The sequence below is a fragment of the Pseudomonas sp. GW822-FHT02D10 genome, assembly GCF_058802345.1.
Genome location: NZ_JBXAOB010000025.1, coordinates 1 through 54949 on the forward strand (window position 1 = coordinate 1; position 54949 = coordinate 54949).

A 54949-nucleotide genomic window follows, 5' to 3' on the forward strand; every position below is an offset into this window, starting at 1 on the left:
GATTCGAACTTGCTCTCGATTTCCAGAATGCCGCTGTCCGGACACTGCGCCACACTGGAGATGAAATCGTCATCGCCAGTGCTGACCGTCGTGCTGGTGTTACCCAGTTTGATCCGCCGATCCATGCCCATCAGCGACGGCAAGTCGGCAGCGTGGCTAACTTTGTCCGCGGCCTTGATGAACCAGCGGTTGAGTTGTTCGCGATAGAGACCGAGGGTGTCTTTGAAGCTGTCGAGTTCCTGCTCGATACGTACGATCTGCTCCATCAGTTCAGCTCCGCCATCAGGTACTCCACCAAGGCAGTTTTCGGTGCTTCAGGCAGATCAGGCGCTTCAAGAAAGATCGCGACTTTGTGCCGCAAAACGCTTTCGGAAAACGCCTCGTGCAGGTCAGGGCGATCCTCGCTCAGCCACGTCAGCAGGTTGTCGATTCGAGTGGCGGCAGACTGGGCCCCGAGTTGTGCCAATAGCGCGCCGGGAATCTCCCACCATGGAAAAACCCTGGATGTTTCCAGCGCGCGGCCACCGATTTCCAGGGCCTGGCCATTGATAAGGCAGCGCCCAATCAGCGGCATCAGTTGAGCGACATCAACCTCCGCGGACTGAAGAATCGGCAGCAAATAACGTCCGTCCCAGAAACGGAAAAACACCGCGTTGCCGTTGGGTAACAGGGCTTGCGTGAGGCTGCGCAGATGATCGACCAGCACCTCTTGAGGGGCAGAAGACACCGCTAGCCAACCCCAGTCGCGAGACTCAGTGGTGGCGACCCACTCCAGAAACTCACTGCCAGCAGCGACGATTCCAACATAGGGCATCACCGGTCCCCACTCGGCGTAAGCGGTGTCGGCCCAGATTGGGCTCGGCGCTTGCGCAGTGATCGAACGCTGCCAGGCTTTAAGGGGTTCAGCGGAGCTGGCATTGCCGAACACCGCGAACAACTGCTCGGAAGGTTTCAGCGGATGGCGCTCGAGCCAAACACCAGGTGACAAGGCATCAGGCTGCACAGACACCCTCCTTGCAGCGCTCGCATTCTTCACAGAACGGCGCGTCGCTTTTCAGGCTCAAAATCTGTGCGGCACTCAGCAGCGCTGGCGTGGCGGCTACGCGCTTCAACAGTGGATCGGGCAAGGCCGGCGCAGCAGCCATGGCCGGTATCGGCGCACCACCAAGCTGAATCGGTACGCTGCTGAAAATCCCGGCAGCGCTGATGTTGATCCACTGCCCACCCGCCTGAATGGTCGCGTTGGCACCGCCGTCGATCACGACTTGCTGGCCGGCGCTGACATGGAATTGCTGACTGGCATTGAGCGCCTGATTGGTCACCCGAATGTGTCGGTCGCCGACCACCGCCAGGTGATCGTCCTGCTTCACTTCGGTCTGGCGATTGCCGTGGGTGATGCGCTGTTCGTCAGCCTTCAGTTCATGGCGGGAGGTGCCGATCACTACCACGCTGCGCTGGTTGTCCACTTGCACGCGTTGATCGTTCAGAACGTGCTGGGTCCAGTCGCGCTGGGCACGCAGATAGATTTCTTCGGCGCCCTTGCGGTCCTCGATGCGCAGCTCGTTGTAGCCGCCGCCACCGGGACTGCTCTGGCTGCGAAAAATGCTGCGGGTTTTGTCCGCCGGCAGGTCGAGTGGCACCGAATTAGCCCCATTCGGCAGACAGGCCATGACCAAGGGTTTGTCCGGGTCGGCATCGACAAACCCTACCAGCACTTCCATTCCCACCCGAGGAATCAGCACGCTGCCATAACGGTCATGCGCCCAACCACTGGCCACTCGCAGCCAGCAACTGGAATGCTCGTTGAGCTGCCCCTCTCGGTCCCAGGCAAATTGCACCTTGACCCGCCCGAACTCGTCGCAATGAATTTCGCTGTCTTTCGGTCCAGTGACGATCGCGTTCTGATAGCCCGGTACTCGCAGCTTGTTTTCAGCCAATGGCGGACGAAACGGTACGTCCCACGGCGTCGCCAGAAAGGTATTGCGATAGCCCTGAAACTCACCGCTGTCAGCAGACTCTTCCAGCACTTGCGGCTGCCGGCCGTGGTGCTCGATTTCTGTCAGTAGCCACAGGTCATTCCACTCTGTGCGCGGGTGTTCGGCGAGCTTCAGAAAATGCCCGGTGAGTAACGCCGCTTGATCACTACGACCTTCAGCCTGACGGTAGTCCGCGCCATGGCGCTCCAGTGCCCGTTGCGCGAGATGTTTGCCGTGGCCACGATCGGTGAATTGACCGGGGTAGTGGTAATCCTCCAGCACCGGGCGCTGTTCGCTGTCGACGGTGCTTTGCAGCAACAGACCGGGCTTGTGGAAGTCGTAGTCGCGACGGGTCACTGCGGTGGTGCGGGTTTCCAGTCGTACGTTGAAACGCTTGATCGCAGGCTGGTCGGTGGCCATCCCGCTGCCTGGCAAGTAAAGGGTCGACTCCGCAAGCATGCGGAAAACCGTCTGGTCGTCTCCGAACACCAGCAAGTGGCCGTTCGGGTTGTGCTGGAAGTGGTAGTGAATGCCGATCTCGGCGCACAACCGCTGAATAAACGCCAGATCACTCTCGGCGTATTGCACGCAGTACTCACGCTCCGGGTATTCGTCACCGAGCTGGAATTCAAAGGCGTCGCGCTGGATCCCATGCTGCTTGAGGATCTGCTCGATGATCGCCGGAACGCTTTTGTGCTGGAAGATTCGCTGGTTGATGCGCTGATCGAGATAGGCCAGTCGCGGCACCAGACTGATTTGGTAGCGGGTCAGACGTTTGCCGGAATCGCCTTGGGCGACGCGATACACCTGACCATGAATACCGGAGCCTTGAGCATTGAAACTGAGGAAAGCCTGACGGTGCAGGAGGATTTCGAGGTCGAGGTCCGGATGTTCGCTGACCAGTTCCAGGTCGAAACGATAGGGTTGGCTGATGGCTTCCTTGCCCGTGAACTCAAGTACGTTGAGCTCATTCTGGACGCCGTCGAGGGTCAACGTGAAACGCGGTTCATTGGCAGGCGTGAGCATCCGATGTCTCTGAAGCAGAATGAAGGCGGGCGATTCTGCATGAGCGACAAGGGGGGGTGATCGAGGGTCAGAAAAATCAGATTTGCCCTGATTTTTTAGAGATTTCTCCTTCAGACATTGGGATCAATCACTACAGACATTCCTCTCGGACGGACGGTAATGAGACCCTCAAACGTAAAACACATCAGAAAAAACGGCCCGCATCCATAAGGCTGCGGGCCATTTTTGATTCAGGAAATGATCAGAGCATCAGCTCATCCGCGCATTTATGACTGATGTTTCCCCAGGAACGCCATCAGCCGATGAACCGCATCAAAGACGGTTGCACCTTGGTGCGCGAATGCTATTCAACACAGTAAATAAGGTGCAACCAGCTTTTTGAGAATATGTTTCACCTAGTACGAATTGTCTTTTATTCCCCTCTTTTTGCTCCTTTTCGGAGCAAGAACCTTTGGCGACTACTGCAAAAAGCACCAAGCAGGAACGGGACTCGCGTACCAGAATTTATTTCCTGACAAGCTGCCGATTATTCCGACAAAAAAGGGTTGCACCCGGTTGCACCTATTTCGACGCACAGCTAATCTTGCCGCCAGCTGATGCCACGCAGTCGTGGCAAACATGAGGATAAAAATATGGCGACCACCACCCTTGGGGTCAAACTCGATGACCCGACCCGCGAGCGCCTCAAAGCTGCCGCGACCTCGATTGATCGCACGCCGCACTGGCTGATCAAACAGGCGATTTTCAATTACCTGGAAAAACTCGAGGGTGGTGCAACCCTGACCGAGCTGAGCGGCTTGACCCGCTCCGAAGCCGATGACGGTGCTGACGTCCCGACCGATCACGCTCATCAATGCTTCCTCGAATTCGCTGAAAGCATCCTCCCGCAATCGGTGCTGCGCGCCTCGATCACTGCCGCCTACCGCCGCCCGGAGCCGGAAGTGGTGCCGATGTTGATCGAACAGGCGCGTCTGCCAGCTGCAATGTGCGACGCCACCAACAAGCTCGCCGCCTCGATTGCCGAAAAACTGCGCAATCAGAAAAGCGCCGGCGGCCGTGCCGGGATTGTTCAGGGTCTGTTGCAGGAATTCTCCCTGTCGTCCCAGGAAGGCGTGGCGCTGATGTGCCTCGCCGAAGCGCTGCTGCGCATCCCGGACAAAGGCACCCGTGACGCGCTGATCCGCGACAAGATCAGCACCGGTAACTGGCAGCCACACTTGGGCAATAGCCCGTCGCTGTTCGTCAACGCCGCCACCTGGGGCCTGCTGCTGACCGGCAAACTGGTCGCCACCCACAACGAAGCCGGCCTGACCTCGTCCCTGAGCCGCATTATCGGCAAAAGCGGCGAGCCGATGATCCGCAAGGGCGTCGACATGGCCATGCGCCTGATGGGCGAGCAATTCGTCACCGGCGAAACCATCGCCGAAGCCCTGGCCAACGCCAGCAAGTTCGAAGCCAAAGGTTTCCGCTATTCCTACGACATGCTCGGTGAAGCCGCACTGACCGAACATGACGCCCAGAAATACCTCGCGTCCTACGAGCAAGCCATCCACTCGATCGGCAAGGCGTCCCACGGTCGTGGCATTTATGAAGGCCCAGGCATCTCGATCAAGCTCTCGGCCCTGCATCCGCGTTACAGCCGTGCCCAGTACGAGCGCGTGATGGACGAGTTGTACCCGCGCCTGTTGTCGCTGACCTTGCTGGCCAAGCAGTACGACATTGGCCTGAACATCGACGCCGAAGAAGCTGACCGCCTTGAGCTGTCGCTGGATCTGCTCGAGCGTCTGTGCTTCGAGCCGCAACTGACCGGCTGGAACGGCATCGGTTTCGTCATCCAGGCTTACCAGAAGCGTTGCCCGTACGTGATCGACTACGTGATCGACCTGGCTCGCCGCAGCCGTCATCGCCTGATGATCCGTCTGGTGAAAGGTGCATACTGGGACAGCGAAATCAAGCGCGCCCAGGTCGAAGGCCTGGAAGGCTATCCGGTCTACACCCGCAAGGTGTATACCGACGTGTCCTACATCGCCTGCGCCCGCAAACTGCTGTCGGTGCCGGAAGTCATCTACCCGCAGTTCGCCACGCACAATGCCCACACCCTGTCGGCCATTTACCATATCGCCGGCCAGAACTACTACCCGGGCCAGTACGAGTTCCAATGCCTGCACGGCATGGGCGAACCGCTGTACGAGCAAGTGGTGGGCAAGGTTTCCGAAGGCAAACTGAACCGTCCATGCCGCGTTTACGCACCGGTCGGTACTCACGAAACACTGCTGGCCTACCTGGTCCGTCGCCTGCTGGAAAACGGTGCGAACACCTCGTTCGTCAACCGCATCGCCGACCACTCCATCTTGATTCAGGAGCTGGTGGCCGATCCAGTAGCCAGCATCGAGCAGATGGCGACGCTGGAAGGCGGCTTCGGCCTGCCGCACCCGCGTATCCCGCTGCCGCGTGACCTCTATGGTAGCGAGCGCGCCAACTCCAGCGGCATCGACCTGGCCAACGAACATCGCCTGGCATCTCTGTCCTGCGCCCTGTTGGCCACCGCTCACACTCACTGGAAAGCCGCGCCGATGCTAGGCTGCGCCGCCAGTGCCGAAACCCCGGCACCGGTGCTCAACCCGTCGGATCACCGTGACGTGGTCGGCCATGTGCAAGAGGCCACCGTTGAAGACGTCGACAATGCCATCCAGTGCGCACTGAACGCCGCACCGATCTGGCAGGCCACTCCGCCAGCCGAACGCGCCGCGATTCTCGAACGCGCTGCCGACCTGATGGAAGGCGAGATCCAGCCGCTGATGGGCCTGTTGGCTCGCGAAGCCGGCAAGACCTTCGCCAACGCCATCGCCGAAGTGCGTGAAGCCGTGGATTTCCTGCGTTATTACGCGGTGCAGGCGCGCAACGATTTCACCAACGACGCCCACCGGCCATTGGGTCCCGTGGTGTGCATCAGCCCGTGGAACTTCCCGCTGGCGATCTTCAGCGGTCAAGTCGCTGCTGCATTGGCCGCCGGCAACCCGGTGTTGGCCAAGCCTGCGGAGCAAACCCCGCTGGTAGCGGCGCAAGCCGTGCGCCTGCTGCTCGAAGCCGGGATTCCGGAAGGCGTGTTGCAACTGCTGCCGGGCCGTGGCGAAACCGTCGGCGCCCGTCTGGTTGGCGATGATCGGGTCAAAGGCGTGATGTTCACCGGCTCCACCGAAGTCGCGCGCTTGCTGCAACGCAACGTCGCCGGTCGCCTGGATGCCCAGGGCCGTCCGATCCCGCTGATCGCCGAAACCGGCGGCCAGAACGCGATGATCGTCGACTCTTCGGCACTGACCGAACAAGTGGTGATCGACGTGGTGTCCTCGGCCTTCGACAGTGCCGGCCAACGCTGTTCGGCCCTGCGTGTGCTGTGCTTGCAGGAAGATTCCGCCGACCGCGTGATCGAAATGCTCAAAGGCGCCATGGCTGAATGCCGCCTCGGTAATCCAGATCGCCTGTCCGTGGACATCGGCCCAGTGATCGACGCTGAAGCCAAGGCGGGCATCGAGAAGCATATCCAGGCCATGCGCGAGAAAGGTCGCAACGTCTACCAAGTCGCCATCGCGGACATGGAAGAATGCAAGCGCGGCACTTTTGTCATGCCGACCCTGATCGAGCTGGAAAGCTTCGACGAGCTGCAACGGGAGATCTTCGGTCCGGTACTGCACGTGGTGCGCTACAAGCGCAAAGACATCGATCAACTGATCGAGCAGATCAACGCTTCCGGCTACGGCCTGACATTGGGTGTGCACACGCGTATCGACGAGACCATCGCCAAGGTGATCGACAACGTCAACGCCGGTAACGTCTATGTCAACCGCAACATCGTCGGTGCTGTGGTCGGCGTGCAGCCGTTCGGTGGCGAGGGTCTGTCGGGGACTGGCCCGAAAGCCGGTGGTCCGTTGTACCTGTACCGCCTGCTGTCGACACGCCCTACCGACGCGATCGAACAATCCTTTGCTCGCGGCGATGCCCTGAGCGCACCGGATGTTCGCCTGCGTGATGCCATGAGCAAACCACTGACCGCCCTGCAAACCTGGGCCGACAGCCACAAGCTGACCGAGCTGAGCGCGCTGTGCGTGCAGTTCGCGGCACAATCACAAAGCGGGATCACCCGCACGCTGAACGGCCCGACGGGCGAGCGCAACAGCTACGCCATCCTGCCGCGTGAACACGTGCTGTGCCTGGCGGAGGTCGAAAGCGATCTGCTGACCCAACTGACGGCAGTACTGGCGGTGGGCGGCTCGGCGGTGTGGGCGGAAGGTGAACTGAGCAAGGCACTGCTGGCTCGTCTGCCGAAAGAAGTGCAAGCGCGGATCAAACTGGTGGCCGACTGGAACAAGGACGAAGTGCTCTTCGATGCGGTTCTGCATCACGGCGACTCCGACCAGTTGCGTGCCGTCTGCCAGCAAGTGGCCAAGCGTTCCGGCGCTATCGTCGGGGTACACGGTCAGTCGCAAGGCGAAACCGGCATTGCGCTGGAACGTCTGGTGATCGAGCGCGCGCTGAGCGTCAACACCGCTGCGGCGGGTGGTAATGCCAGCTTGATGACGATTGGCTAAAAAAGTGTAAGCAACGAAAATCATGAATACGAAAAAGGAGAGCTTGCTCTCCTTTTTCGTATTCATATGTGGTTTATAACTGGGGTATTAATGGGCCACCTGACGTACTCCAAACCGCCACAAACTCCAACCCTTTACCAGCTCGGAAACCAAAATTAAAGCCACCATTAAAACAGGATTGTAACCAGGGAAAAACTGAACGCCAATCAGCAAAATCGAAACGGATGGAATAAGGAAAAATAGTCTCAGCGGTATCTGCAAATAACTTATCCACTTCGCCTCCTCTCGCCGCGCGAAAAACAAGAAACAGCTGATCACTATTGAGAGTTGCAATATCCAACTCATAACCACCATTCCAAACTGTAAAAAACCATGATCCGATAACAACGCTAGCGTACTGACCACATCCGTCAGATAGGGGATTTTACCGCTACGCAGAGAACCGATGACGTACCAAATGAGGTACAAGGCATCGAACCCACCCCACATCCACACGACTACCGTCTTAGACTGTTCATTTTCAGCAATCATTTTTCGCCTGTTCTCCGCTCATAAACAGTGTTGGCTGTAGCTGGAACCCAATGCCAAGACTTACCTGTCACCTGCCACTCATCATCGGCCTCCAGGAATCGTTGTTTTATGTACCGTATGGCCCCGTACGCATGTGTGGCCGAGTGAGTTTCGAAAGAATATTCGTCCTCACCGAGCGGGATCCACTCCTGCACTATAGTTCGAGTAGTGTTTGCAAAATCCTTTCCATCAGAAAAAATCAAACGCCCTTCATCGGCTAATGTTCCTGATCTGTTTACAAGTACAGTAAGGGTGTTTTTCACGCTGTCATAGTCAATGTTTTTGGTCATCCATTTTCCCGGTCCTGACTCTAATTTAGATTTATTCCGAGCTGGATCCAACATTTTAGGTAATCTCAGAATATCCCTCTCTGCCACCAGCTCACTCTTGGTCTCTGTGCGCCGAAGCGAAAAGCCAGCCAAAGAAAACTTCTTTCCCGTCAAATGCGAGTATGTTCCGAAGGAGTCTTGGCTGAGTGGGCTGAATGGATCATCGGAAACCAGCAGCCAATCGCCACATTTGACTTTTTCAAGAATTCTGGCTTTGTCAGGCTCGTGCAAACAGTTGGCGATGGAGGAACCGCACGCCTTGATCAGGTCAGTCAGTCCTGATATTTCCATTGGACGGAAAAGGGAGCGCTCCACTTTTGCCGACGTAAAGAAGGGACTTTCAATGTGAGCAAGGCTGTATTTTTTCATCTCACTGCGGGGGATTAATCTCTTCATTTCATCACCAGGGCTGGAATAGGCAGTTTTTTGTGCCATCACGACGAGGCTTGATACCGCACCACCTCGTTTTTTGATGTCGCCTGATTCCCCTTATTACGTACGAAACTTCGTATACCTCACTCAGTACGCACGCTAGCCCCCCATTAAGTCGGCGCTATACCGCCGACGTGTTTTGCCCCTCCATCACGCTCATCAATCATCCTGTTCACCCCACCCTGCCCGCGCCTAGACTCGGCCCATTCCAATCAAGGTAGGCCGCCATGTCCGAGACGTTGCTCAGTTCCCGCAATCTGGCTTTCGAGCTGTATGAAGTCCTCGATGCCGAGGGCCTGACCCAGCGCGAGCGCTTCGCCGAGCACAACCGCGAGACGTTCGACGCCGCCATTGGTACGGCGCGCAGCATTGCCGAGAAGTTCTTTGCTCCGCACAACCGCAAGGGCGACGAGAACGAACCGCGTTACGAAGACGGTAAGGCGATCCTGATTCCGGAAGTGAAGCCGGCGGTGGATGCCTTCCTCGAAGCGGGTTTCCTCAACGCCGCACGCAGCTTCGAGGCCGGCGGCATGCAGTTGCCGACCCTGCTCTCGCAAGCCTGCTTTGCACACTTTCAGTCAGCCAACGCCGCGACGACGTCCTACCCGTTCCTGACCATGGGCGCAGCCAACCTGATTGAAAGCTTCGGCACCGATGAGCAGAAGCGGCGCTTCCTGCAACCGATGATCGACGGCCGCTTCTTCGGCACCATGGCCCTCACCGAACCTCACGCCGGCTCGTCGCTGTCGGACATCCGCACCCGCGCCGAGCCCGTCGCCGATGGCACGTATCGACTCAAGGGCAACAAGATCTTCATCTCCGGCGGCGACCACCCGCTGTCGGAAAACATCGTGCACATGGTGCTGGCCAAACTGCCGGATGCACCGGCCGGGGTGAAAGGCATTTCGCTGTTTATCGTGCCTAAATTCCTGGTCAACGATGACGGCAGCCTGGGCAAGCGCAACGACGTGCTGCTGGCCGGGCTGTTCCACAAGATGGGCTGGCGCGGCACCACCTCTACCGCGCTGAATTTCGGCGATAACGGCGAGTGCGTTGGCTATCTGGTGGGCAATCCGCACCAAGGCCTGAGCTACATGTTCCAGATGATGAACGAAGCGCGAATCGGCGTCGGCATGGGCGCGGTGATGCTCGGCTACGCCGGCTACCTGTACTCGCTGGAATACGCCCGCGAACGCCCGCAAGGTCGCCTGCCGGACAGCAAGGACCCGAACACCGCGCCGGTGTCGATCATCCAGCACGCCGACGTCAAACGCATGCTGCTGACCCAGAAGGCGTACGTCGAAGGCGCATTTGACCTCGGTTTATATGCAGCACGACTGTTCGATGACACCACCACGCTTGAGACTGAAGCCGGGCGCAAACAGGCTCATGAACTACTCGACCTGCTGACACCGATCGTCAAATCCTGGCCATCGGAGTTCTGCCTCAAGGCCAACGAACTGGCGATCCAGATCCTCGGCGGCCACGGCTACACCCGCGAGTATCCGGTGGAACAGTACTACCGCGACAACCGCCTGAACCCGATCCACGAAGGCACCCACGGCATCCAGTCGCTGGACCTGTTGGGCCGAAAACTGGCGCAGAACGGCGGCGCCGGGCTCAAGCAATTGATCCGCTTGATCGCCGAGACTGCCGAACGTGCGCAAGCGTTTGATGCCTTAACCCCATTGCGCCAGCCACTGGAAGCGCTGGTGGCACGCCTGCAAACCGTGACTATCGGCCTGCTGACTGACCTGGGCCAAGGCAAAGTCAACAGCAGCCTCGCCAACTCGGCGCTGTACCTCAAGGCATTCGGTCACACAGTGATCGGCTGGCGCTGGCTGGAACAGGCAATTCGTGCAGAGGAAGGGTTGGCCAAGGGCAATGCGGCGGATGTCGGTTTCTATAAAGGCAAGCTGCAAGCGGCGCGCTACTTCCTGACCTGGGAAGTGCCGGGTTGCCATCACGAACTGGCGATTCTTGAGGCGCGGGATGATACGTGCCTGAGCATGCGGGATGAGTGGTTCTGACCCGAGCCTTGCGTCGCGGCTGAAAACCAATCGCGAGCAATCGAGCGTCGACCGGCTGCTCCCACATTTGAACGCGCTGTCTGGTTAAACGCGGATCATTGTGGGAGCAGCCGGTCGACGCTCGATTGCTCGCGATGGCTTACGCATCATCAACACTTACTTCAGCTTGAACCCACCCATCTGCCGCGCCAAGTCATCCGCCAATCGCTGCAACGTCTGGCAATCCTCACGACACGCCCTCACCTCACCCGCCGTGGCCCGCGCCAAATCAGAAATCCCCTGCACGTTGCGGTTGATCTCTTCGGTCACTGCCGACTGTTCTTCAGTGGCCGTCGCCACTTGATGGTTCATGTCGCTAATCCGTTCGACCTGCCCGGTAATCGCGGTCAACGACGCTCCGGTGCGCTGGCTCGACTCGACACCTGTGCCGGTTGCCGCCTGCCCGGAATGCATCGACGACACGGCATTTTCTGCACCCTGCTTGAGGCTGCCGATCATCTGCTGGATTTCATCGGTGGACGATTGCGTACGCCGCGCCAGTGTCCGCACTTCGTCAGCCACTACTGCAAAGCCCCGCCCCATGTCGCCGGCCCGCGCTGCTTCAATCGCCGCGTTCAACGCCAGCAAGTTGGTCTGTTCGGAGATCCCGCGAATGACTGCCAGCACCTGGTCAATAGACGCTACCTGAGTCGCCAGCTCGCCGACGGCACTGGCAGCGATACCGATTTCGTCGGACATGCTTTCGATATGCCGAATTGAACCGCCGACCACTTCACGCGCCTGTAACGCTTCATCGCGAGCCGTTTGTGAGGCGACTGCCGCGTTGCCGGCGTTCTGCGCGATTTCCTGCACGGTGAGGCCCATCTCGTGCACGGCGGTGGCGACCATGTCGGTCATTTCCTGCTGCCGACCGGAACGCTCGGCCGTGTTTTCCACCACCCGCGCGACCTGCCCGACAGCCGTGCGCAAACGCTCGCTGGTGGCCAACGCTTCGCCGATCAAGTTGCGTTGATTTTCAAGGAAACGGTTGAAGCCTCGGGCGAGGTCGCCCAGCTCATCGGCGCGACTGGAATCTAACCTGTGGGTCAAATCGCCACCACCGCTACCAATCGCTACCAGCGCCGCTGTTACCTGACGGATCGGCCACACCAAACCGCGAGCCAGCAACACCACCAATAACAGGCACACCAACGCAACACCCAGACCGATGGCGCTGGTCAGCCACATCGCGTGTCGGGCCTCGGCGTAAATTTGCGATTGCGGCACTTCGGCCACCAGGGTCCAGCCCAGATCACGCAATGGCAGGCTCAGGGCCAGGTAGTCTTCGCCGTCGCGTACAAAACCGCTGCTGGTCAGGCCTTGATGACCCATCACGGCTTGCGCCGCCGGGCCGCCGATCTGCTCGGCCAACTGGCGTTTGTTGCTGAACCCGGCCTCGGGATGAACCTGGATCAAACCGTCGGAACGCACCAGATAGACCTTCCCGCGTGCACCGAAGCTGAAGTTGTGAATCAGCTCCGAGAGCTCCTTCATGCTCAGGCCGAGCCCGGCGATGCCCACGACTTTACCGCCCTGCGAGACCTTGAGGTCGATGAACAAGGCCAGCTCGCCGGTCGCCGTGTCTTTGTCGATATTGAGCGTGCGCGGCTGATTGCTGTCGAGGAAGGCATAGAACCAGGCATCGCTCGGATGGGATCGGCTGAGGGTCCGATCAAGGCCTTTTTCGGTGTAGTAGTGGCCCGACTCAGAGCCTGCGATCAGCGCGGTAAAGGCTTTGTGCTCGGCGCGGATGCCTTCCAGGTAGCGGGCAAAGCCGTTGGCCCGGTCAGTGTTTTCACCTTCGGCCAACCACTGGCGCACCATGCTGTTGCTGGCGATGTCCTTCGCCGCGGTGAGCGGCTGGACCAGAATCCGTTCGATGTCGTTGCGCATCGCTTCGATGCTCGACGGCAGCGCTTGCTCGACCAGATAGCTCTGGGCGAGGCGGTTGACCACCAGGGTATAAATGCCGACCACGATCAGAATACTGACCAGCAGGGCGGTGCCCATACTCAGGATCAACTGCCATTGAATACTGCGTCGCCAGAACTGCATGTAGCACCCCCCAAAGAGTAAGAGGCGAAACTACTGCAACTGCCATGCCGATTGTATACAACTAAATCGACAATCCACTCTTTGGTTGTGCTCAAGCTGATCAGGCCTGATTGATCGTCTTCGAAATCACTTCAACCGTGGCGCTGACTTGCTCTTGGTAACGGTCGAGTTCCTGCTGGTGACGTTTCTGCATTTCTAGCTGCTGCGAGCACAGGTTCATTGCCGTCAGCACCAACAGTTTGTCCCCGATCAGGGTCGGGTATTTCTTTTTGGTCTGCGCCAGCACCGCTTTCAACATCAATGCGGCGTCCAGCAGGGTCTGCTCTTCCCCGGCCGGCGCCTTGATCGAATAGTCTTCCCCGAGAATCGAGACGACTTTTATCCCGTCGGCACCGTGTCTCATGCGTTCACAGGACCTGCGCTCACGCGCTCAACCAGGGCTTGAATGCGCGCAACAGTGGCGCCCTGCTTCTCTTCCTGCTCCATCAGGCTCAGCTGCAGGCTTTCGTTTTCATCCTTGGCCTGAGCCAGTTCTGCGCTCAGTGTCGCGTTTGTGCCGAGCAGTTCCTGGTTCTGTTGCACCAGATCGCTGACCAGTTGTTCCAATTGGCTTAGGGATGCTTCCAACATTTTGATTTTCCGAGCATTTTCAAAGGGCGCGTACGATAAAGAAAAGTCACCACAGGCGCCAGGGATATTCGGGCGCAGAGCCTTGATGTTCCTGGCGGCGACCTTGCTTGCGAGTTTTAAAGACTGCGATTGTCCGATCTGGTTCCTGACAGCTCGTCAGAGCGACCGATCCGCGGCAAAAGCGCGCAGCGGCTCAAGACTTTGGTTGTATGACCGATAAGTCATGCATACCTCGTCTCAGACCTCGTGCCAATGCGCGCTATTCGGTGAACACCATGTCCCTTCGTAATATGAATATCGCACCGCGGGCATTCCTCGGCTTTGCCCTGATCGGCACGCTGATGTTGATTCTGGGTGTGTTCGCCTTGAACCAGATGAGCAAGATCCGTGCGGCCGGTGAGAACATCATCCAGAGCAGCGTGCCGAGCTTCAAGGCGCTGGACGAGATCACCCAGCTCACCTTGCGCTTGCGGGTGCAGTCCTACCGCTTGCTGATCAACCGCGAACCGGACGCACAGCAAAAGACCCTCGCGCAGTTCGATCAACGCAACCAGCAGATTCGCGCGGCCCAGTCCGATTACGAAAAACTCATCAGCAGCCCGCAGGAACGTGCGGCCTACGATGAGTACGTGCAACTGTTGGGGCAGTACCGTCAGCTGGAAGACCGCATGAAGAGCCTGTCGCGTAATAATCAGGTCGACGAATTGCAAAACCTGCTCAACACCGAACTGCCGAACAACGCTAACGCAGTCAATGACGTGCTCAACCGGCTGATGCAGATCAACAACAATCAAGCCGCCGACTTCAACCAGAAAGCCGCCGACCAGTATTCCTCGGCCTTCAACCTGCTGGTGACCCTGCTGGTGATCGCCACTGGCCTGACCCTGCTCTTCGCCTGGTTGCTGACCAACAGCATCACCCAGCCCATCGCCAAGGCACTGAGTGCCGCCGAAGAAATCGCCGAGGGCAATCTGACCCGGCCGATCGTCGTCGACGGCAGCGACGAAGCTGGCCGCTTGTTGCAGGCCATGTTGAAGATGCAGGAAAAACTGCGCGACACCCTGCAACGAATCTCGGGCTCGGCGACTCAGCTGTCCTGCGCTGCCGAAGAGCTGAACAGCGTCACCGATGAAAGCGCCCGTGGCCTGACTCAGCAAAACAACGAAATCGAGCAAGCCGCGACAGCCGTCAATGAAATGACCAGCGCCGTGGAAGAAGTCGCGCGCAACGCGGTGAGCACATCCGAAGCCTCGAAAAACGCCACCACCTCTGCCGGTGACGGCCGTGATCTGGTGCAGGAAACTGTCAGCGCTATCGAACGCATGAGCGCCGATGTGCAGAGCACTGCCACCCTGATCGGCGACCTGGCCAACGAGTCGCGAGACATCGGCAAGGTGCTGGACGTGATTCGCGGTTTGGCCGATCAGACCAACCTGCTGGCACTGAACGCCGCCATCGAGGCCGCTCGTGCCGGTGAAGCCGGCCGCGGTTTTGCGGTGGTGGCCGACGAAGTTCGCGCCCTGGCTCATCGCACGCAGCAATCGACCAGCGAAATCGAACGCATGATCGGCAGCATCCAGAGCGGCACCGAACACGCTGTCGATTCGATGCGCAACAGCACCGAACGCGCGGAATCAACCCTGAACATCGCCCGTGGTGCCGGTCTGTCGCTGGACACCATCAACAGCGCCATTGTCGAAATCAACGAGCGCAACCTGGTGATCGCCAGCGCCGCCGAAGAACAGGCCCAAGTGGCCCGCGAAGTCGACCGCAACCTGGTGAACATCCGCGACCTGTCGGTGCAATCGGCCACTGGCGCCAACCAGACCAGCGCCGCCAGCAACGAGCTGTCGCGTTTGGCGCTGGACCTGAACAATATGGTTGGGCGGTTCAGCCTCTAAGAAAAAATCGCAGCCTTCGGCAGCTCCTACGAGGATTACACAGTCAGCGTAGGAGCTGCCGCAGGCTGCGATCTTTTGATCTTCAAAAGCTTTTTGACAGCATCACATTTCAACAGGTTAGAATCGCTGGCACGCAGACTGCATGGATCAGTGTGCGCCCGCCTTTCAGCTTTCTGGAGTACCGCCTTTGAATGCGACGACCATCAACAGCCTGTTCTTGATCGGCGCGTTGCTGGTAGGCGCGAGCATTCTGGTGAGCTCACTTTCGTCCCGCCTCGGGATCCCGATTCTGGTGATCATCCTGGCCGTGGGCATGGCCGCCGGTGTCGACGGCGGCGGCATCATCTTCGATAACTACCCCACCGCCTATCTGGTCGGCAACCTCGCTCTGGCCGTGATCCTGCTCGACGGCGGGTTGCGCACTCGGGTCGCGAGTTTCCGTGTGGCGTTGTGGCCGGCGCTGTCGCTGGCCACGTTCGGGGTGCTGATCACCACCGGGCTGACTGGCATGGCCGCCGCCTGGTTGTTCAACCTGAACCTGATCCAGGGCCTGCTGATCGGTGCCATCGTCGGCTCTACCGACGCCGCGGCAGTGTTCTCGCTGCTGGGCGGCAAAGGCCTGAACGAGCGGGTGACCGCCAGCCTCGAAATCGAATCCGGCAGTAACGACCCGATGGCGGTGTTTCTCACCGTCACCCTGATCGACATGCTCGCCAGCGGCCAGACCGGTCTGCAATGGAGCCTGCTCACTCACTTGATTCTTCAATTCGGTATCGGCGCTATCGTCGGCTTGTGCGGGGGTTGGCTGATGCTGCAAATGGTCAATCGTATCCACCTGGCCGCCGGCCTGTATCCGATTCTGGTAATCGCCGGCGGTCTGGTGGTGTTCGCTCTGACCAACGCCCTGCACGGCAGCGGCTTTCTCGCGGTGTACCTGTGCGGTCTGGTGATCGGCAACCGTCCGGTGCGTAGCCGCCACGGCATTCTGCACATGCTCGACGGCATGGCCTGGCTGGCGCAGATCGGTATGTTCCTGGTGCTGGGGTTGCTGGTGACACCCCACGACTTGCTGCCCATTGCCCTGCCCGCCCTCGGTCTGGCGCTGTGGATGATTCTGTTGGCGCGGCCGCTGTCGGTGATGGTCGGCTTGCTACCGTTCAAGGCTTTCCATGGACGCGAGAAGGCCTTTATCTCCTGGGTCGGTTTGCGTGGCGCGGTTCCGATCATTCTGGCGGTGTTCCCGTTGATGGCCGGCCTGCCGAACGCCCAGCTGTACTTCAACCTCGCGTTCTTCATTGTGCTGGTATCGCTGCTGGTACAGGGCACCAGCCTGCCGTGGGTCGCCAAACTGTTGAAGGTGACGGTTCCACCTGAGCCCGCGCCGATCTCTCGGGCCGCCCTCGAAGTCCATGTCACCAGTGAGTGGGAACTGTTCGTGTACCGTCTTGGCGCAGAAAAATGGTGCATCGGCGCTGCCCTTCGCGAGCTGAAAATGCCCGAAGGCACACGTATCGCGGCACTGTTTCGCCATCAGCAACTGCTCCATCCGTCGGGTAGTACGGTGCTCGAAGTCGGCGATTTACTCTGCGTTATCGGCCATGAACACAACCTGCCGGCGCTCGGAAAACTCTTCAGCCAGGCACCGCAACGCGGCCTCGATCTGCGCTTCTTCGGCGACTTTGTCCTGGAAGGCGACGCCCAGCTGGGTGCGGTTTCAGCGCTGTACGGGCTACAACTCGAAGGGGTCGATCCCGACATGCCGCTAGGTCGCTTCATCACCCAGAAAGTCGGTGGCGCTCCCGTGGTCGGCGACCAGGTCGAATGGAACAACACCATCTGGACGATTGCGGTCATGGACGGGAACAAGATTGCCAAAGTGGGCGTCAGATTTCCCGAAGGAAGTCGCCCAGGCCCCGGGTTGTTCCTCTAAACTCCCTTTTTCGTTACGTTTTCGATCGGTCTCTATGCCAACTCTGCGCTCATTTTTTGCTATTGCCCTGCTCGGGCTCAGTCTCTCCGTCGGCACCCTGCAAGCGGCCGAACCGCCGTCCACCGAGACCGTCCAGAAGAGTCTGGACAAGATCGCCGAGCGCAAGCTGCCCGAGGCCGATCAAAAAGCCCTGCAACTGGTGCTGCAACAGACGCTGGCCCAGCTGTCCAGCAGAGACGATTACGAAAAGCGCCTGAACGACCTCAAGCAGCAACTGAGCACTGCGCCCAAGCAGAACATCGAAAACCAACGCGAGCTGGAGCGCCTCAAGGCCAGCAAAGTCGTACCGATCGAACAACGTTACGCCAACCTGTCGGTGCCACAACTCGAGCAGATGCTGACTGAACGCAGCACCCAGCAAAGCGATCTGCAAAGAGCCCTGGCCGATGCCAACAGCCTGATCATCACCGCCCAGACCCGCCCCGAGCGTGCCCAGGCCGAGATCAGCGCCAGCCAGACGCGCATCCTGCAAATCAACAGCACCCTCAAGCTGGGCAAAGACAACGGCAAAGCCCTGACGAACGAGCAACGCGACACACTCAACGCCGAACTGGCAGCGCTGAACGCGCTGATCCCGTTGCGTCGTCAGGAGCTGGCCGGCAACAGTCAACTGCAGGACCTGGGCAGCAGCCAACACGACTTGCTGCTGGAAAAAACCGCACGCATGGAGCGAGAGATCCAGGACCTGCAAACCCTGATCAACCAGAAGCGCCTGGCCCAGTCTCAACAGACGGTGACTCAGCAATCGATCGAAGCGCAAAAAGCCGGCGGCAGCAATCTGCTGGCCACGGAAAGCGCTGCTAACCTGAAGCTCTCCGACTACCTGCTCAAAAGCACCGACCGCCTCAACGAACTGACCCAGCAGAACCTGCAAACCAAGCAGCAACTCGACAGCGTGACCCAAAGCGACGCCGCGCTGGACGAGCAAATCAGCGTACTCAAGGGCAGTCTGCTGCTGTCCAAGATCCTCTACAAACAGAAGCAGGCCTTGCCACGGCTCATGCTTGATCGGAACCTGGCCAACGACATCGCCGACATTCGCCTGTACCAGTTCGAGGTCAATCAACAGCGCGAACTGATCAGCACGCCGGGCGCCTATGTGGATAACTTGCTGGCGAGCCAGCCACCCGATCAGGTCACCCCGCAATTGCGCAAAAACCTGCTGGACCTGGCCGTCACTCGCGCCGACCTGCTGGAGCGCCTGAGCCGCGAGCTGAGTGCCCTGCTCAACGAATCCATCACCTTGCAACTGAATCAGAAGCAACTGCTCACCACCGCTCAGAACCTGCGCGCGACCCTCGACGAACAGATGTTCTGGATCCCCAGCAACAAACCGCTGGACTTCGAGTGGATGCGCGGCGTGCCGGACCGTCTGGAGAAACAGGTCACCACCCTGCCGTGGGCTTCGAGCCTGAGTGAGCTGGGCGATGGCCTTACCCAGCGACCGCTGCTGTTTCTGCCGTTGGTGCTGCTGATCGGCTTCCTGGTCTGGCGGCGTAAATACCTCTATGCACGGCTGAACAAGGTGCACAAGGACATCGGTCACTTCAAACGTGACAGCCAGTTGCACACACCGCAGGCGATTCTGATTAACGTGCTGCTGGCTATGCCGGTGTCACTGGCCCTGGCCCTGTGCGGTTTCGCCTTGCAGATCGACGCCCGCGGGCAAAACGCCAACCTTGGCGCCGCTCTGCTGCAAATCGCCCAGGCGTGGCTGGTGTTCTACACCGCGTACAGGATTCTTGCGCCGGGTGGCGTGGCGGAACTGCACTTTCGCTGGGAAAGACCTCAGGTGGAATTCCTCCGTGGCTGGATCCGCCGTCTGGGTATGGTGGTGCTGGCGCTGGTGGCTGTGGTGGCGGTTGCCGAATTGCAACCGGCGGCCCTGACGGACGACGTAATCGGCATCGCCGTGGTGCTGACCTGCTACGCCTTGATGGCCTGGTTGCTCAGCCGCCTGCTGATCAACAGTCCGACCCATAACAGCGCCTCCCTGTTTCGCAAAGCGGTCGGCGTTCTATTCACTGTGCTGCCGATCGCCTTGTTTATCGCCGTGTGTTTTGGCTACTTCTACACCGCACTGAAACTCAGCGACCGTTTGATCAACACCCTTTATCTGCTGATGTTCTGGCTGATCATCGAAGCGACCTTCGTTCGCGGCCTCAGTGTCGCGGCGCGGCGTCTGGCCTACCAGAGGGCCCTGAGCAAACGCCAGGCCGCCAAGGAAGCCGGCGACGGCGACGCGATCGTCGAAGAGCCGACCCTGGACATCGAGAAAGTCAACGAACAGTCCCTGAGCCTGATCCGTCTGGCCCTGCTCGGCGGTTTCATCGCTGCGCTGTATTGGGTCTGGAAAGACCTGATCACGGTGTTCTCCTACCTGGACAACATCACGTTGTACGAATACACCAGCGGCGTCGGTGCCAACATGAGCATGGTGCCGATCAGCATCGGCGACATTCTCGGTGCGCTGATCATCATCGGTATCACCATGGCCCTGGCGCGAAACCTGCCAGGCTTGCTGGAAGTGCTGGTGCTGTCCAAGCTCGACCTGGCTCAGGGCAGTGCCTACGCCACGACCACCCTGCTGACCTATGCGATTGCCGGCGTGGGTTTTGTCTCTACCCTGTCGACCCTCGGCGTGAGCTGGGACAAACTGCAATGGCTGGTGGCCGCGCTCTCGGTCGGTCTGGGTTTCGGCATGCAGGAGATCTTCGCCAACTTCATCTCCGGGATCATGATCCTGTTCGAACGCCCGGTACGAATTGGCGACACGATCACCATCGGCCCCCTGTCGGGCACGGTGAGCAAAATTCGCATCCGAGCCACCACCATCACCGACTTCGACCGCAAGGACATCATTGTCCCGAACAAGACGTTCATCACCGGGCAACTGATCAACTGGTCGCTGACCGACACCGTGACCCGGGTGACCCTCAAGTTGGGCGTCGGCTACGATTCGGACCTGGAGCTGGTGCGAACCCTGCTGCTCAGGGCCGCCATGGAAAACCCGCGCGTGCTTAAAGATCCTCTGCCCTCGGTGTTCTTCCTGAACTTCGGTGAAAGCACCCTGGAACACGAGCTGCGTATTCATGTCCGTGACCTCGGCGACCGTAACCCGGCACTCGATGAAATCAACCGGTTCATCAACAGCGAGTTCAAGAAACACAACATCAACATCGCTTTCCGTCAGGTGGATGTGCACCTGAAAAACCTGACAGGTCAGGAACAGCTAGTGCTGGCCACCGATGCTGTCAAACCCGCCACGCCTCCCGATACAGGCAAGACTCCACCCGAGCCACCATCGGTGCACCTCGACTGACTGGACGCCATGCGCCAATCCCCAGCAGAATGCTTGGACATTCTGCTGGAGATGGCCGTTGAAAGCCCTCGACGAACTGACCTTCGACAACCGCTTCGCCCGCCTGGGCGACGCGCTCTCAACTCATGTGCTGCCTGAACCCATCGGCGAACCACGCCTGGTGGTTGCCAGCCCTGCGGCCATGGCCCTGCTTGACCTCGACCCGAGCGTCGCCGAGACCCCGGTGTTCGCCGAACTGTTCGGTGGCCACAAGCTATGGGCAGAAGCCGAGCCGCGGGCGATGGTCTATTCCGGGCACCAGTTCGGTTCCTACAATCCGCAATTGGGCGACGGTCGCGGGCTGCTGTTGGGCGAGGTCTACAACGAGGCCGGCGAACACTGGGACTTGCACCTCAAGGGCGCCGGACAAACACCGTACTCGCGCATGGGCGATGGCCGCGCGGTGCTGCGTTCGTCGATTCGTGAGTTTCTGGTATCTGAAGCGTTGCACGCGCTGGGTATCCCGACCACTCGCGCACTGTGCGTGATCGGTTCGAACACCCCGGTCTGGCGTGAGAAACAGGAACGGGCGGCAATGGTCCTGCGCCTGGCGCCGAGCCATGTGCGCTTCGGCCACTTCGAATACTTCTACTACACCAAACGGCCCGAACAGCAGAAAGCACTCGGCGAGCACGTATTGGCGATGCATTTCCCCGAGTGCCTGGAACAGCCCGAACCGTACCTGGCGATGTTCCGCGAAATCGTCGAGCGCAACGCCGAGCTGATTGCCAAATGGCAGGCCTACGGTTTCTGCCACGGGGTGATGAACACCGACAACATGTCGATCCTGGGCATCACCTTCGACTTCGGCCCGTTCGCCTTCCTCGATGACTTCGACGCCAACTTCATCTGCAACCATTCCGATGACCAGGGCCGTTATTCGTTCAGCAATCAGGTGCCCATCGGCCAATGGAACCTCAGCGCGCTGGCCCAGGCTCTGACACCGTTCATCAGCGTCGATGCTCTGCGTGAAACCCTCGGCTTGTACTTGCCGCTGTATCAGGCTCATTACCTGGACCTGATGCGCCGTCGCCTCGGCTTGACCACTGGCGAAGAAGACGACCAGAAACTGGTCGAAAAACTGCTGCAACTGATGCAAAACAGTAGCGTTGACTACAGCCTGTTTTTCCGCCGTTTGGGCGATCAAACCGCCGAGATCGCGGTCGCCCGCTTGCGCGACGACTTCGTCGACATCAAGGGTTTCGATGCCTGGGCCGAGCGCTACTGCGCGCGCGTCGCCCGCGACGGCAACAGCGATCAAGCACAGCGCCGCAGCCGTATGCACGCGGTCAATCCGCTCTACATCCTGCGCAACTATCTGGCGCAGAAAGCCATCGATGCGGCAGAAAGCGGTGACTATGCAGAGGTTCGCCGCCTGCACGCGGTACTGAGCAACCCGTTCGAAGAACAACCTGGCATGGACAGCTACGCCGAGCGCCCGCCTGAGTGGGGCAAGCATCTGGAGATCAGCTGTTCGTCGTGAGGACGGTCAGATGAAGGTTTCCACTGACACGCCGAAGCGTTCGGCCAACCAGCGGATCTGCCGCAGGTTGAGCTGGCGCTTGCCGCTGAGGATTTCCGATACCACCGATTGCGCGCCCACACCCGGTAGCTCGCTCTGACTCAAGCCGTGTTCGCGCATCATGTAACGCAGCACATCAACTCCACTGGCCACAGGCATTGGCCGGTGTTGCTGGTCGTAGGCCTCGATCCAGTCACTGAGGATCTCCACCAGACTCATGAGCGGGCTCGATTCATCGTCGCCGACGAGGTCCAGCAACTCATCGAGCGCCTTTACCAGCACATCGTAATCAGCCTCGTTTTTCGGTTTGCGTAGCAACGGCGACACAAAGTGCCAGTGCTCAGCGGCTTGTTTGATCAGAACGCTCATCGACGCTCCTCCTTCCATTTACCCTTGTCATATTCACGATGGTCCATTACCTGTTTGATATACAGCCGTTGCGCCATGTAGTGCACAACAGCGATCAGGCGCAGCTTGTTCCCACCGATATCAAACACATGTAACGCCCCCACCTTATCGGCTGCAGGAAACATCGCCTTCATCGCCGCAAAGTCGCCCGGGCTGTTCCTCTTGATCTGTCGATACCATTGATCCAGCGCATTGGCCGAATGCGGCCATTGCTCCTTGGCCTCCCATATTCGTTTTTAGGTGATCACACGCATGCAACATCCTTATCGCATCTTGCTATGGGGGTTAAGCCCTGACTCTGTATATCGCAACTTGCTATACACGCAGGCAGACCAGCGGTGCACAGTTCGATGCGTTCTATCAGCCTAGATACGCGGTTCCCTTTGGGGTCGGCGAAAATGTGAGCACATGAGACGCGTTGCTCAGTTCACTACCGTATCGCCCACGACTGCTCTGAAGCCATGCACTACAAGCACTCATATGGCCATGATGCGCAAGAAGTTGCGCACTCACCGCCCTGAAAACACTGCCCTATCCTGCTCTAGACCACATCACACAAGGCCTGCAGCCAAGTGCGCAAGAAGTTGCGCAGCACTGCGCAACTTCTTGCGCACCTTTTCCTTGAATCCTCCCTGAATACCCCTTTGCCGTGCCTCGAAAAATAGCCAACCCGCTGATTTTAAAGGGCTGGATACAACGTGGCACGCTCCTTGATCACAGTCAGGCACCCACCGGGCGATCTCGCCTCCCGGGCACCCTCATTTATTTAGCAAGGAGAGCATCCATGGCTACACCAGCGTATATGTCCATCACTGGCACCAAACAAGGCCTGATCACTGCCGGTGCATTCACCGCTGATTCGGTTGGCAACACCTACCAGGAAAGTCACGAAGACCAGGTCATGATTCAGGCGTTTAGCCACGACGTGATCATCCCGCGTGATCCGCAGTCCGGCCAACCGACCGGTCAGCGCATGCACAAGCCAGCCGTGATCACCAAGGTCTTCGACAAGTCTTCGCCACTACTGCAGGCGGCGCTGACCTCCGGCGAGCGCATGAGCGAAATCGTTATCCAGTGGTACCGCACCTCGGCGCAAGGCACCCAGGAGCACTACTACACCACCAAACTGGAAGACGCGATCATCGTTGCCATCAACAACAAAATGCACAACTGCCAGGACCCGTCGAACTCGCACTTCACTCACTTGGAAGAAGTGCAGTTCACCTATCGCAAAATCACCTGGACCCACGAAGTATCCGGTACTTCGGGTTCCGATGACTGGCGTACCCCGGTCGTCGGCTAAGTCTGGCCGACCGTTTCAAAACATCGGCCAGCTCTGCTGGTCGATGTTGTTTGCGTCACCCAAGAATTCTTGCGTTCGTTGATCACCCACTTGGGTATCGATGGATGCTGCAGCACTGCACGAGGAACAACGGATGTTCGCGCCGGCCAACCAGACTCACTTCGCCCTGACCGTAGAAGGTCTTGCGAACGATCTCCAGGTACTTGCCCTCACCGGTCGAGAAGCCATCAGTCAGCCATTTCAGTTCGACGTCGAACTGGTCAGTGAACAACCGTCCCTGGACCTCGAAAGCCTGTTGCACAAACCAGCGTTTTTGCAGCTCGCGCAAAACGGCACGGGCATTCATGGGCAGATCTATCGCGTGGCCCAAGGCGACGCCGGCAAGCGCCTGACCCGCTACTCGGTGACCCTGCGCCCGCAGCTGTCTTACCTTGCGCACCGCATCAACCAACGCATCTTCCAGAACCTCAGCGTGCCGAAAATCATCGGCCAGGTCCTCGAAGAACACGGCATCCAAAGCAATGCCTATGAATTCAAAGTCGGGGCGACTTATCCCGAGCGCGGGTATTGCGTTCAGTACGATGAATCGGACCTGCATTTCATCCAGCGCCTGTGCGAGGAAGAAGGTATCCATTACCACTTCCAGCACAGCGCCACCGCCCACATGCTGGTGTTCGGCGATGACCAGACGGTGTTCCCGAAACTCGCGCCCGTGGCCTATCAGCAAGACTCCGGCATCTGGCTGGCCGGCTTGCCGCCAACACAGATGGCTGGAAAAGCCGCGAAAGTGACCACGGCAGCCGTCGTCGGGATAGCGATCGACATCGTCATCAAGGCCGTGACCGGTTTTGTCGAGTCCGTGTTCAAGATCATCAAAGGCTTCATGGAATACGTCGAGAAGTACACCGCTGTTGCAGCGCGTGGCGTCACGGCCCAAATGAAGAAAGGTTTGGCACAGCTGCGTTTTGACGGCAAGCGCAACTCGAAACTGGAGAAAGTCGAAAAACCCCGACGAAAAAAGTGCGACGTGCGCCAAGAACACCTGCACCAATGGCTGCCCGGTTTCCATGGTCACCGGTGAAGAACTGCTGACCCTGACCGATGGCCAGCTCAACGGCCTGCTGCCCTTCGAGTGGACTCGCCTCTACCGCACCAGCGCCGCGGAAATCGATTGCGGCCTCGGCTACGGCTGGAGTCACGCCTTGGCGCAACGCGTCGATATCGCCGGCGACGAGGTGGTCTGGACAGACCATGAAAACCGCGTCACCACGTTCCCGCTGCCAAGCGTGCAACGCCCGGCGATTACCAACAGTCTCTCGGAAGCGGCGATTTTCCTCGGTGACGATCCGTCCGAGCTGATCCTCACTCAATCCGGCGAACGCGCCCGGTTCTACCACTTCCGCTACAACAGCAAAGGCGCGACGCTGATCGCCATCAGCGACGATTACGGCACCGGCCTGGACTGCCGCATCCCTTCCCTGCTGATCGACACCGAAGCCCCGCTCGACGTACTACATGAAACAGCGGCCTACCGCATCCGCAGCGCCACCCAACTGCTGGAAACCTTCGCCCTGCGCGACGACATCCAGGGTGACGCCAGCGTTCTGCACGAGGTTGCGCAGGCGCTGGTCATTTCGCTGCGCGACGGCTGCGACTTGCTGGACGTCATCGGGCGACGCTTGCGGGCGCAGGTTTCGGCGTAATGAATATGGGCGACCTTGGGGTCGCCCATTTTTTGTGGCCTCCAATGATAAGCGCATCACAGGCACCCACGAGGCGTCACTGGCAGCACTCACAGGGTAAGACCTCATAAATAAAGATCATCATATTGATTCTTATAAGACTTAAGACTCTGTATAGATGATCTTAACTACAAGAAAAAATCCTGAAAATGGCTCTCTTCTCCCATGGGTGCTGGACTTTGTCCCGTTACAAGCGACGACACACTGATCTGAGCAGCCCTACCCTTCCTTGCACATCATTAAGACCTTCTATACTGTCGCTTAATCCACTTAAAGATTACTTTGGCAAAGCCTAATGAGCACTTTTTTTCCACTCGACTGCGCTGAAAGCCTTATAAAAATAGGCCTCCTGGCCAAAAAACGACGCCAGGAACGCGGCCTTAGGCAGAAAGACCTCGCCAAGCTGGTGGGCGTAGCCGCAGGCACGTTGGGCAAGATCGAGGCCGGCGACCCCGTTGTTGAACTGCGTACCTTCATGCTGGTGTTATGGCATCTGGGCCTGCTTTCAGAAGTATTCAATGACGAGCCGATCAGCAAAAAAGCCCCTGAGCTGAAGAGCCAGCGAGTGCGCATCAAGCGCGTGACCGAAGAGAGCTTCTGATGAACATCCCTGCGGCATACATCTACATGGAGCATCCACTCACCGCCGAGACGGTTACCTTGGGACGGTTGAGAATGGGCATCAGCGGCAGCGGTGAGTTCGTGTACTCCCCCGCCTACCTTGCGCAAAACGATTGGGTGCCAGATCCGATTCGTTATCCGCCTAGCGATCAGGTGTTTCGGGTAACGTCCAACAATGGCATTCCGGGGTTCATACGCGATTGCATGCCCGATTCATGGGGCGAACAGTTGCTCAAGTCTCTGCATGGTCAAGCCATGACGCCTATCGAGATGCTGATCAGATCGCCCAACAATGACCGTTCCGGCAACCTGATGGCCGGAACTGCGCGAACGGCTCCACCGGGTATTGGAGGTGAGTCGGTCCCGTCCCTGCGAGGCCTGGGGGAGTTCATCAATACCGCCGACATCATTCAAAGCCATCAGCTTAACGACCCTGATCGACAGAGAATCCTGCTGGTCCGTCATCGTTCCTCCCTTGGTGGTGCCCGGCCAAAACGCACACTGCGTGATGGCAACACGCTTGTGCTGGCGAAGGCTCGGGATCGCTTTGATACCGTTGACATCCCGGCGATCGAACACGCGTGCATGACGTTTGCGGCGTCAAAAGGTATCCACACCGCAAGAACGCGACTGATCACCGATAAACGCTCTACGTTATTGGTGGATCGTTTTGATCGGGTTGAAGTCGACGGCCACATGCGCAGGGTCCCCATGCTCAGTGCGCTGACCTTGCTGGATGCTGACTGGTCCTCGACTGATCACAGCCGCTGGCGCTATGCCGGTGTTGCCGATGAAATGCGCAGACGCGGTGTCCCCTTGGAAGATCTGGAGCAGTTCTACGTTCAAATGTGCTTTCACGTTCTGGTCGGCAATGACGATGCACACGCCAAGAACCTGGCCATTATCTGGCGAGACGGCTCCTGGCGCCTTTCACCGATGTACGACGTAGTCCCATCGCCACACGAATCACCCGCCACGATGGCCATGGCACTGGGTAACGAAGGGACGCTGATCAGCCGGCAAAACATCCTCAGCCACCATGAACATTTCGGACTTGATCTACAGGGCGCCGAAACCATTCTTGATCGGGTACTGGGCTGGGAAAGCGAGTTACGAGAGCACTACATGGCACAACTCAGTGGTGTGGACTATGACGCGGCCATTGGCGCCATCAGCAGCACCAGGGTGATCTAGCGTCAGGGCGATATCGAACTTGATATCTGCGCCGCCAGCCTCCAACTACTAACACTCTGCGTCGCCTCTACGGAGCTCTCCGATGTCCGAACCACTGCTCATCCCCTGCCCCCACTGCAACGGCCTCAACCGCATCCCCGCCGAGCGCCTGGGCGATCAGCCCAAGTGCGGGCGCTGCAAAGCCGAAGTCCTGCTGAACAAGCCCTTTGAACTGAAGCAAGGCGATTACGCCAGTCAGATCAAGGGTGATCTGCCGTTGCTGGTGGATGTGTGGGCGGATTGGTGTGGGCCGTGCAAGTCGTTTGCGCCGGTGTTCGAGCAGGCGGCGAGGCAGTTGGCGGGCAAGTGTCGGTTGGCCAAGCTGGACAGCGAGGCGAATCAGCAGTTGTCGGCGCAGTTGGGGATTCGTTCGATTCCGAGTTTGATTCTGTTCAAGAACGGCCGGGAAGTGGCGCGTCAGAGCGGGGCGTTTCCGTTGCCGCAGTTGATGAGTTGGTTGCGTAGTCAGGGGATCTAACGACGTTCTCAAAGTCACCCTGAACTAAATGTGGGAAGAGCCGGGCGACGTTCGCCTGCTCGCGATGACGGTGTGACATTGAATGTAGATGTTAGCTGTCAGGCCGCTATCGCGAGCAAGCTCGCTCCCACATAAGTGCTGTGTTGTCTGTAGGAATCAGGTGTTTTCCAGCAGGTTGTGCAGTTCGACGAATTGCTGGGTCAGTTTGTGCCGGGGGTCGAGGTGGATCAGCGGCATGTTGGCCTGGTGGGATTCGCGCATGCGCACCGAGCTGGCCAGGTACACCGGCAGCACCGGCAGGCCTTCGGCGATCAGTTCGTCGAGCATCTGCTGCGGCAGGCTCGCACGGGCCTGGAACTGGTTGACCACGATGCCTTCGACTTGCAGGTCTTCGTTGTGGTCTTCCTTCAGCTCTTCTATTTCTGCCAGCAGGCCGTACAGCGCCTGACGGGAGAAGCTGTCGCAGTCGAAGGGAATCAGCACGCGATCGGCAGCGATCAAGGCGGATACCGCGTAGAAGTTCAACGCTGGCGGGGTGTCGAGGTAGATCCGGTCGTAGTCTTCGGCCAGTTCGTCGAGCAGTTTGCGCAGCTTGTTGATCTTGTGTTTGGCCTCAAGCTTGGGCTGCAGGTCGGCCAACTCGGCCGTGGCGGTGACCACGTGCAGGTTGTCGAACGGAGTTTCGTAAATATCGACCTGGTTTTTCTTCGAGAACGGCCCGGACGACAGGGTCTGCTTGAAGAAGTCGGCGATGCCCATCGGGATGTCGTTGCCGGTCAGGCCCGTCAGATACTGAGTCGAGTTGGCCTGGGCATCGAGATCCACCAGCAGCGTGCGATAACCCTCGCTGGCGCTGACCGCCGCCAGATTGCAGGCAATACTGGATTTGCCCACGCCACCTTTTTGATTGAACACCACGCGCCGCATGTCAAAACCTCCGTGTATCAAAGAATGACCGAGTGTAGTAGCCGACGCCGTTGGTTAGCTACCTCGTTGGCAATCGGACTACGCAGTCAGCTGCATTCTCTGCAAAAAACCAACCCGCCTCGCTCTTTGATCGATGAATCATCTGGCAGACACGGCTGTAAGAAACTGAATAATGGCCAAACGACAGCTTTTTTTGCCGATCAACGACATGGCGCGCCGAATAAAATGGAGCCAGTATTTGCTACAAGCCAGCTGCACCGGGATAATGCGCGCCACTCGGCCGTAGCGCCATGTCGGGTAGTCGCCGGTCAATCGACTCACCGCGTCAAGGAAGCCCGCAGGGGCGGGATGAATTTTCAGTGATCACATTCAATATCGCCCAATGGCGCGCGTGGGCCCCTGGGCTCGAAAGCGTGGACGATTGGCAAGCCTGGAGCCGACAACCGGTCGTGCTCGAAAGCAGTGATGCCGCCCCCGACGTATCGTTTCTGCCGGCCATGCAGCGTCGGCGACTCAGCCGTCTGGCGCGGATGGCCTTTAGTGTCGGTTGGCCGTTGGCCGAGGGTCGCGAACAGCTACCGTTGGTCTTTATTTCTCGTCACGGCGAAACCCCGCGTACTTTCGAGATTCTCAACGATCTGGCAGCCGATCAGCAGCTGTCGCCGACCCAGTTCAGCCTGTCGGTGCACAACGCCGTCATTGGCCTGTGGTCGATCATGCGCGGCGAAACCAGCGAAATGACCGCCCTCGCCGCGGCCGGCGACGGGCTTGAACACGGCATGCTAGAGGCTGCGGCGCTGCTTGAGGAAGGCGCGCCTGCGGTACTGCTGGTGATCGCAGAAGAACAACCGCCGCAAGCCTACTCGGCCTGGATCGACGATGTGCCGTTTCCTTACGCGGTCGGCCTGCTGATCACACCCGGAAATCAATGGCAGCTGTCCCTGAACAGCTCCTCGGATGCGTTGTCCAACGCTCACTGGCCCCACGCCCTGAATCTGTTGCGTACGCTGCTCGGCCAGCAGACCACCTGCCAACATGCCTGGAAAAATCGTGTATGGACCTGGCAACGCAACCCGTAACCGATAAACACCGCGACGCCTACTACTGGCGCCTGCTGGCCACCGCCGCGAGCTTCGCCCTGTTCGGGTGGGGCGGGCTGTGCCTGCGGCTGGTGATTCTCCCGGTGCTCGGCTGCCTGCCGGGCGATGCCCAGACCCATCGGCAACGGGCGCGGCTTACTGTCAGCCGCAAGTTCCGGTCTTTTGTCCGGTTCATGGCCCGCACAGGCGTACTGACCTACGACATCCAGGGCGCGGAAAAACTCGGGCGTCCGGGGCAGATGATCATCGCCAATCATCCATCGCTGATTGATGTCGTGTTCCTGATCGGTCTGGTGCCCCACGCCAACTGCGTGGTCAAGAAAAGCCTCTGGGAAAATCCCTTCACCCGTGGCCCGCTACGCCGCACCGAGTACATCAGCAATGACGGCAGCATGGACATGCTCGATGCCGCTGCCGATGCACTGAAAAGCGACCAGACCCTGATCATCTTCCCCGAAGGCACCCGCACCCAACCCGGCCAACCGCCGGCCTTTCATCGGGGCGCCGCGGCAATCGCCCTGCGCGGTGCGAGAATCATCACCCCGGTGATCATCAAGGTCAGCCCGACGACCCTGACCAAGGCCGAGCCCTGGTATCGGATCCCCAAACGCCGCGTTCACTTCAGTTTCCGTGTAGGGGCCGATATAGACCCACAAGCCTTCGCCGCGCTCGGTTCGCCCCCTAAGGCCTCGCGCAAGCTCAATGATTACTTCCACCATTACTTTATTAAGGAGCTCGCCGAAGATGAGCGATCTGAAGCGTGAGATAAAACTGCTAATCATCGACGCCCTGGGCCTCGAAGACATCGGCGTGCAAGACATCGGCGACGAGCAGACGCTATTCGGCGAAGGCCTGGGTCTGGACTCGGTCGACGCTCTGGAGCTCGGCCTGGCGATTCAGAAAAAGTACGGTATCAAGATTGATGCCGAAGCCAATGACACCCGTGGTCACTTCACCAACGTGGCGAGCCTTGCGGCGTTCGTCACTGCAACAAAGGCAGCTTGAGACCGGACCATGCAAACTCGTGACGACATTTTCAACACCCTGCGCGATGCCTTGGTCGAACTCTTTGAGCTGGAACCCGAACGCGTGAACCTGGATGCCAACCTGTATCAGGACCTGGAAATCGACAGCATCGACGCGGTCGATCTGATCGATCACATCAAACGCCAGACCGGCAAGAAAATCGCCGCCGAGGAATTCAAATCGGTGCGTACTGTCGGCGACGTGGTCGAGGCGGTTTACCGTCTGGTTCAACCGGCCGCATGAGCCGAGTGATCGGCCTCGGCCTGCTGCTCGCGGGCCTGCTGTACCCCTTTGCGGTGTATTTCGGCATGGAACATTTCGCCCCATGGCAGTTTGGTCTGCTGCTGGGCGGATTGTGGCTGGCCCGTGCGCTGCTGGGCGAGCGACGTCCGGGCAGCGTCTGGATGGCGGTAGTTGCCATTGCTTTTTGCCTGCTGCTGGCGTTGTTCGACAGCCCGTTGTTGCTGCGCTGGTATCCGGTACTGATGAGCAGTTTCATGCTGGTGCTGTTTGGCCTGAGCCTGAAGTTCGGGCAACCAATGATCGAGCGGCTGGCGCGTTTGCGCGAACCGCATCTGCCGGATAAGGCCATTATTTATACCCGCCAGGTGACGATCGCCTGGAGTGTGTTTTTCCTCTGTAACGGTTTGCTCGCCGCCGCCCTGACTCTCTGGGCGCCGTTGAGTTGGTGGATGTTGTACACCGGCCTGATCTCCTACGGGTTGATGGGTCTGCTGTTTGCCATTGAATGGCTCATACGACAACGGGTACGAGGCCACCCATGAATTGGATAAAACTTGAGCACCTGTTGCTCAAGGCACTACCTGCGCGCGCCGTCACAGCCGGTCCGGCGCTCAATCACGCCGACCTGTGTGAGCAGGCGCTGCGCCTCGCCGCCGGCCTGCAAGCGCAAGGTGTCACGCGCATCGCCGTGCACCTGGAAGACGCCGCTGAACTGGCCATTGCCCTGCTCGGTGCCTGGCGTGCCGGGGTCAGCGTGCTGCTGCCCGCCGACCTGCAACCCCAGACTCGTCTGCGCTGGTCGACGGCAGTCGATCTGTGGCTGACCGATCTGGCGGACGACGCACACCTGACTGACTTCCAGCAAACGCCGCTGGCCGCCGCCGAACTGGACCTCGATCACTGTCACCTGAGCCTGTGCACCTCCGGCTCCAGCGGCGAACCCAAGCGCATCGAGAAAACCCTGCGGCAACTGGCCAATGAAGTTCAGGCGCTGGAGCACTTGTGGGGCGCGGACCTGGGCAATGCCTGCATCATCGGCAGCGTCGGCACCCAGCACATCTACGGATTGCTGTTTCGGGTGCTGTGGCCGCTGTGCGCCGGGCGTCCGTTCGTACGCAGGCAGTTGGCTTTCCCGGAAGACTTGCAGCGCACCAGCCGCGAACACCCGGCCTTCGCCTGGGTCGCCAGCCCGGCGTTGCTCAAGCGCATGGGCGATAACCTCGACTGGCCGGCCTTGAGCGCAGTCCGCCGGGTGTTTTCCTCCGGCGGTGCCTTGCCGGCCGAGGCTGCGCAACGCTTGCACGAGCGCCTGCAACAATGGCCAACGGAGATTCTCGGCAGCTCGGAAACCGGCGGCATTGCCTGGCGTCAAGGCGACGATCTCTGGCAGCCCTTTGCCGATGTCGTGCTCAGCCAGGACCGTGACGGCGCCCTGCTCATCGCCTCACCCTATTTGCCGGTCGACCACGTTGAACACACCGCCGACGCCGCGCGCATCGCCGCCGACGGCCGTTTCGAGCTGCTGGGGCGGCTGGACCGGATCGTCAAACTGGAAGAAAAACGCATCTCGCTGCCCATGCTCGAACAGGCGCTGATGGCCCACGACTGGGTCGCCGAAGCGCGCCTTGGCGTGGTTCAGGAAAATCGTGCGTCGTTGGGTGCCTTGCTGGTGCTGAGCGAACAAGGTCTGCATGCGTTGCGCAATCAAGGGCGACGCACGCTGACCCAGGAACTGCGCCAGCACCTGAGTCAACATTGCGAAACCCTGGCCCTGCCGCGCCGCTGGCGATTGTTGCGCCAACTGCCGCTGAACGCCCAAGGCAAACTACCGCAGGCCGAAGTTGAAGCCTTGCTGCTGGCATCCCGCCCAAAGGCGCCGCAGGTGTTGGAACAGGTCGAAGTCGACGGCGAGTGGAGCCTGCAACTGGCGGTGCCGCCAGACCTCGCTTACTTCAGTGGGCACTTCCCACAAACCCCCGTATTGCCGGGGGTGGTGCAAGTCGAGTGGGCACTGAATCTGGGCCAGCGGTTGATGGATCTGCCGGCAAAGTTCGCCGGTATGGAAGTGCTGAAATTCCAGCAACTGCTGCGCCCCGGCGATGAAGTCCAGCTGCACTTGCGCTTCGACCCGCAACGTAGCAAGTTGTATTTCGCCTATCGCAATGAGACGGCCACCTGCTCCAGTGGGCGGATTTTGCTGGAGACTGCACATGCATAACCCCTGCGCCGTGGTCCCGGTCTACAACCACGAAACCGCCATCACCACCGTGGTCAATGCGCTGCTCGCCAACCAGCTGCCGTGCATTCTGGTGGATGACGCCAGCAGCCCGGCCTGTGCGGCGGTGCTTGAGCAACTGGCCCAGCGTGACCAGGTTTTCCTGATCAGACTCGCCGTCAATCAGGGCAAGGGCGGCGCCGTCCTGAGCGGGTTTCGCGAAGCCTCGCGCCTGGGCTTCAGTCACGTCTTGCAGGTGGACGCCGATGGTCAGCACGACCTGAGTAATGTCGAGACCTTTATCGAGCAGTCGCGCGCCCATCCCGACGCATTGATCTGCGGCTATCCGCTCTACGATGCCAGCGTGCCGAAGGGCCGTTTGTACGCCCGCTATCTGACTCACGTCATGGTCTGGATCAACACTCTGTCGTTACAGATTCGCGACTCCATGTGTGGCTTTCGCCTCTATCCATTGCCCCCGACCCTGGCGCTCATCCACTCGGTGAAGATCGGCAAACGCATGGACTTTGACACCGACATCATTGTGCGCCTGGCCTGGCGCAATCAGCCGATGCGCTGGGTGCAGACAAAGGTTCACTACCCCCTGGACGGCGTCTCGCATTTTCGCCTGTTCCGCGACAACGTGCTGATTACGAGCATGCACACCCGCCTGTTCTTCGGCATGCTGCTACGGGCGCCGGCAATCCTCTGGCGACGGTGGCGAGCATGAGCATCAACGCAGACAACGAACACTGGGCCGATCACAAGGAACGCGGCAGCTTTTGGCTGATGAAATTCACCGCGTTCTGCGCAAAAGTGCTGGGGCGTCGGCTGTTGAGCCCGCTGCTGTACGGCATCGTTTTATACTTTTTTCTGTTTGGTCGCAGCGCCCGCCACAGCGCCTGGCACTACCAGCAGCGCCTCGCCGACTGGAGCGGTCGCAACGAACTGCGCCCGACCCATTGGCGAGTATTCGGCCAGTTCATGGCCTTCGCCGATTCCATGCTCGACAAGCTCGACGTGTGGAACGGCAAGCTGAGCATCGAACAGATCGAAATCATTGACCCAGCGCTGTTGCGCAATCAGTTGCGCGGCACACGCGGGCAGATGCTCGTAGGCGCACACCTGGGCAACCTCGAAGTCTGCCGGGCCCTCGCCGAACTCGGTGAAAGGGTCACCATGAACGTGCTGGTGCACACCAAACACGCCGAGCGTTTCAATCGCCTGCTGGGCGAAGCCGGCGCGACCAATTTGCGGCTGATCCAGGTCAGCGAACTGGACCCGGTGATCATGCTGCAACTGAGCCAGCGCCTGGAGCGTGGCGAGTGGCTGGCGATTGCCGGCGACCGCGTACCGCTGCACGGCGGGCGCAGCGTGACGGTGGACTTCCTCGGTCATCCGGCTGCATTTCCCCAAGGTCCGTGGCTGCTGGCCGGTCTGTTGAAGTGTCCGGTCAATTTTCTGCTGTGCCTGAAGAAACCAACGGGCGATTATCGACTGATCATCGAGCCCTTCACCGATGCGGTGGTGTGGAAGCGCAGCGACCGCGAGCAAGTGATTCACCAATGGGCCACGCGCTACGCCGAACGCCTCGGCCAGTGCTGTCTCGAAGCGCCCCAACAATGGTTCAACTTTTACCCATTCTGGAAGACCGATGACGACGCATCTGCTTGAGCCGGTAACCTTCGGCGAACTCCCTTTGCGCATCGAAGACGTGTTGGCCCTGGCCAACCGTCAAGCGCCCGTGCAACTGCAAAGCGACAACGAATACCGTGAGCGCATCGCCAAGGGCGCACGGTTCCTCGATTCGTTGCTGGACAAGGAAGGCGTGATCTACGGCGTGACCACCGGTTACGGCGACTCCTGCGTAGTTGCGGTGCCGCTGCACCACGTCGAAGCACTGCCGCGTCATCTGTACACCTTTCACGGGTGCGGTTTGGGCAAGCTGCTCGACGCCCAAGCCACCCGCGCGGTCCTCGCAGCGCGTTTGCAGTCGCTGTGCCACGGCGTGTCCGGGGTTCGCATCGAGCTGCTGGAGCGCCTGCACGCGTTCCTCGAACAGGACATTCTGCCGCTGATCCCGGAAGAGGGTTCGGTGGGCGCCAGCGGTGATCTGACGCCGCTGTCTTACGTGGCCGCGACCTTGTCCGGCGAGCGCGAAGTGCTGTTCAAGGGCGAACGCCGGCAGGCCGCCGACGTACACCGCGAACTCGGCTGGGAACCACTGGTGCTGCGACCCAAGGAAGCGCTGGCGCTGATGAACGGCACGGCGGTGATGACCGGCCTCGCCTGCCTGGCCTTCGCCCGTGCCGACTACCTGTTGCAACTGGCGACGCGCATCACCGCGCTGAACGTGGTCGCCCTGCAAGGCAACCCGGAGCACTTCGACGAACGCCTGTTCGCCACCAAGCCGCATCCGGGCCAAATGCAGGTTGCCGCGTGGTTGCGCAAGGATCTGGCAATCGACGCGCCGACCGCACCGCTGCATCGCCTGCAAGATCGCTATTCGCTGCGATGCGCCCCACATGTGCTCGGCGTGTTGGCCGACAGCCTGAACTGGCTGCGTTCGTTCATCGAGATCGAACTCAACAGCGCCAACGACAACCCGATCATCGACGCCGAAGCCGAGCGCGTGCTGCACGGCGGGCACTTCTACGGCGGGCACATCGCCTTCGCCATGGACAGCCTGAAAAACCTCGTGGCCAACGTTGCCGACCTGCTCGACCGTCAGCTCGCGCTGTTGGTGGACGAACGCTACAACCACGGTTTGCCGAGCAACCTGTCGGGCGCCAGCGCCGAGCGCGCGATGCTCAACCACGGCTTCAAGGCGGTGCAGATCGGCACCAGCGCCTGGACCGCCGAAGCGCTGAAAAACACCATGCCGGCCAGCGTGTTCTCGCGCTCCACCGAATGCCACAACCAGGACAAGGTGAGCATGGGCACCATCGCCGCCCGTGATGCGATCCGTGTACTGGAACTGACCGAACAAGTGGCCGCCGCAACGCTGCTGGCGGCCAACCAAGGGGTCTGGCTGCGCAGCCAGGCAGAAGACGCCCGGCCATTGCCGCCGGCGCTGGCAGCGATGCACGAAGAGCTCGCCAAGGATTTCCCGCCGGTCATTGAAGACCGCGCCCTGGAAGGTGAACTGCGTCTGTGTCTGCAACGCATCGCCGAACAACACTGGAGGCTGCATGCGTAGCAAGGGAGTGCTTCACGCCGATACGCAAATCCTCGTGCCGTTTTTCGATGTCGATTCCATGCACGTGGTTTGGCACGGCCATTACGTGAAGTACCTGGAAGTCGCCCGCTGCGCCCTGCTCGACCAGCTCGGCCACAACTACACCGCCATGCTCGAGTCCGGCTACGCGTGGCCGGTGATCGACCTGCAACTGCGTTACGTGCGCGGCGCAGTGTTCGGCCAGACGCTCAACGTCCGCGCCAGTCTGGTGGAATGGGAAAACCGTCTGAAGATCAGTTACCTGATCAGCGACCTCGCCACTGGTGAACGCCTGACCCGCGCCAGCTCGGTGCAGGTCGCCGTACACGTCGCCAGCCGCGAGATGCAACTGGCGTCGCCGAAGGTGTTTACCGACGCGGTCGAGAGGATGTTGCCATGAGGTTGTTCAAACCTTTCGGCCTACTGCTGTTACTGGGGTTTTCAACGCTGGCAAACGCCTTCGACCTGCAACAACTCAGCGATCAACTGGCCAAACCCAGCGTAATCCACGGCAGCTTCATCCAGGAAAAACACCTGCGTGCCCTGCCGCAACCACTAACCAGCAAGGGCACGTTCGTGCTGGCCAGGGATCACGGTTTGCTGTGGTTGCTCAAGACTCCACTGCAACAGGATTACCGGATCAGCACCAAGGGCATCGCGCGGCGTGACGGCAGCGGCTGGCAAATGCTCCCGGGCAAAAGTGCCGGTGCCGAGCAGAACCGCATCTTCCTCGCTGTACTGCAAGGTGACAGTAGCGGGCTGCAACGGGATTTCGAGTTGTCGCTGAGCGGCGAAGCGCAGCACTGGACACTCACGCTGACCCCGCGTTCGATGCTGCTCAAGCAGGTGTTCAATCAGATCAACATCGACGGCGGCGAACTGGTGCAGCGCATCGAGTTGCTGGAAACCCAGGGCGACAGCACCGTTTTGCGCATGCAGGACACCACCAGCGCCACCCCACTGAGCGATGCGGAGCAACATGACTTTGCCGAGTGAACGGAGGCTCCCACGGCTATTCTTGACCCTGCTGCTGGCGGTGCTCGCACTCGCCGGCTGGCAATGGCACGACGGCGCACCGCTGTCGGCCAACCTGATGGATCTGGTGCCGGGCACCGCGCCGGATGCGCTGGAGCTCAAGGCCGAACAGCGCATGCAGGAGCCGCTGAACCGCGAAATGCTGGTACTGGTCGGGCACACCGATCGTCAGCAAGCCATCGCCATGACGCAAAAACTCGGCGAACAGTGGCTGGCCAGCGGCGTCTTCGAAAAGGTCCAATGGAACCTGCAAGCCGACCTGCCGGCGCTACGCACGCAACTGCTGCAAGGTCGGCTGGCGATGCTCTCGGCCGCCGATCGGCAACAGCTGATCGAGCAGCCGCAAGCCTTCATCCAGCAACGTGTACAAGCGCTGTTCGATCCCTTTACCGGTTTCAGCCTGGTGCCGAGCCAGGATGACTGGCTGGGTCTGACCGGACGCATTCAGAACAGCCAGCCGCAGCACGGCTCAGTGCAACTGGACATTGGCAGCGGCGCATTGGTCGCCGACGCCGATGGCAAAAGCTGGGTATTGCTGCGGGCCCGCACCAGCGGCAACGCGTTCGACATGCGCCTGCCACTGAAAGTCGCCGAACTGCTCAAGCACAGCCGCGAAGAAGCGGCACAGGCCGACGTGCAACTGCTGGCCGCCAGTGGCCTGCTGTACGCCGCCAACGGTCAACAACAAGCGACCCGCGAGATCACCTGGGTCGGCGGTGGTGCAACTTTCGGCATTCTGTTGCTGCTGTTGTTGGCGTTCCGCAGGCTTCGGGTGTTGCTGGCCTTCGTTCCCGTTCTGGTCGGCATGCTGTTTGGCTCGGTGGCCTGCGTTGCGCTGTTTGGCCATATGCACGTGATGACCCTGGTGCTGGGGTCGAGCCTGATCGGCGTCGCAGTCGACTACCCGCTGCATTACCTGTCCAAGAGCTGGAGCCTGAAACCCTGGCACAGCTGGCCTGCACTGCGCGTGACCTTGCCGGGGCTGACCCTGAGCCTGGCCACCAGCTGCATCGGTTATCTGGCACTGGCCTGGACACCGTTCCCGGCGTTGACCCAGATTGCCGTGTTCTCTGCTGCCGGTTTGCTCGGCGCGTACCTGTCGGCGGTTTGCTTGTTGCCGGCGCTGCTCAAGGGCACGGACCTGCGACCCGCACAGTGGCCCTTGCGGGTAGCCGAGTTTTTAGTGAGTGTGCGTGAAGCGTTGCTCAAACGCGTGCGCAGTTCGGTCCTGCTGGTGTTGGTCCTGGCCTTTTGTGCCGGCGGCCTGTGGCACCTGACCAGCAAAAACGACATCCGTCAGTGGGTCAGTGCGCCGCCGCAGTTGATGAACGAAGCGCAGACCATTGCACGGATCACCGGCTATCAACCGACCAGCCAGTTTTTCCTGGTGCGCGCGGCCAATCAGCAGCAACTGTTCGAACGCCAGAAAGCCCTCAGTGAACGGCTGGATCAGTTGGTCAATCTGGACAAGCTCAAAGGCTACCTGGCGCTGAGTCAGCTGGTCAGTCTGCCTTCCGAGCAGCAACAGGTTCGCGAAGCCCTGAACAAACTGCCGACATACTGGCAACCGTTGCTCGACCTCGGTATCCCGACCACCGCGTTGCAAGCCGAACTGGCACAGTTGCAAGCGCTACCGGTCGAAGACGTTGACGCGGCGCTGGTCGGCCCCTTGGCCGAGCCGTGGCGCCCGCTATGGCTCGGCGCCTCGGATGACGGCGTGGCGGCGATGGTCAGCCTGCAAGGCTTGAACGATGCCGCGTTGCTGCGGGTGCAAGCGCTGGACCTGCCAGGTGTGCAGTTGGTGGACCGCCTGGACGACCTGAACAAAGTCTTTGCCGCCACCCAGATCAGCGCCGCTGAACTGAAGCTGCTGTCCTGCGTACTGATCGTGCTGCTGCTGATTCTGCCTTTCGGTTTTGGCGGCGCCTTGCGGCTCGTCGCGCTGCCATTGCTGGCGGCGCTGTGCAGCCTGGCCAGCCTCGGTTGGCTGGGGCAACCGCTGACACTGTTCAGCGTGTTCGGGCTGCTGCTGGTGACGGCGATCAGTGTCGATTACGCGATCCTCATGCGCGAGCAGATCGGCGGTGCCGCCGTGAGCCTGCTGGGCACGCTGCTGGCAGCAGCGACCACGTGGCTGTCGTTTGGGCTGCTGGCGATTTCCAGCACGCCGGCGGTGAGCAACTTCGGTCTTTCGGTGAGCCTTGGACTGGCCTTCAGTTTCATCCTCGCGCCGTGGGCCAAACCTTCGACGCACGCCGCACCAGTGACGGAGCCGGCAGCATGATGATCGTGCTGTTCTGGCTGCTGGCCCTGGCACTGTTTGCCGTGGCGACTCGCATTGGGCGTCATTTGGGTTTGATCCCGATTGTCAGCCAGTTGCTGCTGGCAACCTTCGGCCTGCCGCTGTTGATGTATTTCTGGATTGAACCGTTCTGGCAGTTGAGCGGTGTCGAGCTGGTCTCGCCGGGCTGGCTGAAAAACCTCTACAGCTTGAGCTTCGCGCTGCTGCTGGGGCATATCCTCAGCGACGTGATCGACCTGAAGCTGGATCGCCAGAGCCTGAAAATCGCCTTGCCGAGTTTCGGCATTCCGTTCATCTGTGGTCTGGCGACGGCCATTGGGCTGCTGCCGGATCAGCCATGGTTGAGCTCGCTGGCGGTCGGCCTGTTGTTCGCAATCACAGCCATTCCGGTGTTGTATCTGTACCTGCGACACATCAATTATCCACCGGCCGCTACCCGCCGACTGGTGCAGACCGCGATCCTCATCGACCTGACCTGCTGGAGCCTGTTCGCCTTCGCCCAAGGCAGCCTGCACCTGAGCAGCCTGTTGCTGCCGCTGGCCGGCGCCTGCCTGCCGTTGTTGCTGCGTGTGCTCGGGTTGCGCCAACCGCTGCTGCACAGCCTGGGCTTCTTCGCGCTGCTGGTGGTGGCGGAACACTACAAGCTCAATGCGCTGATTTTCGGCATCGGTTATCTGTTGTGCATGGCTGCTCTCAAGCTACCGCTGGTGCTACCGTTATCGGCAGCCTTGATGAGCCGCCTGCAGAACGGCATCGCGATACCGCTGATCCTGACCTTCGGCATTGTGCAGATCAACGTGCACAGCGCCATGGACAGCCTCAGTTGGGCACAGCTCGGTGCGCTGCTGGTGTTTCCCATCGTCAGCAAACTGTTGGGTAACTGGCTCGGCCTCGGTTGGGCCGGCGCATCGTTTGTCGGCGCCAGCCGCTGGCGCGAAAGTCTGCTGTTGAATATTCGCGGCTTGAGCGAGATCGTCTTTCTCAACCTGCTGCTGCAACAACAGCTGATCAGCCCGGCGCTGTATTTTGCGCTGATGCTGATGGGTTTGATCGCAACGCTGCTGCCGGCACTCGCCGGTATGCGCCGAATTCCCTCACAGGTCGCCGCCCCGGCCAGGAGCTCCAGTGCCAACAGTTGATACGGAACGTCGCCAGGTCATCGTTATCGGTGCCGGCCCATCGGGCGCCATCGCCGCCGCGCTGCTCAAGCGTAACGGCCATGACGTGTTGATCATTGAACGTCAGCACTTCCCACGGTTTTCCATTGGTGAAAGCCTGCTCTCGCATTGCCTGGATTTCGTCGAAGAAGCCGGCATGCTCGAAGCGGTGCAAGCGGCCGGGTTTCAGCTGAAAAACGGCGCGGCATTCGCCTGGGGCGAGCGCTACAGCACGTTCGATTTCGGCGACACCTTCAGCAACGGCAAGCCGACCACCTTCCAGGTGCTGCGCGGTGACTTCGACAAATTGCTGGCCGATCAGGCAGCGCTGCAAGGGGTGGAAATCCGCTACGGCGAGACGATCACCAGTGCCAACTTCGAATTGGCCAAACCCCAGCTCGGCGCTCGCCGTGAAGACGGCAGCGAATACCGTCTCGAAGCCGATTTCGTGCTCGATGCCAGCGGCTATGGCCGCGTATTGCCACGCTTGCTCGACCTTGAAGCACCGTCGAATTTCCCGATACGCCAAGCGGTGTTCACCCATGTCGAAGACCACATCGACAGCCCGCACTTCGACCGTGAAAAGATCCTCATCACCACCCACCCGACCCAGCGCGATATCTGGTTCTGGACCATCCCGTTCAGCCAGGGCCGCTGTTCGGTGGGCGTGGTCGCCGCAGCCGAACACTTCGAAGGCCGCGGCGACGATCTCGACGCGTGCCTGCGCGGCTTCATCGCTGAAACGCCAAGCCTTGCCAAGGTGCTGACAAACGCGAAATGGGACACCCCCGCGCGGACCATCGGCGGCTACTCGGCCAACGTCAAAACCTTGCACGGCCCGGGCTTCGCCTTGCTCGGCAACGCGGCAGAATTCCTCGACCCGGTATTTTCCTCCGGGGTGACCATCGCCATGCGTTCGGCGAGCATGGCCGCCAGCGTTCTGCATCGCCAACTGCAAGGCGAAAGCGTGGACTGGCAGCGCGAATTTGCCGAGCCACTGAAGCGTGGCGTCGACACATTCCGCTGTTACGTCGAAGGCTGGTACGCGGGGACCTTCCAGGATGTGATCTACCACCAGGGTGGCACACCGGAAATCCGTCGGATGATCAGCGCGATCCTCGCCGGCTACGCCTGGGACGAACGCAATCCGTTCGTCAGCGAGCCCAAGCGCCGGTTGCGCATGCTGTCGGAGATTTGCGCGAGCGATGCAACGTGAGCGGCACCGAACAACAGTACCTCAGCGACAGTTACGTCGAAGAAACCCGCTTCGGTTTCTGGTTCCTGCGCAGCTTCACCTGGCAGCACCACGTGCTGCGGGTGGCCATCAACGACCTGCGCACGTTGTTCAGTGAAGAGCTGCCGAACCATCCGGTACTGCTGGACGCGGGTTGCGGTCAGGGCAAGTCGTTCCAGTACCTGCGTCAGGTGTTTGCCCCGCAGCGTCTGATCGGTCTGGACGCCGACCCGCACAGCCTCATGCTCAGCGGCGAAGAGGCACAGCGCCAGAACATCGACGTCGAGCTGATCGGCAGCGACTGCGCGACCCTCACGCTGCCGGATGCCAGCGTTGACTTGCTGTTCTGCCACCAGACCTTCCACCACCTGGTGCAACAGGAACAAGCCCTCGCCGAGTTTTATCGGGTGCTCAAGCCGGGCGGCTATTTGCTGTTTGCCGAGTCCACCGAAGCCTACATCGATACCTGGGTGATTCGCTGGTTGTTCCGCCACCCGATGCACGTGCAAAAGAGCGCCGACGGGTATTTGCGGATGATTCGCCAGCAGGGTTTTGAATTCGGCCCACAAAACGTGTCCTACCCTTATCTATGGTGGAGTCGCGCAAAGGATTTCGGCCTGCTCGAACGCTTTGGACTGCGCCGCCCAAAACCACTTGGTCAACGGGAAGAAACCCTGGTCAACGTGGTTGCCCGTAAACCGCTCGAAGGTAAGCGCTGATGATTCGCCTCCTGCTCGTGTGCTGTGCCCTGCTGCTGAGCGCTTGCGCCAGCCAGCCGCCGCTGCCCGAGCGCAACCCGACGCTGGCCTTGCCGCTGCAATTGCATGTCGAGCGGCGACGGGCCGATCAGCGCCAGGACTGGTTGCTGGTGATCCAGCGCGAAGGTGCCGGCATTCGCTGGTCGCTGATGGACCCACTGGGCATTCCTGTGGCTCGCCAGCGTCTGGTCGACAATCAGTGGCAGGCCGACGGCTTGCTACCGCCCAACCCGGAAGCGCGTCAGTTATTTGCGGCGCTGTTGTTCGCCCTGACACCCGAGCCCGAGTTGCTCAATAATTATCCTGCCGCCCGACACCACGCCGCTTTACGCTCGCTGACGCCGCATTGGCAGGTGCTGTATCGAACCCCGTCGGACTTCGTTCTGACGCTGCCCGAACAGCTGAACTATCACGTCACCCCGCTAACCGCCGAGACTGCACCATGACGGCCTACCTGAACGCCCTCGGGCTGATCTGCAGCCTGGGCCGCAACAAACACGAAGTCGCCCGCAACCTGTTTGCCGGCGACTGCTCGGGCATACGCGTCGAGGCCCGCTGGGTGCCTGAGCGTTCGCTGCCGGCCGCGGCGGTACACGCTGAGTTGGCCGCGATCCCGGCCGAGCTGAACCAGCACAACACCCGCAACAACCAACTGCTGCTGGAAGCCACGCTGCAAATCCGCGAAGACATCGATCAAGCGATTCAAACCTACGGCCGTGGACGCATCGGCATCGTTCTGGGCACCAGCACCTCGGGGATCGACGAAGGCAGTCGCGGGATCACTCATTACATCCGCGACCATCAGTTCCCGCCTGAGTATGACTATCGACAACAGGAACTCAGCGCACCGGCGAACTTCCTTGCCGACTGGTTGCAACTGAGCGGTCCGGCCTATGTGATTTCCACGGCCTGCACCTCCAGCGCCCGCGCCTTGATGAGTGCCCGGCGATTGCTCGACCTGGGCCTGTGTGATGCCGTGCTGTGTGGCGGCGTCGATAGTTTGTGCAAACTGACCCTCAACGGTTTTTCGGCGCTGGATGCGGTATCCGAACAGCGCTGCAATCCGTTTTCGGTCAACCGCAACGGCATCAACATCGGCGAAGCGGCGGTACTTTTCTTGATGAGCAAAAACCTCGGTAGCAGCCAACCGATTGCCCTGCTGGGCAGTGGCGCCAGCTCCGATGCGCACCATATTTCAGCTCCGGAACCCACCGGCCGCGGCGCTCTGCACGCAATGAACAAGGCCCTGCACAGCGCCGGCCTACCGCCTGAGCGGATCAACTACCTGAACCTGCACGGCACCGCCACCCAACACAACGACGCCATGGAAAGCCTGGCGGTGAACGCGCTGTTCCCGGCGGGCGTACCTTGCTCGTCGACCAAACCAATGACCGGCCACACGCTCGGCGCGGCCGGAGCGCTGGAAGCGGCGTTCTGCTGGTTGAGCCTGAGCAGCGAAAATACCGAACACGCGCTGCCACCTCATGTCTGGGACGGCCAGCCCGACCCGCGGCTGCCGGCGCTAAGCTTTGTCAGCGCCGCTGACCGACTGGAACAGAGCACCACACGCTGCCTGATGAGTAACTCCTTTGCCTTTGGTGGCAACAACGTCAGCCTGATTATCGGAGACGCCGAATGATTGATTGGCCCCTCGCCGAACTACTGCCCCACGCGGGCGACATGATCCTTATCGATCAGGTGCTGTCGTTCGACGAAGAACAGATTCACACCCGCCTCACCGTCAAACCTGGCGGCCTGTTCAACCAGCCCGACGGCAGTTTGCCGGCCTGGGTCGGCATCGAGCTGATGGCGCAAAGTGTGGCCGCGTACGCCGGCTGTCGCGCACGCACGCAAGGCAATGCGGTTGAGCTGGGTTTCCTGCTCGGTACGCGTAAATTCGAATGCAATGTGGAACACTTCCCGGTCGGCAGCGAACTGACGATCCATGCCCTGCGTTCGCTCGAAGACGACAACGGCATGGGTGTCTTCGAGTGTCACCTGACGGCCCCTGGTATTCATGCCATGGCCCGTCTGAATGTGTTCTGTCCGCCTCAGGCCGCTCAATATCTACACGAATCCCCTTCTTCAAAAACTAATGGAGCCCAGTCATGACTGAATCCGTACTGGTCACCGGCTCCAGCCGCGGTATCGGCCGCGCCATCGCCCTGCGTCTGGCCCAGGCCGGCTTTGATCTGGTGCTGCATTGCCGCAGCGGCCGCAGCGACGCCGAAGCGGTGCAGGCCGAAGTCGAAGCCTTGGGACGCCGTGCGCGCATCCTGCAATTCGACGTGTCGGATCGCGCCCGCTGCAAGGCGATTCTCGAAGCCGACGTGGAAACCCACGGCGCCTATTACGGCGTGGTACTCAACGCCGGTCTGACGCGCGACGGCGCCTTCCCGGCCCTGAGCGAGGACGACTGGGATGTGGTGATGCGCACCAACCTCGACGGTTTCTACAACGTGCTGCACCCGGTGATGATGCCGATGATTCGTCGGCGCGCCGCCGGGCGAATCGTTTGCATCACCTCGGTGTCCGGGTTGATCGGCAACCGTGGGCAGGTCAACTACAGCGCCTCCAAGGCCGGGTTGATCGGTGCCGCCAAGGCCCTCGCGATCGAACTGGGCAAACGCAAAATCACCGTCAACTGCGTCGCTCCGGGTCTGATCGACACGGCGATGCTCGACGAAAACGTCCCTGTGGAAGAACTGTTGAAAATGATCCCTGCACAACGCATGGGCACCCCTGAAGAAGTGGCCAGCGCCGTGAATTTCCTGATGTCCTTCGAGGCGGGCTATATCACTCGGCAGGTCCTGGCCGTCAACGGAGGCCTGTGCTGATGAAGCGTGTCGTCGTCACCGGCATGGCCGGCATCACCTCGTTGGGCAGCGACTGGGAGACCCTCTGCGCTAACTTCAAGGCCAACCGCAGCGGCATCCGGCGCATGGATGAGTGGGATCGTTTCACCGAGCTGAACACGCGCCTGGCAGGTCCCATCGATGATTTCCAGGTCCCGAGCCACTGGACCCGCAAGCAGTTGCGCAGCATGGGCCGGGTTTCCCGGCTGGCGGTCGGCGCGGCAGAACGGGCACTGGCCGATGCCGGCCTGCTCGGTGACGAGTCGATCAAGGACGGCCGCATGGGCGTGTCCTGCGGCTCATCCACCGGCAGCACCAACGAAATCAAGGCGTTCGGCAAGATGCTGCTCAACTCGGTGGCTGAAGGCCTGAACGCCAACTCTTACGTGCGGATGATGCCGCACACCACGGCCGCCAATATCAGCATTTTTTTTGGCCTTACCGGGCGGCTGATCCCGACTTCCAGCGCCTGCACCAGTGGCAGCCAGGGCATTGGTTATGCCTACGAGGCGATCAAGTTCGGCCGCCTGCCGCTGATGCTCGCCGGCGGCGCCGAAGAGCTGTGCCCGACCGAAGCCATGGTGTTCGACGCGCTCTACGCCACCAGCCTGAAAAACGATGCACCGCACACCAGCCCACGGCCTTACGACAGTGCTCGCGACGGTTTGGTGATCGGTGAAGGCGGCGGCATGCTGGTGCTCGAAGAACTCGAACACGCGCTGGCCCGCGGTGCGCACATTCACGCCGAAATCGTTGGTTTTGGCAGTAACGCCGACGGCCAGCACGCCACCCGCCCGGAGCAAACCACCATGCGTCGGGCCATGGAACTGGCGCTGGAAGACGCAGCTCTTGAGCCCTCGGCCATCGGCTACGTGAACGGTCACGGCACCGCCACCGAGCAGGGCGACATTGCGGAAACCCTGGCCACCCACAGCCTGTTCGGCAGCCACATGCCGATCAGCTCGCAGAAAAGTTTTCTCGGCCACACCCTGGGCGCCTGCGGTGCGCTGGAGTCCTGGTTCAGCATCGAAATGATGAACAGCGACCAGTACGCGCACACCTTCAACCTCGACAACGTCGACCCGCGCTGCGGCGAACTGGATTACCTGCGCGGCGAGTTCCGCCGGATGAGCTGCCAGTATGTGATGAACAACAACTTCGCTTTTGGTGGGGTTAATACGTCGCTGATCTTTCGGCGCTGGTCGTAAGCGCCCCATCAAGATCAAAAGATCGCAGCCTGCGGCAGCTTCACCGATTTTTGGAGCTGCCGCAGGCTGCGATCTTTTCATGTCCCCCCGCAAAGAAATGACACAAACAGAAAACGGAGCACGGCATTTCGGAAACGTCCCACAGCCACAGCTTGAGCTTCTCGGTAGGGTCAATGCCCCGCAGCTCAATGCCGGGATACCCCAAGGATGAAAAAACATGAACAACAAAGCGGTTATCGTTTTTAGTGGTGGACAAGACTCAACAACCTGCTTGATCCATGCATTGCCGCTCTACGATGAAATCCACTGCATTACGTTTGATTATGGCCAGCGCCATCGTGCGGAAATTGAAGTGGCGCTACACCTCTCGAAAAAGCTTGCCGTGATAAATCACAAAGTACTGGACGCTTCATTGCTCAATGAACTGGCCATCAGCAGCTTAACCCGCGACAACATTCCAGTCCCAATTACAAATAGCTCCGGGGAAGGTGTGCCAAACACTTTCGTCCCTGGCAGGAATATTCTGTTTTTGACCTTGGCGTCTATTTACGCCTATCAAGTGGGTGCTGAAACTGTAATCACGGGTGTTTGTGAAACAGATTTCTCTGGCTATCCAGATTGTCGGGATGAATTTGTCAAGGCTTTGAATAACGCCATTGAATTGGGCATGGACTATAAATTGCGCATTGAAACGCCGCTTATGTGGCTGAATAAAGCGGAAACCTGGGCGTTGGCCGACTATCACAAACAGCTGGACCTGATTCGCTACCACACACTGTCTTGCTACAACGGACTACAGGGAAGTGGCTGCGCCAACTGTGATGCTTGTAATCTCCGCGCAAAAGGGTTGAACGCGTACTTGGAGAACAAAACAGAGATCATGAATAGCCTAAAAGACAAACTAAACTTACGATAGCCAACCTATTGCAGGGGGAATGGATTGTTAACAGCCAATCCACCCCCCTGTTTTTATGCGGCTTGGGCTCCAGCCATATACTTTTTAAATAAGGACCTTGCTCCATAGGCGGGCAAAATATTAAAAACAGCAAAACACATTTTTATAGCTATCTGAACATAAACTATATTGAGTATATCGCTGTTTTGCATAGTGCCATAAAATGCAATCAAGCAAAAAAGAAAGCTATCTATTATCACTGCAAAAAAAGTACTAAAAAATACTCGTAAAAATAGAAACCTGGAATTTGTGAGCTCTTTTATTTTACACAGCAAGTACGAGTTTACGTATTCAGAAAAAAGAAAGGACACAGAGGACGCTACTAGCACAGACGACACATGGCTAATAACCTCATTATAGGGCGCATCAAGTTTCCAACCAGGCAACCCTGGAAAATAGGTCGAAGCCCCAAGCAAAATAACAATCAGAGCATTACTTGACAAAACAAATAAGATAGCTCTATTAGCAAGTCTAAGACCATAAAATTCGTTCAATAAATCAACTATTAAAAACGTCAGTGGATAAAGAAACACGGCAAGAGGAATAACAGCATCAAACCGTTCTAAATAAATCAGTTTTGTCGCAGCAACATTCGCAAAAATGTAAAGTGCAAACAGCAGCAAATTGAGAACAACATAAATCACCCATAAACTTTCATGCCGATCAGCCATTTCGTATGCGGTCAATGCCACTCCACGAGAATAAAGCTTTCTATATATATCTTTTATTTCTATTTTATTTAAATTATCTATTATTTCACTATTAACCAATTCATTTAATTTTACCTTAACAACTTTTCCTGTCGAAATAACCATAATTACAGCAAGGCTCTTGCTATTTTCAAACCCCAACAACTTGTATTTGCTATTTTCGACCCCATTACTACTTACCATTAAATCTTTCCTCTACCACTTCCCCTATAATACAAATAACATCCGAATCAAAAAAAGAGTTATACGTCATGAACAGCCTCTTTGTATTTTTGTCGTAAGCAATCTTTTCTCTATCGTTATTCACTAGGCCTTTTTTCACTATCAACAAATCGCCTACCCCATTCACGCCACTAATTTCATTTTCTAGGAGCACACCTATCAAATTGCAAGCCGCACCGAAATAATAAGTAAGTGGAAAAACTGTGGCCAGCTCACCAATTCGTTTATCCAGACTCTGAATCAGCAAACTCTCTTTTATTACAGGGACCGCCGATGGATTCATGTTTCCTTGTAGGGAAACACTGCTTTCTATTATTTCTTTCTCCTCAAAATCCACACTTTCTATTTCTTTATACGAAACCCCAAAAAAATCAGAAATTTTGCGAATTGTGGAGTGCTGTACATTTACTACCTTTCCTTCCAGAATGTTATATATCGTAGTCCTGGTCAAACCAATGGAGTTGCACAAAGATAGCTGTGTTTCTCCGCGACTTTTTATCAAATACTTAATATTATTTTTCAGATTCTCTGTTTTTTCTTTCTTGTGCATTGCATATTTACCATTTGCCTGCCATTACAAAAAACTGCATATCCGAACTGAACACTCGGGTGAAGCCTTTTTATGTCACCAGCATCCTACATGTATAGATCACGTACAAAAAATAATATCAAAAACACACCGAACAACCGTTAGATAATGTTTCACAGCCTAGAACACCTCCGAACCAGAGAAATCTCTTACAGAAACAAGGAAGCGCACATGAGTTCATGGACAGCACAGTCTCGGCAGCTAACATAGCCTGTTTATTGTAGGCGGTGTATTGCGCGAAAAAACCTAACGGCCAGTCATGTATTAATCATTTAATTACTCAAATGTTCACTTATTTGATTAACCTTATTATTTTTCTACAAATAACTTTACCGCATCCCCAACCCGCGTACAGTGGTCAACCAAGTTCCGGATGACCACCTGAAACTTACACTTATTAAAACTTGCAAGGAGCTCCGTCATGAAAAAGACCACACCCAACTCCCCGCAATCGCCAGACCTTTCCTCCGTCGACACCACCGATTTATCCAAACGCTCCGAGGTCGCCGAACGCAGCGTCAGCGCTCGCCTGCGCAATCCAGGCCGTCCCGACCCGGTCAGCCACGTCTTCACGATCATCCCGAATGTCGACACGGAATCCCTGCTCTGCCACGCCTGTGAAGCCCTGGCCTCGCTGAACGTCATGACCACCGACTTCGCCTCCGAACTTGAAGGTTCGCGCCGCAATATGGCGCTGGCGATTCAACAGTTGGCCTTACTGGGCGAGTTGTTGGTAAACCGGGCGCTGGACAACCTGGACCCGCCCGAGGGGTTGCCTGAAGTTCCGTCCAACAGCGCCCACTGAGTGGTCGTATTCTTTTACCGAGTGGAGGTTTTCATGGATCGATATATGCCTATCACCGGCATCGACTGCACCATCCCATCATTGCTGATCGACACCGAAGCACCACTGGACGTGTTGCACGACACCGCGGCCTACCGCATCCGCACCGCAACCCAACTGCTGGAGTGTTTCGCGTTCAGCGAGGGCATTCATAGTGAGCTGGCGCGGGTGCTGGTGACGTCATTGCGCGATGGCTGCGATTTGCTGGATGTCGTCGGGCGACGATTACAGGCGCAGGTTTCGGCGTAGAAAAAAACAGGCGACCTCAGTGAGGTCGCCTGCTTTTATACGACAAAGGGCTATACGACAAAGGGCGCCTTTCGGCGCCCTTTCACAAACAGGTCGGCTTGTCATCGCCTTGTACCTGCCTGGCTCTGCGATGGCTGGTTGCCCAGGATCCTCAGAGTCTCACAAGCCCCTTTCGGGAACGTGGGCAGTATTGCCCGAAATCAGGTCAGCAGCAACCGCCGGCAAATCGCCAGCCGCTTCAGACTCACAACCATCAGAGCCCAAGAGCACTGCGTACAGCCGCTTTGATTGCCCTGAACTCTTCGTCTGAAAGTTGTGAGATTTCGTAAACACGCTTCCCTTGGCGATTTTTTCGCTTGATTCGGTCAAGCCGCAGAAGGCTGACCGTGGCAAGCATGTCGCATTTCGCCCAACACGTCGGACTCCCGCCCTGAAGATGGCTTTCTAACTCCAGGTGATGCTGAAGCACCGAATCCGGTGCCGTGGTACTCAACGGTACAACGGTAACCAACAGCCGATTGCTTCGGTGCTTACGTACAACGACAACAGGTCTGACTTTGACCATCTCCGGCACTTCATAGCCCCTGAAATCACAAATCAGTACACTGCCTTCTCTTGGTTGATACTGAAGTGGCATCCATGTCACCCGTCAAAAAGAATCAATTCTGCGCACAGAAGGAGCGATTCCCTAGACGTGATCCGTTACTTGAAATGTCCATCTATGCCGCACCGGTATCATTCAGAGAACGCAAAATCGGTGGGATAAGCGCTTGATTGAACCGCTCCCGCACCACTGGCGGGAGCGACAGGAACCTTACTGCGCTTGAATCAACTTGCTTTCGCTGACACCGGCACGACCGGTTTTGTCATCGACGACTTGCAGGTTGTTGCGGGCCTTGATGAAGCCCATTTTCACTTCCTGCCAGACAAAATAGTTTTTGCCGGCTTCAGCCGTGAGTTTCAATTCGGAATCGTTTTCTGCCGAAGAGACCAACGTCTGCTGACCCGCCGGGACAGTGAGCATCAGGTAAGACTTGGCGACGGTCTGCCCTACTGGCTTGCCATTGAGCGCGACGGGCATTTTCACGCCGGCGCCCATGCTTTCGTTGCGATAGACGTAGATGTTGGCTTTGTCGGGGCTGACCTGAAACGTCTTGGCTTGAGCGTCCTGGTTGTCGTCAGCCATTTTTACCGAAGCGCAGCCAGCGGTAAGGGCGGTCATTGCCATCAAAGCGGCGAAGGTGAACTGCTTGAACATCGTGTATCTCCATTTTTTGATAAGTCCAACAACCCGTTATCGGCAGCACCTGATAAAAGGCAATGGGCCATCATCAAAAAAAAACGGTAGTCACTTTATCAGCACGTAATGCGACTGCCGCTAAGGTGCCGTCTTACGCGTCAGCAACTCGACAAACGCCTTGGCCATCGGTGATTTCTGATCCTTGCGCTGCACCAGCCACACGGCCGACATCGCCAGCGGGTCGAGCAAGGGCCGATAGACCACGCCGTCGATCCGCATCCGCTGATAGGACGCCGGCAACACCGACACCCCGAGCCCTGCCGCTACCAGGCCGATAATGGTCATGGCTTCACCGGCTTCCTGGGCGAAGTGCGGACTGAACCCGGCATCGCGCGCCAGGCTCAGCAGTTGCGCGTACAGACCACTGCCGTAGCTGCGTGGGAAGAACACGAAGGGCTCGTGGGCCAGCGCTGACAGAAACAGCCCTTCCTCGCTGCCGACCACCAGCGGATCCTTGGAACTGAGCACCGCCACCAGTGGCTCGCGGGTCAACTCGACCACCTCCAGCGAATCCGGCAGCGGCAATGGCCGCATGATCCCGACCTGAATCGACTCGTCCACCAGCGCCTCGGCGACCTGGGTGCTGCTCATTTCCCGCAGGTTCAAATGCACGGCCGGGAAGCGCTGGCGAAACGAGAAGATCGCCTGCGGGATGGTCGAGTTGAACGGTGCCGATGAGGTGAAACCAATCTTCAATTCCCCCAACTCGCCGAGTTGCGCTCGGCGGGCGACGTCGGCGGCCTTGTCGACCTGGGCCAGCACCAGCCGAGCCTCTTCTAGGAACAACCGACCGGCTTCACTGAGCTCGACCCGACGATTGGTACGTTCGAACAAGCGGGCGCCGACTTCCTGTTCCAGCACCTGAATCTGCTGACTCAACGGCGGTTGAGAGATGCCCAGCACCTGTGCGGCGCGGCCGAAGTGCAGTTCTTCGGCGACGGCGATGAAGTAGCGCAGATGGCGTAATTCCATGAAAACTCCATTAGGTCGTTAAACCTATCAAACAGGTCGAACAATATATTGGATAGAAACATTAGCCAGCTATATGATTTTTCCATTGCCTGCCTGGCCGTGCTCTCCCGAGGTCCCCCGTGAAAACTGCTGTCGCCCCGCTCGCCCATGAATTGCCGCCGACTGCGCTGGACGATGTGATCGCCCAGCTGAATGATGTGTACATCGAAAAAGGCACGCCGATGTTCATGCGCACGGTGCTGGCGCTGTTCTCCGGCGGTTTCGCGACCTTCGCCTTGCTCTACTGCGTGCAGCCGATGATGCCGCTGTTTTCCCGTGAGTTTTCGATCAACGCGGCGCAGAGCAGCCTGATCCTGTCGGTGGCCACCGGTATGCTCGCCATCGGCCTGCTGATCACCGGCCCGATCTCCGACCGCATCGGCCGTAAACCGGTGATGGTCGCAGCGCTGTTTGCGGCAGCGTTGTGCACCCTTGCCAGTGCGATGATGCCGAGCTGGCAAGGCGTGCTGGTGATGCGGGCGCTGGTCGGACTATCCCTCAGCGGGCTGGCGGCGGTGGCCATGACTTACCTGAGCGAAGAGATTCATCCGCAGCACATCGGCCTGGCGATGGGGCTGTACATCGGTGGTAACGCGATTGGCGGGATGTGCGGCCGGCTGATCGTCGGCGTATTGATTGACTTCGTTAACTGGCACACCGCGATGCTGGTCATCGGTGGACTGGCGCTGATTGCCGCGGCGGTGTTCTGGAAAATCCTCCCCGAATCGCGCAACTTCCGCTCGCGCTCGATGCATCCGCGCAGCTTGCTCGACGGCTTCACCATGCACTTTCGCGACGCCGGTCTGCCGTGGCTGTTCCTTGAAGCGTTCGTGCTGATGGGCGCGTTCGTCACGTTGTTCAACTACATCGGCTATCGCCTGCTGGCCGAGCCCTACCACATGGATCAGGCCTTCGTTGGCTTGCTCTCGGTGGTCTACCTGTCGGGCATCTACAGTTCGGCGAAAATCGGCGCATTGGCCGACAAGCTTGGCCGGCGCAAAGTCCTGTGGGCAACGATCGTGCTGATGCTCGCAGGCCTTGCACTGACCATGCTCACGCCATTGCCGCTGGTGATCGTCGGCATGCTGATCTTCACCTTTGGCTTCTTCGGCGCACACTCGGTGGCCAGCAGCTGGATCGGCCGCCGCGCCACCAAAGCCAAGGGCCAGGCCTCGTCGCTTTATCTGTTCAGCTACTACGCCGGGTCAAGTATCGCCGGCACGGCGGGCGGGGTGTTCTGGCACTTGGGTGGCTGGAACGGTATCGGCCTGTTCATTGGCGGGTTGCTGGTGATTGCACTGTTGGTGGCGTTGAAGCTGGCGAAGTTGCCGCCGCTCGGTGGAGTCAAAGCCTGACGCAAATCCCTGTGGGAGCTAGCCCGCTCGCGATGACGGAGTGTCAGCCAATACATTGGGTGACTGATACACCGCTATCGCGAGCAGGCTCGCTCCCACATTAGAAACAAAAGCGCCCGGCATTGGCCTAATGCTGTTCACTTAAGCGGAGCAGCCTTACGGTCTACTGGAAAACGGGTCTTTGAAATCTTTACCGTCCTTGGCC

At 59.0% G+C, this 54949-nt stretch carries 51 protein-coding genes and 3 pseudogenes; 37 read left to right on the forward strand and 17 right to left on the reverse strand.

Going from position 1 to position 54949, the window contains the following annotated elements:
- The 3 genes from AC1RPZ_RS25880 to AC1RPZ_RS25890 all read right to left on the reverse strand — a co-directional run.
- Nucleotides 1-266: hypothetical protein (locus AC1RPZ_RS25880; RefSeq protein WP_493140551.1), on the reverse strand; the 266-nt coding region annotated here is incomplete at its 3' end.
- On the reverse strand, nt 266-1003 hold the full coding sequence (locus tag AC1RPZ_RS25885; RefSeq protein ID WP_493140553.1) for a DUF4123 domain-containing protein: 738 nt from the start codon (nt 1001-1003) through the stop codon (nt 266-268). The genes AC1RPZ_RS25880 and AC1RPZ_RS25885, both read right to left, overlap by 1 nt.
- Nucleotides 993-3002: a type VI secretion system Vgr family protein gene (locus AC1RPZ_RS25890; protein ID WP_493140555.1), complete on the reverse strand. Its 2010-nt coding sequence runs from the start codon at nt 3000-3002 to the stop codon at nt 993-995. The genes AC1RPZ_RS25885 and AC1RPZ_RS25890 overlap by 11 nt, the downstream gene beginning before the upstream one ends.
- A 632-nt stretch (nt 3003-3634) precedes the next feature.
- Between AC1RPZ_RS25890 and putA the strand changes: the two genes are divergently transcribed.
- Complete coding sequence (gene putA, locus AC1RPZ_RS25895) at nt 3635-7588, forward strand: trifunctional transcriptional regulator/proline dehydrogenase/L-glutamate gamma-semialdehyde dehydrogenase (protein ID WP_493140557.1); 3954 nt, start codon at nt 3635-3637, stop codon at nt 7586-7588.
- A gap of 87 nt (nt 7589-7675) precedes the next feature.
- Here the strand turns inward: putA and AC1RPZ_RS25900 are convergent, their stop codons facing one another.
- A complete protein-coding gene (locus tag AC1RPZ_RS25900; RefSeq protein ID WP_493140559.1) occupies nt 7676-8119 on the reverse strand; it encodes a hypothetical protein in 444 nt (147 codons plus the stop codon).
- Nucleotides 8116-8925: a hypothetical protein gene (locus tag AC1RPZ_RS25905; RefSeq protein WP_493140561.1), complete on the reverse strand. Its 810-nt coding sequence runs from the start codon at nt 8923-8925 to the stop codon at nt 8116-8118. Before AC1RPZ_RS25905 ends, AC1RPZ_RS25900 begins: the two co-directional genes overlap by 4 nt.
- Before the next feature lie 221 nt (nt 8926-9146).
- On the opposite strand from AC1RPZ_RS25905, the gene AC1RPZ_RS25910 reads away from it, so the two are divergent.
- A complete protein-coding gene (locus tag AC1RPZ_RS25910) occupies nt 9147-10949 on the forward strand; it encodes an acyl-CoA dehydrogenase (protein ID WP_493140563.1) in 1803 nt (600 codons plus the stop codon).
- A 156-nt stretch (nt 10950-11105) separates the two neighbouring features.
- Here the strand turns inward: AC1RPZ_RS25910 and AC1RPZ_RS25915 are convergent, their stop codons facing one another.
- From AC1RPZ_RS25915 to AC1RPZ_RS25930, 4 genes and pseudogenes are all read right to left on the reverse strand, one after another.
- A complete protein-coding gene (locus AC1RPZ_RS25915; protein ID WP_493140636.1) occupies nt 11106-11846 on the reverse strand; it encodes a methyl-accepting chemotaxis protein in 741 nt (246 codons plus the stop codon).
- Nucleotides 11847-11972: 126 nt separating this feature from the next.
- Nucleotides 11973-13043: pseudogene (locus AC1RPZ_RS25920) on the reverse strand (HAMP domain-containing protein); the annotation flags it as partial.
- Between the two features lie 100 nt (nt 13044-13143).
- Nucleotides 13144-13446 (reverse strand): cell division protein ZapA, encoded by a 303-nt coding sequence (locus tag AC1RPZ_RS25925; RefSeq protein WP_493140565.1) that lies wholly within the window; start codon nt 13444-13446, stop codon nt 13144-13146.
- Entirely contained in the window at nt 13443-13673 is a 231-nt protein-coding gene (locus AC1RPZ_RS25930) for a hypothetical protein (RefSeq protein ID WP_019691434.1), read from the reverse strand. Before AC1RPZ_RS25930 ends, AC1RPZ_RS25925 begins: the two co-directional genes overlap by 4 nt.
- A 290-nt stretch (nt 13674-13963) precedes the next feature.
- Here AC1RPZ_RS25930 and AC1RPZ_RS25935 point away from each other — a divergent pair.
- The 5 genes and pseudogenes from AC1RPZ_RS25935 to selO form a co-directional block, all read left to right on the forward strand.
- Nucleotides 13964-14719 (forward strand): annotated as a pseudogene (locus AC1RPZ_RS25935) (MCP four helix bundle domain-containing protein); the annotation flags it as partial.
- On the forward strand, nt 14711-15574 hold the full coding sequence (locus AC1RPZ_RS25940; RefSeq protein ID WP_493140637.1) for a methyl-accepting chemotaxis protein: 864 nt from the start codon (nt 14711-14713) through the stop codon (nt 15572-15574). The pseudogene AC1RPZ_RS25935 and the gene AC1RPZ_RS25940, both read left to right, overlap by 9 nt.
- Nucleotides 15575-15761: 187 nt before the next feature.
- On the forward strand, nt 15762-17504 hold the full coding sequence (locus AC1RPZ_RS25945) for a potassium/proton antiporter (RefSeq protein WP_493140567.1): 1743 nt from the start codon (nt 15762-15764) through the stop codon (nt 17502-17504).
- 34 nt (nt 17505-17538) lie between these two features.
- Nucleotides 17539-20886 (forward strand): mechanosensitive channel MscK, encoded by a 3348-nt coding sequence (gene mscK, locus AC1RPZ_RS25950; protein ID WP_493140568.1) that lies wholly within the window; start codon nt 17539-17541, stop codon nt 20884-20886.
- A gap of 58 nt (nt 20887-20944) precedes the next feature.
- A complete protein-coding gene (selO, locus tag AC1RPZ_RS25955) occupies nt 20945-22408 on the forward strand; it encodes a protein adenylyltransferase SelO (protein WP_493140570.1) in 1464 nt (487 codons plus the stop codon).
- 6 nt (nt 22409-22414) lie between these two features.
- Here the strand turns inward: selO and AC1RPZ_RS25960 are convergent, their stop codons facing one another.
- A complete protein-coding gene (locus tag AC1RPZ_RS25960; RefSeq protein ID WP_493140572.1) occupies nt 22415-22816 on the reverse strand; it encodes a helix-turn-helix domain-containing protein in 402 nt (133 codons plus the stop codon).
- Nucleotides 22813-23085 carry a type II toxin-antitoxin system HigB family toxin gene (locus tag AC1RPZ_RS25965; protein ID WP_493140639.1) on the reverse strand — a complete coding sequence of 91 codons (273 nt, stop codon included), beginning with the start codon at nt 23083-23085 and terminating at the stop codon, nt 22813-22815. The genes AC1RPZ_RS25960 and AC1RPZ_RS25965 overlap by 4 nt, the downstream gene beginning before the upstream one ends.
- A 554-nt stretch (nt 23086-23639) precedes the next feature.
- Here AC1RPZ_RS25965 and AC1RPZ_RS25970 point away from each other — a divergent pair.
- The 6 genes and pseudogenes from AC1RPZ_RS25970 (at nt 23640) to trxC (ending at nt 28232) form a co-directional block, all read left to right on the forward strand.
- Nucleotides 23640-24158: an Hcp family type VI secretion system effector gene (locus AC1RPZ_RS25970; RefSeq protein ID WP_493140574.1), complete on the forward strand. Its 519-nt coding sequence runs from the start codon at nt 23640-23642 to the stop codon at nt 24156-24158.
- Nucleotides 24159-24291: 133 nt separating this feature from the next.
- Nucleotides 24292-24897 (forward strand): annotated as a pseudogene (tssI, locus tag AC1RPZ_RS25975) (type VI secretion system tip protein TssI/VgrG); the annotation flags it as partial.
- Nucleotides 24898-25225: 328 nt separating this feature from the next.
- Nucleotides 25226-25861: a DUF6531 domain-containing protein gene (locus AC1RPZ_RS25980; protein WP_493140576.1), complete on the forward strand. Its 636-nt coding sequence runs from the start codon at nt 25226-25228 to the stop codon at nt 25859-25861.
- A 334-nt stretch (nt 25862-26195) separates the two neighbouring features.
- A complete protein-coding gene (locus AC1RPZ_RS25985) occupies nt 26196-26501 on the forward strand; it encodes a helix-turn-helix transcriptional regulator (protein ID WP_123581963.1) in 306 nt (101 codons plus the stop codon).
- Entirely contained in the window at nt 26501-27715 is a 1215-nt protein-coding gene (locus AC1RPZ_RS25990) for a type II toxin-antitoxin system HipA family toxin (protein WP_493140578.1), read from the forward strand. Before AC1RPZ_RS25985 ends, AC1RPZ_RS25990 begins: the two co-directional genes overlap by 1 nt.
- An 82-nt stretch (nt 27716-27797) precedes the next feature.
- Nucleotides 27798-28232 (forward strand): thioredoxin TrxC, encoded by a 435-nt coding sequence (gene trxC, locus AC1RPZ_RS25995; RefSeq protein ID WP_493140580.1) that lies wholly within the window; start codon nt 27798-27800, stop codon nt 28230-28232.
- A gap of 156 nt (nt 28233-28388) precedes the next feature.
- On the opposite strand, the gene AC1RPZ_RS26000 is transcribed toward trxC, so the two are convergent.
- Nucleotides 28389-29159, reverse strand: a complete 771-nt coding sequence (locus AC1RPZ_RS26000; RefSeq protein WP_123581965.1) for a ParA family protein — start codon at nt 29157-29159, stop codon at nt 28389-28391.
- A gap of 359 nt (nt 29160-29518) precedes the next feature.
- Here AC1RPZ_RS26000 and AC1RPZ_RS26005 point away from each other — a divergent pair, with 359 nt between their 5' ends.
- From AC1RPZ_RS26005 to queC, 21 genes are all read left to right on the forward strand, one after another.
- Nucleotides 29519-30238, forward strand: a complete 720-nt coding sequence (locus tag AC1RPZ_RS26005) for a beta-ketoacyl synthase chain length factor (RefSeq protein WP_493140583.1) — start codon at nt 29519-29521, stop codon at nt 30236-30238.
- Nucleotides 30214-31023, forward strand: a complete 810-nt coding sequence (locus tag AC1RPZ_RS26010) for a lysophospholipid acyltransferase family protein (RefSeq protein ID WP_493140584.1) — start codon at nt 30214-30216, stop codon at nt 31021-31023. Before AC1RPZ_RS26005 ends, AC1RPZ_RS26010 begins: the two co-directional genes overlap by 25 nt.
- A complete protein-coding gene (locus tag AC1RPZ_RS26015) occupies nt 31004-31264 on the forward strand; it encodes a phosphopantetheine-binding protein (protein WP_493140586.1) in 261 nt (86 codons plus the stop codon). The genes AC1RPZ_RS26010 and AC1RPZ_RS26015 overlap by 20 nt, the downstream gene beginning before the upstream one ends.
- Before the next feature lie 9 nt (nt 31265-31273).
- Nucleotides 31274-31528 carry an acyl carrier protein gene (locus AC1RPZ_RS26020; protein ID WP_493140588.1) on the forward strand — a complete coding sequence of 85 codons (255 nt, stop codon included), beginning with the start codon at nt 31274-31276 and terminating at the stop codon, nt 31526-31528.
- Entirely contained in the window at nt 31525-32070 is a 546-nt protein-coding gene (locus tag AC1RPZ_RS26025; protein WP_493140590.1) for a COG4648 family protein, read from the forward strand. The genes AC1RPZ_RS26020 and AC1RPZ_RS26025 overlap by 4 nt, the downstream gene beginning before the upstream one ends.
- Nucleotides 32067-33746: an ApeI family dehydratase gene (locus tag AC1RPZ_RS26030; RefSeq protein ID WP_493140592.1), complete on the forward strand. Its 1680-nt coding sequence runs from the start codon at nt 32067-32069 to the stop codon at nt 33744-33746. The genes AC1RPZ_RS26025 and AC1RPZ_RS26030 overlap by 4 nt, the downstream gene beginning before the upstream one ends.
- The gene (locus AC1RPZ_RS26035) at nt 33739-34473 is read left to right on the forward strand and encodes a glycosyltransferase family 2 protein (protein ID WP_493140594.1); all 735 of its coding nucleotides are present in this window, start codon (nt 33739-33741) and stop codon (nt 34471-34473) included. Before AC1RPZ_RS26030 ends, AC1RPZ_RS26035 begins: the two co-directional genes overlap by 8 nt.
- Complete coding sequence (locus AC1RPZ_RS26040) at nt 34470-35417, forward strand: lysophospholipid acyltransferase family protein (protein WP_493140596.1); 948 nt, start codon at nt 34470-34472, stop codon at nt 35415-35417. The genes AC1RPZ_RS26035 and AC1RPZ_RS26040 overlap by 4 nt, the downstream gene beginning before the upstream one ends.
- Nucleotides 35398-36942, forward strand: a complete 1545-nt coding sequence (locus AC1RPZ_RS26045) for an HAL/PAL/TAL family ammonia-lyase (RefSeq protein WP_493140598.1) — start codon at nt 35398-35400, stop codon at nt 36940-36942. The genes AC1RPZ_RS26040 and AC1RPZ_RS26045 overlap by 20 nt, the downstream gene beginning before the upstream one ends.
- Nucleotides 36935-37360 (forward strand): acyl-CoA thioesterase, encoded by a 426-nt coding sequence (locus tag AC1RPZ_RS26050; protein WP_493140599.1) that lies wholly within the window; start codon nt 36935-36937, stop codon nt 37358-37360. The genes AC1RPZ_RS26045 and AC1RPZ_RS26050 overlap by 8 nt, the downstream gene beginning before the upstream one ends.
- Complete coding sequence (locus AC1RPZ_RS26055) at nt 37357-37956, forward strand: outer membrane lipoprotein carrier protein LolA (RefSeq protein WP_493140601.1); 600 nt, start codon at nt 37357-37359, stop codon at nt 37954-37956. Before AC1RPZ_RS26050 ends, AC1RPZ_RS26055 begins: the two co-directional genes overlap by 4 nt.
- Nucleotides 37940-40279 carry an MMPL family transporter gene (locus AC1RPZ_RS26060; RefSeq protein ID WP_493140603.1) on the forward strand — a complete coding sequence of 780 codons (2340 nt, stop codon included), beginning with the start codon at nt 37940-37942 and terminating at the stop codon, nt 40277-40279. Before AC1RPZ_RS26055 ends, AC1RPZ_RS26060 begins: the two co-directional genes overlap by 17 nt.
- Nucleotides 40276-41436, forward strand: a complete 1161-nt coding sequence (locus AC1RPZ_RS26065) for a cation:proton antiporter (RefSeq protein ID WP_493140604.1) — start codon at nt 40276-40278, stop codon at nt 41434-41436. The genes AC1RPZ_RS26060 and AC1RPZ_RS26065 overlap by 4 nt, the downstream gene beginning before the upstream one ends.
- A complete protein-coding gene (locus AC1RPZ_RS26070) occupies nt 41423-42670 on the forward strand; it encodes an NAD(P)/FAD-dependent oxidoreductase (RefSeq protein WP_493140606.1) in 1248 nt (415 codons plus the stop codon). Before AC1RPZ_RS26065 ends, AC1RPZ_RS26070 begins: the two co-directional genes overlap by 14 nt.
- The gene (locus tag AC1RPZ_RS26075) at nt 42667-43407 is read left to right on the forward strand and encodes a class I SAM-dependent methyltransferase (protein WP_493140608.1); all 741 of its coding nucleotides are present in this window, start codon (nt 42667-42669) and stop codon (nt 43405-43407) included. The genes AC1RPZ_RS26070 and AC1RPZ_RS26075 overlap by 4 nt, the downstream gene beginning before the upstream one ends.
- Nucleotides 43407-43892 (forward strand): hypothetical protein, encoded by a 486-nt coding sequence (locus AC1RPZ_RS26080; RefSeq protein ID WP_493140610.1) that lies wholly within the window; start codon nt 43407-43409, stop codon nt 43890-43892. Before AC1RPZ_RS26075 ends, AC1RPZ_RS26080 begins: the two co-directional genes overlap by 1 nt.
- Nucleotides 43889-45085: a beta-ketoacyl-[acyl-carrier-protein] synthase family protein gene (locus tag AC1RPZ_RS26085; protein WP_493140612.1), complete on the forward strand. Its 1197-nt coding sequence runs from the start codon at nt 43889-43891 to the stop codon at nt 45083-45085. Before AC1RPZ_RS26080 ends, AC1RPZ_RS26085 begins: the two co-directional genes overlap by 4 nt.
- Nucleotides 45082-45558 (forward strand): hotdog family protein, encoded by a 477-nt coding sequence (locus AC1RPZ_RS26090; RefSeq protein ID WP_493140614.1) that lies wholly within the window; start codon nt 45082-45084, stop codon nt 45556-45558. Before AC1RPZ_RS26085 ends, AC1RPZ_RS26090 begins: the two co-directional genes overlap by 4 nt.
- Nucleotides 45555-46283: a 3-oxoacyl-ACP reductase FabG gene (fabG, locus tag AC1RPZ_RS26095; protein WP_493140616.1), complete on the forward strand. Its 729-nt coding sequence runs from the start codon at nt 45555-45557 to the stop codon at nt 46281-46283. The genes AC1RPZ_RS26090 and fabG overlap by 4 nt, the downstream gene beginning before the upstream one ends.
- Nucleotides 46283-47509 carry a beta-ketoacyl-ACP synthase gene (locus AC1RPZ_RS26100; RefSeq protein WP_493140618.1) on the forward strand — a complete coding sequence of 409 codons (1227 nt, stop codon included), beginning with the start codon at nt 46283-46285 and terminating at the stop codon, nt 47507-47509. The genes fabG and AC1RPZ_RS26100 overlap by 1 nt, the downstream gene beginning before the upstream one ends.
- A gap of 217 nt (nt 47510-47726) precedes the next feature.
- Nucleotides 47727-48425 carry a 7-cyano-7-deazaguanine synthase QueC gene (queC, locus tag AC1RPZ_RS26105; RefSeq protein ID WP_493140620.1) on the forward strand — a complete coding sequence of 233 codons (699 nt, stop codon included), beginning with the start codon at nt 47727-47729 and terminating at the stop codon, nt 48423-48425.
- A 53-nt stretch (nt 48426-48478) separates the two neighbouring features.
- On the opposite strand, the gene AC1RPZ_RS26110 is transcribed toward queC, so the two are convergent.
- Nucleotides 48479-49357 carry a queuosine precursor transporter gene (locus AC1RPZ_RS26110; protein ID WP_493140622.1) on the reverse strand — a complete coding sequence of 293 codons (879 nt, stop codon included), beginning with the start codon at nt 49355-49357 and terminating at the stop codon, nt 48479-48481.
- On the reverse strand, nt 49347-49946 hold the full coding sequence (locus AC1RPZ_RS26115) for a helix-turn-helix transcriptional regulator (RefSeq protein ID WP_493140624.1): 600 nt from the start codon (nt 49944-49946) through the stop codon (nt 49347-49349). The genes AC1RPZ_RS26110 and AC1RPZ_RS26115 overlap by 11 nt, the downstream gene beginning before the upstream one ends.
- 460 nt (nt 49947-50406) lie before the next feature.
- Here AC1RPZ_RS26115 and AC1RPZ_RS26120 point away from each other — a divergent pair, with 460 nt between their 5' ends.
- Together AC1RPZ_RS26120 and AC1RPZ_RS26125 are read left to right on the forward strand one after the other, a co-directional pair.
- A complete protein-coding gene (locus AC1RPZ_RS26120; protein ID WP_493140626.1) occupies nt 50407-50790 on the forward strand; it encodes a DUF6124 family protein in 384 nt (127 codons plus the stop codon).
- Nucleotides 50791-50823: 33 nt separating this feature from the next.
- Nucleotides 50824-51078 (forward strand): hypothetical protein, encoded by a 255-nt coding sequence (locus tag AC1RPZ_RS26125; protein ID WP_493140628.1) that lies wholly within the window; start codon nt 50824-50826, stop codon nt 51076-51078.
- Nucleotides 51079-51331: 253 nt separating this feature from the next.
- Here AC1RPZ_RS26125 and AC1RPZ_RS26130 read toward each other — a convergent pair whose 3' ends face one another.
- From AC1RPZ_RS26130 to AC1RPZ_RS26140, 3 genes are all read right to left on the reverse strand, one after another.
- Entirely contained in the window at nt 51332-51715 is a 384-nt protein-coding gene (locus AC1RPZ_RS26130; protein ID WP_493140630.1) for a type II toxin-antitoxin system PemK/MazF family toxin, read from the reverse strand.
- A 177-nt stretch (nt 51716-51892) separates the two neighbouring features.
- Nucleotides 51893-52336 carry a DUF2846 domain-containing protein gene (locus AC1RPZ_RS26135; protein WP_493140632.1) on the reverse strand — a complete coding sequence of 148 codons (444 nt, stop codon included), beginning with the start codon at nt 52334-52336 and terminating at the stop codon, nt 51893-51895.
- 120 nt (nt 52337-52456) lie between these two features.
- Nucleotides 52457-53350, reverse strand: a complete 894-nt coding sequence (locus AC1RPZ_RS26140) for a LysR family transcriptional regulator (RefSeq protein WP_493140634.1) — start codon at nt 53348-53350, stop codon at nt 52457-52459.
- Between the two features lie 152 nt (nt 53351-53502).
- Here AC1RPZ_RS26140 and AC1RPZ_RS26145 point away from each other — a divergent pair, with 152 nt between their 5' ends.
- A complete protein-coding gene (locus AC1RPZ_RS26145) occupies nt 53503-54744 on the forward strand; it encodes an MFS transporter (protein WP_493140640.1) in 1242 nt (413 codons plus the stop codon).
- Nucleotides 54745-54949: the final 205 nt, after the last annotated feature.

Coding starts and splice junctions, on each gene's coding strand:
- AC1RPZ_RS25890 (WP_493140555.1), bottom strand. CDS start 3,002: ATGCTCACGCCTGCCAATGAACCGCGTTTCACGTTGACCCTCGACGGC.
- putA (WP_493140557.1), top strand. CDS start 3,635: ATGGCGACCACCACCCTTGGGGTCAAACTCGATGACCCGACCCGCGAG.
- AC1RPZ_RS25900 (WP_493140559.1), bottom strand. CDS start 8,119: ATGATTGCTGAAAATGAACAGTCTAAGACGGTAGTCGTGTGGATGTGG.
- AC1RPZ_RS25910 (WP_493140563.1), top strand. CDS start 9,147: ATGTCCGAGACGTTGCTCAGTTCCCGCAATCTGGCTTTCGAGCTGTAT.
- AC1RPZ_RS25915 (WP_493140636.1), bottom strand. CDS start 11,846: ATGACCGACATGGTCGCCACCGCCGTGCACGAGATGGGCCTCACCGTG.
- AC1RPZ_RS25925 (WP_493140565.1), bottom strand. CDS start 13,446: ATGAGACACGGTGCCGACGGGATAAAAGTCGTCTCGATTCTCGGGGAA.
- AC1RPZ_RS25930 (WP_019691434.1), bottom strand. CDS start 13,673: ATGTTGGAAGCATCCCTAAGCCAATTGGAACAACTGGTCAGCGATCTG.
- AC1RPZ_RS25940 (WP_493140637.1), top strand. CDS start 14,711: ATGCAGGAAAAACTGCGCGACACCCTGCAACGAATCTCGGGCTCGGCG.
- mscK (WP_493140568.1), top strand. CDS start 17,539: ATGCCAACTCTGCGCTCATTTTTTGCTATTGCCCTGCTCGGGCTCAGT.
- AC1RPZ_RS25960 (WP_493140572.1), bottom strand. CDS start 22,816: ATGAGCGTTCTGATCAAACAAGCCGCTGAGCACTGGCACTTTGTGTCG.
- AC1RPZ_RS25970 (WP_493140574.1), top strand. CDS start 23,640: ATGGCTACACCAGCGTATATGTCCATCACTGGCACCAAACAAGGCCTG.
- AC1RPZ_RS25980 (WP_493140576.1), top strand. CDS start 25,226: ATGGTCACCGGTGAAGAACTGCTGACCCTGACCGATGGCCAGCTCAAC.
- AC1RPZ_RS25985 (WP_123581963.1), top strand. CDS start 26,196: ATGAGCACTTTTTTTCCACTCGACTGCGCTGAAAGCCTTATAAAAATA.
- AC1RPZ_RS25990 (WP_493140578.1), top strand. CDS start 26,501: ATGAACATCCCTGCGGCATACATCTACATGGAGCATCCACTCACCGCC.
- trxC (WP_493140580.1), top strand. CDS start 27,798: ATGTCCGAACCACTGCTCATCCCCTGCCCCCACTGCAACGGCCTCAAC.
- AC1RPZ_RS26000 (WP_123581965.1), bottom strand. CDS start 29,159: ATGCGGCGCGTGGTGTTCAATCAAAAAGGTGGCGTGGGCAAATCCAGT.
- AC1RPZ_RS26010 (WP_493140584.1), top strand. CDS start 30,214: ATGGACCTGGCAACGCAACCCGTAACCGATAAACACCGCGACGCCTAC.
- AC1RPZ_RS26015 (WP_493140586.1), top strand. CDS start 31,004: ATGAGCGATCTGAAGCGTGAGATAAAACTGCTAATCATCGACGCCCTG.
- AC1RPZ_RS26020 (WP_493140588.1), top strand. CDS start 31,274: ATGCAAACTCGTGACGACATTTTCAACACCCTGCGCGATGCCTTGGTC.
- AC1RPZ_RS26025 (WP_493140590.1), top strand. CDS start 31,525: ATGAGCCGAGTGATCGGCCTCGGCCTGCTGCTCGCGGGCCTGCTGTAC.
- AC1RPZ_RS26030 (WP_493140592.1), top strand. CDS start 32,067: ATGAATTGGATAAAACTTGAGCACCTGTTGCTCAAGGCACTACCTGCG.
- AC1RPZ_RS26035 (WP_493140594.1), top strand. CDS start 33,739: ATGCATAACCCCTGCGCCGTGGTCCCGGTCTACAACCACGAAACCGCC.
- AC1RPZ_RS26040 (WP_493140596.1), top strand. CDS start 34,470: ATGAGCATCAACGCAGACAACGAACACTGGGCCGATCACAAGGAACGC.
- AC1RPZ_RS26045 (WP_493140598.1), top strand. CDS start 35,398: ATGACGACGCATCTGCTTGAGCCGGTAACCTTCGGCGAACTCCCTTTG.
- AC1RPZ_RS26050 (WP_493140599.1), top strand. CDS start 36,935: ATGCGTAGCAAGGGAGTGCTTCACGCCGATACGCAAATCCTCGTGCCG.
- AC1RPZ_RS26055 (WP_493140601.1), top strand. CDS start 37,357: ATGAGGTTGTTCAAACCTTTCGGCCTACTGCTGTTACTGGGGTTTTCA.
- AC1RPZ_RS26060 (WP_493140603.1), top strand. CDS start 37,940: ATGACTTTGCCGAGTGAACGGAGGCTCCCACGGCTATTCTTGACCCTG.
- AC1RPZ_RS26065 (WP_493140604.1), top strand. CDS start 40,276: ATGATGATCGTGCTGTTCTGGCTGCTGGCCCTGGCACTGTTTGCCGTG.
- AC1RPZ_RS26080 (WP_493140610.1), top strand. CDS start 43,407: ATGATTCGCCTCCTGCTCGTGTGCTGTGCCCTGCTGCTGAGCGCTTGC.
- AC1RPZ_RS26085 (WP_493140612.1), top strand. CDS start 43,889: ATGACGGCCTACCTGAACGCCCTCGGGCTGATCTGCAGCCTGGGCCGC.
- AC1RPZ_RS26090 (WP_493140614.1), top strand. CDS start 45,082: ATGATTGATTGGCCCCTCGCCGAACTACTGCCCCACGCGGGCGACATG.
- fabG (WP_493140616.1), top strand. CDS start 45,555: ATGACTGAATCCGTACTGGTCACCGGCTCCAGCCGCGGTATCGGCCGC.
- AC1RPZ_RS26100 (WP_493140618.1), top strand. CDS start 46,283: ATGAAGCGTGTCGTCGTCACCGGCATGGCCGGCATCACCTCGTTGGGC.
- queC (WP_493140620.1), top strand. CDS start 47,727: ATGAACAACAAAGCGGTTATCGTTTTTAGTGGTGGACAAGACTCAACA.
- AC1RPZ_RS26110 (WP_493140622.1), bottom strand. CDS start 49,357: ATGGTAAGTAGTAATGGGGTCGAAAATAGCAAATACAAGTTGTTGGGG.
- AC1RPZ_RS26115 (WP_493140624.1), bottom strand. CDS start 49,946: ATGCACAAGAAAGAAAAAACAGAGAATCTGAAAAATAATATTAAGTAT.
- AC1RPZ_RS26120 (WP_493140626.1), top strand. CDS start 50,407: ATGAAAAAGACCACACCCAACTCCCCGCAATCGCCAGACCTTTCCTCC.
- AC1RPZ_RS26125 (WP_493140628.1), top strand. CDS start 50,824: ATGGATCGATATATGCCTATCACCGGCATCGACTGCACCATCCCATCA.
- AC1RPZ_RS26130 (WP_493140630.1), bottom strand. CDS start 51,715: ATGCCACTTCAGTATCAACCAAGAGAAGGCAGTGTACTGATTTGTGAT.
- AC1RPZ_RS26135 (WP_493140632.1), bottom strand. CDS start 52,336: ATGTTCAAGCAGTTCACCTTCGCCGCTTTGATGGCAATGACCGCCCTT.
- AC1RPZ_RS26140 (WP_493140634.1), bottom strand. CDS start 53,350: ATGGAATTACGCCATCTGCGCTACTTCATCGCCGTCGCCGAAGAACTG.